Genomic DNA, 57,671 nt, shown 5'->3' on the forward strand with positions numbered 1-57,671 from the left:
ATTTGCTTACTAATAGCGGTTTTACATGCATAAATATAGTATTATTTTACTTACCACAATATGTCAAAGATCGTTTTTTCGTTTTTTAGGTATCGGAGAAGCTACAGGTTTATAAATAATCTCTTTCTATTAGTTCTGCATCTCCAATTTCGTCAGATATGACTATTACATCTCCAGTATCTAAAAAGGATTGCATTTCTTCAAACTCATCTACTTCATCTCTTCCAGATGTTAATAATTCTACTGCGTATTTTCCGTTTATTATTCTATACATATTTTTCGTTTTTAGCGTAGCGAATTAGCTACTGTTTTTATGACATCATACGATGTCGGTTGATACTTAAATTTTAGACATAAAAAAACACCTTAAATAAGGTGTTTGTGGTAAGTAATTATGTGTTTAACGGCTTGGATAAACCATCATTTTAGTTGTGTTTGTTTTAGAGTTATATAGTTAAAGCTAAAAAGAAAGACATCCTTAAAAGCGCTAAGAATGTCTTGTTTTTTTTGGAATTATAGGCTTGTGCAATGGTTACTTTTGTTGTAGCACTTTTATTTATTCATAATTCATTTGAATCAATCCATCCCCTTGATTCTCTCATAGCCGTTTTTAGCATTTTCATTGCCTCTTCTAACGATTTAGTTGCTCCTTTCACATAAGCATTTTCCCACGGTTGAGAAGATTCAGGAATTAAGTACTCCAAATGATATTCATCATGTCCTGCAATCAGGACAACATAATTTGGAGACGTATAATCATTTTCATTTTGAAGTATCAAATGGTAATGAGAGGTCAACCCCCATATTTCAGTAGTCTTAAATTCTGAATCAATTTCTTTTATCCAATTAATCATTAATTCTCCCAGGTTTGAGGAAAACTGATTGTCACTATTTTTCGCTTCATCATAGAATTGAATCAAAGTCTTACTCTTTTGGTCTGTATTTCGTTTTAATGACATCTTTGTTTAATGTGCTACAACGTCTCTTGTATGATGCGTTTGCATCCCGAAGGGTGCATATGCATTATACAAATTGTTATGTTCTTTTTTTTATTTTATCAATTGCGAGTTGAAATTTTTCGGTATCAAACCCTTTTTGCAATTCAGTTAATATTAGTTTTTCTTTGTAGTTTTCATTTAGACCGTTCAATGATTTATCATCATCAATTATCAAGAAATCCGAAATCTTAAATTCCTCAATAAATTGTATTATTTCATCTTTTCTAGTATTACATTCTTGATATTCAGGTAGAAAACCCTTTATCTCTTTTTTAATATGTCGATTTTCAAAAATTTGATTGAATTCCGTTAATGTCTTAACAGTTCTTCTTGTTGAGCTTAACCAAATTTCGAAATCAGATTGTTCTAAAAGTTTGTTTAGATTATCCACACAATTCATATTGAATTTAGAATATCCGTCAACATCTATTTCGTCTGCTTTCCACATAGGAGTTGTGATTAAAACTCCGTCTAAGTCAAGTATTAGAGTTGTTCTACTCACTTTAAATCACTCATTGAAATATTAGAAAGTGCGTTTTCTGACTCAAGTAGTAAATCATCAATCTTCGATTCTATAATTTCAAATTTCCCTTCATTAACTAAATTATTCATCCATTTAGGTCTGTGAACAGATTTAGCATCGTCATGCCAAGCAATATTTATAAAATTCCATTTACTTGAATCCACCCCTTTACTTTTAAAAGTAGGTTGAATGATTATTGCTTTAAAAATATCATTATCAATCCAGTCAATCCTTCTTTCCTCAAATCCAGCAGTTGGATCCCAGTCTCTGTCAATCGTAAGTTTAGCTTCCAGTTTTTGAGATAGCTTCATGAGTTTTGGATCAATTTCTTTAAATCTGCTCATTCTTTTTTAATTGAACATAACGGTTTGGCTAAGCTGCGTTTTAATGCAGTTTAGATGGTGTTATACACTGGCTTTTATTTATATTTTTTCGAATTTAAAAAATCAGCATGTTTATTTAATTCATCTGTAATTTTTATTTGATTCGGTTTGTTCATGTTTAACATCCAAGCTTTATTTCCTATGTCACTACTTTGAAGAACAATTGTATCTCCAATTTCAGTCCAACCAATTGCCCATTTATTCGCATCCCCAGCTCCAGTATTCAATTCAGCTAATTTATTATTTTTCCTTTTTACAGTTGCTTTTATTTTAAAATTACCAGTTGGTGATTTAATCAATTCACTTTCATAACCACTAAAAAAGCAACTAGAAAAAGTCAAAGTGAATAATATTAAAGTCAATTTACGTTTCATTTGGTGGCTTGTGTACAACGTATGAATAACAGGAATTCCTGTTATTTCCACTATAACTGGAGTTCCTGTTATTTTTAAATTTTGTAAATATTTGCTTATTAATAGCGATTTTACATTCATAAATATAGTATTATTTTACTTACCACATTATGTCAAAGAACGTTTTCCGTTTTTTAGGTATCGGAGAAGCTACTGTTTTTATAACATCCTATGATGTGGATTTTAGTTAAATTTTAGACATAAAAACACCTTGAAAAAGGTGTTTGTGGTAAGTATAATTATGTATTTAACGGCTTGGATAAACCATTATTTTAATGGTGTTTATATAAAGTTAACCCGTAAAATTTAAAAAAAAGACATACTTAAGAACGCCAAGACTGCCTTGTTTTTTGTAAAATTATAGGCTTTTGCAATAGTTACGATTATTAGCCGCTTTTAAATTTATTAATATTCGATTTTTATTGGGATAATCCATGAATCATTTTCTTGATCAATCATTCCGCCAATTTCTTCAATTACAACTCGATCCGTCACAATTAGCCCTCTTTGGGCCATTTTATCAATATAATCGATTCCACCCTCTAAGAAGTTTTGCCTGGTCCTGTGAATATTGAATCGATTAGAGAATTGTCTATCAAAAGTTTTTTCAATTCCGTTCTTGCCAATCATGAAGCCTATTAAACCGCCCCAAGTTGCGGTTGGATTATCAGAATCCCATCCTGCCAAAGTTCCTATTTGTATGGTTTTTTTCAAATCACCCTCTCCATAAAACAAGCTTACCAAACTAGATGCAAAGTTTATCCCTGCGGCAAAGCAACCATTACAATACAAATTTCTCGATGTAATGTTATATCCATCTTTTTGTTGAACCTGATAACGGTAGTAAATTGAATCTCTGGTTTGTTCCCATGGTATACCTGACTCGTATAATTTACGTGAATAATCAAACATTTTTGCCGGATATGAGCTATCAGGTAGTACTTTTCGTGCTTGAGTAGCCATCCAGCGAATGCGCTCATTGAGGGGCTTATCAGTGTTTAATGAGGCTAGTGAATACATTGTGACATAGAATTTTGAAATGTATTCAGCCTCTCCATGAGCAGTAGTTTTTATTGGAAGATCGGCAATTTTGATTGCAATATCTGCTCGGCCAGGGGCAAAAAATCCAAAGAGCTCGGTAGTCAATTGTGCATCGATCATGTCATAATGTTCATTCCTCTCAGGACTGCCGGTTTCTGGGGGTAGAATACCTTGTCTCATAAGGTCAAATGCTTTTTGATTAGACACCCATAAATAGTTTTCTTCTTCGGCTTTTATATGTTTTAACCAACCCTCCCGTATTTGTTGTGGTGTTAGGCTACTTACCTTGTTTTCGTACATCAGGTTTTGATACATATATTCAATATCTGTATCGTCATCAGCGCCCCATACCTCCGTGGTGTCCCTGAATACAAAATTAATAGTAGGAGACAGTTCACTTGGAATACCCTGGCCCCAAATACTGGGTTGGTCTGGCTTACCCCAATCTTCACGGGTATAGAAATCTCCGGTCTTTAGTTCACCAATATTACCAATCTTATCCATCTCGGTGACCAGACCTGTCCAGTTTGCAATGCACTTACCTAACCAAAAACCGTATAATTGATTCTGGTAGTCTTTACGGGATAGAACAATACTTTTCTTCTTCTCTTTAATAGAGATTTCCGTAGCTTGATTATTCTTTATTTCAGTCTTACACGAATAGAGGACTAGAATAAAAAATGTTATTCTAATAAGGGTTTTCATAATTTTTGCTAACAGCAGTCTGTCTTAAAACTACCTATTAAGTTTCCAATTTACACCAAATTTTAAAACTATGTAGCTATTTTTAAAACTTCTTGATTCTTACAGAATACGAATTTAAATACGCTACTATTACTCTGATCATTCCCCAATAATTAGAACAGTATTTAAAATTTAAAAAGTGTTTTCTATCTCTTTAAAATCAGGTTTTTTCATGTCTTTTATTTCAAAGAATTTCAATAGCATAGCTCATCTTTGTTCAAAAAACTCAATTTTATTAGATTTTTATTTTTTGCGATTTTGGCATTGAATTTTATTTTTTCAAAAAAACTTTGAAGTTTAATTTTAGTAGACGTTTTAAATTCTATCGCAACGTTTATAGTTATATATCCATTTTTGTTGTTCGTAATCAAAATTACATGTCTTCCTTTATCAAACTTTTTCTTGAAAGAGTTTATATCATTGATTATATTAAAACCTTTCTGGGTAAAATTATATTCCTTGATTATGTTATTTATCTTTTTCTCTACATTTTTTTTCTTAAAATAACTTAATATAATTATGATAGTCATCGTAAGAATAAAAATTACACACACAATATAACCTTCCATTTTCTTTAGTAGTATTTATATTTTTGTGTCAAAATGCAGATTATGATTCTTGTTTGATTTATTTTTTTAAATTAAAGTTTATTCAAAATATTATATCCATAGTTTCGCTTTCTGATTATGTTTGTGTAAGCTTCCCCATTTTTATTTTAATTCGTAATAATACTCGGTTTCATTATCCCAAAAATCCGTTATTTTCTTTTCTCCGTTGGAGTAATCTAATTCAGCGTTTTGGTTTTTCTTTAACAATTCTAACAACTGTTTGTCAGATTTTATTTTTTCCTCAATTGCTGGAGTTTGAAGAGTAATTTGTGAATCAGTTAAACCTCTGCTTTTCAAATTAGCCTTGATTGATTCTATATCTATGCTTAAATAATTTTCCATACTTGAAATTATCCCTTTAAGCATATTATTCTCCATAACCATAAAATCAAATTTTACAGGAGTTTTGTCTGCTATAATACTTTCATCATAATAGTGTTTTAACTCCGTATTCTGAATCATTTGCTCTTTTGTTAAATTGACTATTCCGTTCGAGTTTGTCGGAATAAAGCTATAAGTGTAATAGCTCAATGAATCAATATAAATGTTCAGATGACAGAGAACGTTTTCGATTTTTAAATTTTCACCATTTTTATCCTTTAACTGGACGCTAATTTTTTTTGGTAAAAGTGGATGTTTTTTATTATGTAATTTGTTTGCGTATTCAGCAAATTTTTCTGGACTATCAATTTCCATCGTTTTTTTATTGTTCTCTTTGCAAGAGAAAATTATCATTAGGAGTAATATGTAGATTGGCTTTCTCAAATTATAGCTAACGTTTTGGCTAAACTGCGTTTTAATGCAGTTTAGGTGTTGTGCTTGTTGCACAAGTGAAATATATTGAATAATTACGTATCTTAATGTATGCAAGGCAAGAAAATCTATCAAGAAAAATTATTCAACAATTTTCAATTAATTGATCGTATTCCAAAGGAGAACTTTTATTGTCGTTTTTTAGGTGTTTTGGACTTTGATTATTTATATGAACTTACCAAAGTCTATTATGGAAGAAGCGAACAAAGTCATGTATATGGCAGCTATTACTTATAACTTAAAGAAATACCTAAAATTCATTATAAAACAGCAAAAAGTGGCACAATATCACTTGCTTTGATCATTTTCAATATAAAGTCATTATTTGGTAACTATAGCTGGATTTTAAGCGGTGTAAACTTTAGGTTTCAATAGGAAAACTCAAAAGAAAGGCACTCTTAAAAGTGCTAAGACTACCTTGTTTTTTGTGAAATTCTGGGCTTTTGCAACGGTTACTTTTGTTGTGCTTTCGTGTTATTCTATTTTTTCGCCATTGAGAAGTTTTATCAAGTCTGATTTTGTATTTGCGTTTGGTTCAATTTCCTTAAGCTCATTTAATTTAGTTTTAATTTCTTCATTCCAATTACTGGAAGTCCAAGATTGAAGAGTTCTTAAAGACATATTTCTATTTCTAGTAACAGGGCTGTCTAATCCGACTAGAATTAATTTTTCTCCCTTTTTTGGATAGTTTTCTAAAAACGTTATAACACTGTCTAGAGAAGAATACTTTTGATAGTGCTCTCCAATTCCAGCTGAATCTTTTGGTCCAGAACCTAAAAATTTTAATGGTAAATTCTTTATTGCAAAATCTATGATTTCTTCAACATTATTTTCTTTTGCATTAACAGTGACATCATTCCAAGCTGAACTATCCACTGGGTTTTGCTTTAGTTTTTGCCAAACCGTATCCCAAAGGTCAATTCCAAGTTTTTGGGCAGCCTGTTTACCATTCCAATATGCAACATTATCAGAGCTTTTTAAAGCAATTTGTACTTCTGTTGTCCAATCTTTAGAGCTTAATAATTCATTAATATCAATCAAACAATTGGATAAATCGTTTTGATTCCAATTCTTTAGTATTTCATTTTCTTCAGATGATTCTTCCAAATAATCTTTAATTCTATGAAGTGTTATATAATTTGAAATATTGAGGTTTCGTTTTTTTGAATGTTTAATAAAGTTTTGAATAGTTTCGCTTGAATGATCATAACCCGACATTCCAATAGCAGGACCTTCATCCATTAATGAAACAATAATATCGCTAGCTGAAGAATAAAGATTGTCGTCAATAGATTCTGTGTTAAGTTTTTCGTTTAGCATTCCATTTTTAGCACAGGTTAAAGCTAAATACTCATACATTATGTTGTTTTTATAGCCTTCAAGTACCAACCAATCTCTGATTTGGTTACTTAACTCCATCTCCGCTAATCTATCTACTAGTTGTATTTTCCCCCAACCGTCGACTTGTTTGGCAAGTTCCCACAAGTCATTAACTAAATTATCAGATAAATTTGAAATAGCGATAGTTGAAAAAACCGTGAACTCATCGTGAAGCCCCAATATTTTAATATCGTCTATTGGTTTCTGGTTTTGACATAATCCCAGAATAGCAATTCCAAACTTTACTGTATTTCGATTATTTGTTTTAGTAGCTAGTTTATTTGCATAATTATATAAGTACGGTTCAATTGGTAATGAACTTTGCATTAATTTTTGTAAAAACTCGTCTATAATCCCAATTACATTTTCACTCTCTGTTACTTCTCTGTAAAAGTCAAATTCACTTTGGTTATCTCCATTTTTGGCAATTTTTTTAATTAGGTCGGCAAGTTGTTTTATTTTAGATTTTTATTCTTCTGATTCATCAGCTCCAAACATTGCATCCATTTAGGCTGGTGCATATTTTATTTCATCATCACCCTTTTTTTCATCTGGCAATTTTTTACCAGTTTCATTCAAAGAACCATCCCCATTAAGATTCCTTTTTAGATGCATTAGTATTGAATCATCCGTTTCCCATTCAAGGATTTCTTTTGATTCTTCTTTATTTAATATTTTTTTAATCCAATTTATCATTTTTGGGTTTTTCTTGCATGAAGCACAACGATTAGAATATGTTGCGTTTTAATGCTATTTATTCTTTTGTAATATATGTTTTTTTGTTCTTAATTGAACTTAAATACGACTTAAATTCAAGCAAAAAACAGTTGTTCAAAAAAACTGCGGAGGTTTTGTGTAAAACCAGCGGAGGAAATGACCAAAACCTGCTGTGGTTTTGAGGAAAAGCAGCGGAGGTTTTTGGCAAATGCACTCAATGTATTAGAAAAACACCACAATTCAGTGTTTGAATTGTGGTGTTTGTATGTTTTGATTTTGAAACGTCTTTGCGAGAATTTTGTAAAATTCGTGGCAATCTTATATTTCAAATAACAAAACTGTTATGTGATAAACAGATTACCGCGCTATCGCTCGTAATGACGTTTCAGAGCACTTCTCGATTTCAAAATTTCATTCGAAGTGACGTTTTGTATTTTCCTTAACAGCATCCGCCACCATCGTAATGGTAGGTAGAGTCTGAAATAAAGATATCGTCTCTTCCTAAATCCGCTAAGGCTTGTGCCGTTTTATCACAGATAGCAATTGGCTGATTCTTTAATAGAATATGACCTTTTTCGTCATCGAAATAATCTTCTGTTCCAAAGTAGATCGCTGCTTTTCCAGTGAAAACACAAGGTCCGTCAGCTGGCATTGGATCTTTGATCGCCGCTACTTCAATAGATTCTATATAAATTAATTCGTCTGTTGGATAATTTTTAGGATCTAAGATACGGTATGGCTTTCTAGCACGAATTTCTATCGTTCCAAATCCTGCATCTGTCAACATTTTTACATATTCAGCAATTGGTAAACTTCCACTTAAGCACAATGCACGTAAACGCTCATCGTTACGTAAAGTTTCGTTCATTGGTTGCTCACAAGTAGGATCACTCATGACCAATTTTCCATGTGGTTTAAGTACACGATACATTTCTGCGATTGCTCTTTTTAAATCTTCTGTTTTAAAGATGTTGAACAAGCAGTTTTGCGCCGCTACATCAATACTATTATCTTCTACAGGTAAGTTTAATGCATCTCCTTTTCGTAGGTCTACAAATTCACTTTTAAACCAATCATTTAGTTCCTCTGCTTCGATAAAGTTTTTACGTGAAGCTTCCAACATTTCATCTACGACATCCAATCCAATAACTCCGCCTTTTTGACGATTGAAATATGAGAATTGTAATAATTCCATTCCACCACCAACGCCAACATACAGCATTGTTGGATTGTTAGTTAAATCACGCGCATGTACAGTGCTTCCGCAACCATAGTTCATTTCTTGCATGATTTTAGGAATTTTTAATCCTGGTAATTCCCAAATTGGGTTTGTAGTACAACAAAGTCCAACATCAGGAATGAGTGCTGCTTCTTTGTATACGTCGTGTGTAGTTTCTAAATAGCTCATGAATCGTTTCAATTTATTTTTTCTTCATTAGTGTGTCTAGTCGATACGCATCCCATTCTTTTGGTAACAGGAGTAAGGCCAACAATAAAATTGCTCTGTACATCACATGTGATAAATCCCAGATTGGTTCAACCAAACCATGTCCGAAAGTTACAATTATTAATACAGATGCCAAAGCATACAATGTGTAGTCGCGTTTTAGTCCAATTATTAACAACAAACCTCCTAAAAATTCTACATAGGATGTATAGTATGCAGTTCCTTGCAGTAAAAAGTCTGGTAAAATACCATCATAGGTTTTTGCAAAAAAGTTGTTGTATACATTGTCTACACCAAATTTGAATATTTTACCAAATCCTTGAAAGAAGAAGATAAAACCTAGCAATAGTCTGATGATGAGTAGGGCTATTTTTTTGTTGGGGTTCATGTTTTCTTGGGTTTTGGATACTAGCTTTTAGCACGATTCTTATAACCTTACCTTTTGCATTTAAAATTTAGCATTTCAAAGTACCGAGTTTTGTCACGAATTCACGAATTTTTTGTTTTACTCACAACTCACAACTCACAACTATATCACAATGTTTTAATAAGTTCGCTAAAGAGTGTAATCATTTTTGGTTCAGCTTTTCCTGCAACTGCAATGATGTCTGCAATATCTACAGGTGCTAAATTATCAGGATCACATTCGTCTGTAAGCACAGAAACTGCCAAACATGGCAAGCTTAAATGATTTGCCACAATGACTTCAGGAACAGTACTCATTCCAACCGCATCAGCACCAATGATTTTGAGCATTCGGTATTCGGCACGTGTTTCCAATTGTGGTCCTACAACACTTGCGTAAACACCTTTTTGAATGTCAATATTTTGATCGGCAGCAATTTTTTCAACCGTTGCAATCATGTCTGCATCGTATGGAGCGCTCATGTCCGCAAAACGTTCTCCAAATTCGCTAACTCCTTTGAACGCTAATGGCGATCCACCTTGTAGGTTGATATGATCGTCGATGATCATAATATCTCCTTTTTTGTAATCAAGGTTGATAGCTCCAGCAGCATTGGAAACCAATAGTTTTTGGATTCCTAGTTTATGCATAATTCGAATCGGGTAGGTGATGTCTACAAAATCATAGCCTTCATATAAGTGGAAACGTCCTTGCATCACTACGACTCTTTTTCCTGCTAAGTGTCCAAAGACAAGTTTTCCGGTGTGGAATTCTACTGTTGCCAATGGGAAGTATGGAATGTTGTTGTAGTGTGCTTCGGTAATGATGTCGATATCGTCAATCAATTTTCCTAAACCTGTTCCTAATACGATTCCGATTTCTGGATTGTCAAATCCTTTGTTTATTAAATATTCGGTTGTTTCTGTGATGTGTTTTAACATAAATATATATACGTTTTTAGCGCTTTATCAATTTTTTGACCGCTCTTTGGTCATTACTTTTTAATTGAACTAAATATACACCAGAATTTAAGTTTGCTAAAGAAAACGATTGTTTTTTTACACGCGAAGGTTCTGTAGCAATGACTTTGTTTCCTAAAAAGTCATATACAGCAATAGCTAGTTCGTTTTGCGAATCGTTTGCCACTTCAAAATAATCATTTGCTGGATTTGGAAATACGTTTACAGCTTTGCTTAAGCTTTTTTCGTTGACGCTTAATAGACTACACGTAGCGCCTGAAAATGGCGTAATTTTTCCAAAATCCCAGAATTGATTGAATTGTAAACAGTAGAATAATACTCTATCATATTCAGAAATATCATCTCCTGAAGGAATTGAAATGGTAAAACTTTTTGCGCCATTTTGGTTTACACTACCAATAGCTCCTACTAAACCAAATTGAAGCGCATCTAAGTTCGCAACTAAAGAATTCGCTAAAGCGGCATCAGACAAGCCATTAGATTTTACAAAATAGGCTCTGATATCTGGACCAGCTGCCGTCATAAAGTTATCGGCTAAATCTAAAGTGACAGTATTGTTTGCATTGAGTGTTACAGAAACATCACCGCTAATATTGTATGAGGAAATGTTGGTATTGTTTCCAAAATCAGTGGCGGCTTCTGTACATTGGGCATTAATCAGTTGTGCGCTAAAAATAGCGCATAACAATACGAGTAATTTTATTTTCATAGCTTAGCTTTTTTTAATGCATATTTGTAGGAAAAACGCACATTATGTAGTTATTGTAAATAGTTTTTAAAAGCCTCGTATGGTTCTAAATCTTCCGCGTGGTCAATATCGTTTAATGTTTCTAGTAGATGAATGTTTTGGTTTTCTAGATCTTTCAGTGTGTCAGCCAAAACCGTTTCTGTTCCCCAATTTTTTGGAGCAAATGCTGCTTTGTGTAAGGTGTTCATGCCTAACAAATAATAACCACCATCTTGTGCTGGTCCTAAGACAATATCGTTCCTATTTAAAGCTTCAATTGCTTCTTCAATATGTTTGGGTTTTAGATCGTATAAATCGCTTCCAATAATGATTACTTTTTCGTAATTCTGTTGAAATGCACCTTTAAACGCGTTGAGCATTCGTTCTCCTAAATCGTTACCGAATTGAGCCCTCTTCTGATATAAATCATCGGGCCATATATCGTTCTGTCGAACTGAAACCGAATACCATACACATTTATCCGTATTTATTTTTTGAAGAACACTTTCAGTATGTTCTAAGAGTTTGATATAGACTTCTAAAGCAGCCTTTTCACCAATACCTTTTGCCAAGCGCGTTTTCACTTTTCCCAATTCAGGATTTCGTGTAAACGTCATAAGAAGCGTTTTACTTGTATGCATTTTATTGCTTGTCTTTTTTAGATTTTTTCTTTTCGAAGATTTTTACACCTTTTTTGAGCCAAATACTCCAATCTTCGTTGAAGGTATGTACATTCTCGGTAGTTTCTCCTTTGTTGTTTACTACTGGCTGATTTTGGTTTTTCCATTCAAAAATTCCGCCATAAAGATTGTATACATTTTTGTAACCCGCTTTCTTGAGTTTTTCACCGACATCTTCTGAGCGAATTCCTAATGAACAGTAAACGACAATTGGTATATTTTTGTCTTTTGGAAGTATTTTTTTTATTTTTTTTAATTTGAATTTATCATAACCAACACAAACTGCATTTTCAATATGACTGGTTTCATATTCTATTTTTTCACGACTATCTAACAGAATAATATTTTGTTTTTTAGTCAATTCTGCAACTGTAATGTAGGGAACCGTTTCTTTATTCTCTTTTTGTAAGAGACTGTCGAGTGCAGTTTGTCCGTTTGCGAAAGCAAGAGAAAAAAGAGCAATGATATAAAGAATGTACGTTTTCATTATGCAACCGTTCCTTGACAACTACTTCCTGCACCAGCAGTACAACCGTAGCAATGCTGTGAGATGATGATATTTCTGTTACTTAGTAATTCTTCGTTGTATTCTGAAATGTGTTTTACTTTGCTCGCCACTTTTAAATCGAGCATTTGGTTAAAGTCACAGTCGTATAACCAACCATCCCAACTTACGGAGATTGTATTGGTACACATGACATTGGCAACAGCACCTGGGTTGAAGGCTTCTACCAAAGAATACATGTAATCTTCGTAGTTTTCAGAAGCAATTAGATAATCCAAGAAACGGCTTATAGGCAAGTTTGTAATGGCAAATAAGTTGTGAAATTGAATTCCAAAATCTTCTATCAATGCTTTTTTGAAATCTTTTTCCATTGCCATTTGATCACTTGGTAAGAACGCTCCTGATGGATTGTATACCAAATCTAAACGTAAATCGCTATCTGGCATTCCATAGCCAACTGCATTCAACTCTTGTAAGGCTTTGATCGACTTGTCAAAAACTCCATCACCGCGTTGCTTGTCTGTCTTTCCGCGGGTCCAGTGAGGCATAGACGAAACAACATGTACATTGTGCTTTTTGAAGAATTCAGGTAGATCATAGTATTTTTTATTGGAACGAATAATTGTAAGATTGGAACGGACAATAAAATCTTTGACACCAATTTTAGAAGCTTCTTCTACAAACCAGCGGAAATGCGGATTCATTTCAGGAGCTCCACCCGTTAAATCGAGTGTATGCGCGCCTGTTTTTTCAATGACGTCTAAACATTGTTGCATGGTTTCGCGCGTCATGATTTCCTTTCGGTCTGGACCTGCATCTACATGACAGTGCGAACATACCTGATTGCACATGTATCCTACATTGATTTGTAAGATTTCAATCTTTTTAGGTTTTAAAGGAAATTGATTTGTTTCTTTTATTTTGTTCGCAAACGTAGGCAATTCACCACTTTGAAAGATTCCGTTTGATAGGATTTCCAATTGTCGTTGTGTACTTGCTAATTCGCTTTCTCTTTTTTGAAGGGACTTTGTCGCCATTGATCAATTTTTTATGAAACTCAATATAGTAATGAGTTGATGAGGTTTTTATACCTTTTTATTTCAATTTATGAGATACTAACTTTCGTCAGTATGAGTGATTTGTATAGTTTTGCTTTACAAAACTAACAATCTACTCACATATCTAATTTATTTACTTTATTCATCATTTGTACACCATGTACTAAGGTTGCTCCACTTTTAATAGCTGAACCTACATGTACGGCTTCCATCATTTCTTCTTTGGTAATTCCACGTTGCAAACCATCTTTTGTATATGCATCTATACAATAAGGACACTGCTCTGTATGCGCCACGGCTAATGCAATTAATGATTTTTCTCGTGGTGTTAGTGCTCCTTCTTCAAATACTTTTCCGTAGTATTCAAAGAATTTATTTCCAAGTTCTTCACTCCATTCTGTGATTGAACCAAATTTTCTTAAGTCTTTTGGATTGTAATATGATTTATCCATGTGTTTTGTATTTGTATTTGAGATTTGCTAAAATACGCAAAATCAAACAGTCTATAATGAGACGTGATTTTTTTCAAAACTTTACAGGAATCTTATTAAAAAGTAAAAATCCCAAGAATACACTTGGGATTTTTGGAAGTTCATTGATTTCATGTACCTAACTATCTATGAATGACTACAACCTCTATTCAGAAATACACATGATTTTATCTTTGAACTTTCAATAGATAAAAGTACATGCTTCTGAATTTCTATACTCTAGGGAATACCTTAAAAATAAAAGGGAAAAAAACCCTTATTATGAAATTTGGACTGTAAGAATTGAATAATTAGCGGTAATCGTTCGGTAAAAAATGTCAAAAGCTACCGTATGATAGCTTTTGATGTTTTTTTAATGTTATATTTTTCTAAGGAACTAATGCAGATGGAATATTGATCATATCTGCTAAGCGTAAATAAAACATTCCCGTTCCAGACATTCCTAACATTAAGCCTGCATTTTCGTCTTGCCCAATGGTTTGTCTACTAGGATCGTTTACTCCACTTGGAAATACAACTCCTGTAGCGTCGTATTTTGCAATTCCGAAGTCACCAGCATTTCTAGCAATTTGTGCATATTCCGGATTCTCTAAAACCTGACTAGCATATAGTAAAATATCAGCATTTCCTGCTAAACCATGACATAGTGAAAAATTCGCTTGTGAGTTTGGATTGGTTTCTTGAATCACAGTTCTTTTGGTGGTTTCAATGGCAATTTTAGCTTCTTGTAAAAAGTATTCATGTTTTGTCATTTCATAAGCTTTTAAGTGTGCAATGGCAATTCCAGCTGCTCCATGACACCACATTACTCCGTAAACGGGTGGTTTTGTACCATCATATTCACGTAAATCTGGCCAATTTTGAGTTTGCTGATTGTACCATTGTTTTTCATAGTTGTATCCGCCTATAGCAGCATGCCAATATACTTCATCTTTTGTGGTAGCATATAATTCTAACAGTGCAGAGGCAATTCCAGAAGCACCATGTGAATATCCTGTTAATGCATTGGTTTTATCAACAGTCATCCAAGAATAAATATCTCCTTGCTTCATAGCTTTATTCAATAAAAACTGACCACATTTTTTAGCAATATCCAAGAAATCTTCATCTTGTTCAGCGTAGTATAATTTTAATAAAACAGAGATAGCACCTGCAGCTCCTGAAATGATATCTATTTCATAATCGGCAATGTCTTCATCTTTTACCGATTTTACATACGAAAGTGCTCTGTCAACAAGTTCTTTATTTGCTGATTTTTGACCAATTTTCCATAAGGTATATCCAACGCCTATTTTTCCAGAGTAATATCCAAAGTTATTTACTTTTTCTCCATCTAAATTAGAATAGATGGTTCTGAGTGCACCGTTTAATGTGTGCAAAATAATAGGATCTTGTGTTTTGTCGTAGAGCTCTGTTAAGAATAAAGCAATTCCCGTAAGACCGCTATAGAGTTCAATCCCACAAGCTTTGACAACCGTTTGGAATTTACCATCTACACCAGCTACTTCATGACTAGTCCAGTTACACATATCTTTATACCATAGCGCTTCTTTGGCTAAATATTTACCAATATTATGTGCAGTTTTTACATACATCTGTACGTCTTTTTTGAGTGTGGTTTCTATATTATTCATAAGTAGGGAACGTTGGCGTTAATGCTGTATGTTTGTTTAAGTGTAAACGATCCAAAGACATTCCTTTTCTAGCTAGAGAATTTACGACAATGTCAAAGGTTTGTTTTGTGTTTTTTTCTTGTTGAAAAGCTTCTACCAAAGCAGCTGCAATGGTTGCCGATCTACTCATTCCAAAACTTTGCCCTTTCCCTGGATCTTCCGCGTAACTAACTCCTTTGAAAAGTTGTTTGGTAAACATCGGAATTTCGTCTACAAGATACGGCTCTAAGTTTGGAATTATACTATTTAAAATTATTGCGACAAGCTGTACATGTTTTTTGTTGATGTATAAAACGGCCGAATCAGATCGAACGTAGAGTTCAGGATGATTTAGGCACTTGAATTGGAACGGGATTTTGTAATCATTTAACGTTGTTGTGAGCGCGTTGATCAGTTTGGATGCGCCTTCTGGTGTAACATTCCAATAAAATCGTCCAATTTCTACTTCTTGTGGAAACATTTCATTGCTAAACGCGTGATAAAATACAGGTTGAATATTTCTGTTTTCTTTTTGACGTGTTAAGTTTACAAATGTATTTACAGCAGCTTGTTTTTGTTGTGGATTAGCAAATTGATACCCATTTGGTTGTAACCAACGTAACTCACCATTTTTTTGAATGTATGTGTTTCCTGTTGCTGTGTCTATATTGTAAACTTTCCAATGATAATCTAATCCGCTTACAGAAGCATTTGCTTGAGAGAGTTGATTCATAAATTCATCACGATCTGCTTTTGGCGGAATCTTGGAAGTATGATCGCCACTTTTAATACTGCAATAAAATTTAGAATATATCGTATTTGTCAATGCATTAATCAAGTTGGTGCGTTGTTGTTGTGAGTCCACGGTACTATTGCTTCCAAATGATTTAAAATCTTCAGCAAATGTTTGATACGGCATTTGGTTTTGAACATATTCTTCTTGTCCATGTACTTTATAAGTGCTTAAGGAAGTAATTTCAATAGCCTTAATTATTTGCTGTACTTGTTGTGAGTGTATATTGTCTTTCATGATCTTACGCTATTAAATTCCATTGTTTAGCAATTCCTTCTACATCTTCAAGTATGTGATTGCAAAATTGTAAAATGCGAACTGAATTTGGGTACATTTGTTTTTGAGCCATGTTGTTTTCAAAAGCAGTTTGAATCATTCGTGCAGCCATGTATGAGAGTGTTTTGAATAACTTTTCTCTAGCTTCACTTTCAGTAAATTTCTGTACAGATGCATAGGTGTTCCAAAGTAATTTTACAATAGGAGTTATGGTTTCTATTGATAAAAATTCGGTGCCTTGCATTTGTTTATGTTGCTGAATGCTTTGATTGTTAAAACTTAAAACCCAAGCACTAAAGTACGATTGAAATATGCCTGCAACATCCCATAAAGGATCGCCTAAATCAGCAATTTCCCAATCGATTAATTTTACATCTTCGTTATTAGGCATCACAATAAAATTCATCCACTTAATATCGCCATGAATCAAACTCGTAGTTTCCCATTGTGAAGCTACTTTTTCCATTCGTTGTACCAAATCTTGATGCTTGTGAATTTCAGCAATTACCGTATTACTGATGCCTTTAGGATTGTTTAATAATTGACCTGTATTTAAGATCCAAGGAATTTGCTTACTGAAAAATTGCAACGAACTGTTGTTTTTAATTTCATCCGTAATATCAAAATGATACGAAGCTAAAATATGCGCCATTTTTACTGCGTGCGGTTCTGATAATTTTTTATCTCTATACACAGTTTCGTGTATGTTTTTAGAGTTTGCAAAATATTCTGTTACTAAAATATTGTGATATGGATCGTATCCATAATAGTCTGGAATATGTGTTGCGGTTTCTTTATATAAATCTGATTGATGAATTAAATAATGACTTGTAGCATCTTTCTGCATTAAATAACTATTGGTAGGATCTTGTGTCATTAGTTGCTTAACAAATAATCCTTTGTCTTGTTGTTGTTGAATTTTAAATACAGAATTTCTGCTTTGTGTTTGTGTAAGCATATAATCTCCAGACATGAATGAAGTAGGTTCTAAAAAACCTTTATCAAGTAGATAATGAGTGATATTTTTCTTTGTTAAGCGCATAATAATTTTTGAGTTTTGAAAGCTGCCTGCATTTACAGGCAGCTTTGTTATAATAATAAAATAGCTGTATTTATTACAAATAAGCTATGATTAACACACTGGCCATGCACCTGTACATGCACGTGTTGGGATACAGTTCACAACTGGGATACTGTGTACTTGCGCTTGTGCTTCTACATTTGCATCATTGTGACATCCTTCGTACGCAGTACATCCTAGAAGGCTTGTTTGTCCACATCCAATTTGTGTACATACTGTTGCTACAGTTCCGTTTTGGCCACAGCCTTCATAAGCTGTATGACCAATTGTTTGTGCTTCTGCATCACCACCTGGGCAAACAGTCGCAGGACCTGAACCAGTTGGAGGAATACATCCTTCATAACCTGTACATCCAATTAGGTGTGTTGGTTGTGTACATCCTTCCCATCCAGTTGGGCCAAAATTTTGTGCTTGTGCATCTCCTGTAGGGCATACAGTTGCCAATGAACCTGTTGGAGGATTACATCCTGGTACACGTGTAGGAGGACAAACTGTTGCAAATGATCCTGTAGGCGCTGTGCATCCTTGTGTTCCAGTTGGGCCATAACAGTGACCAGGTTGTGTACAGCCTTGTGTTCCAGTTGGGCTATAACAGGGACCATGTTGTGTACAGCCTAGAGTTCCAGTTGGGCCAGAATTTTGCGCTTGAGCATGTGGTACTGTAATTGTACATGCAATTGCTGTTGCACAGATTGTAGACGGTGGTGGTACAGTTTGCGCTTGTGCATGTCCTCCTTGATTACATGTTAAAGTTACTGGTGGGATACCGCACGTATGGAACCAGGTTTGCGGGATCGTACAACCCTGCGTACCTGTAGGTCCAACATTTTGTGCATGTGCGCTGCCGGGACACGTTACCGTGATAGGCGGAATTCCACATCCATGAAAAAATGTAAACATAATAATTAAAGTTAAAGGTTAATAATATGATTTTTAAAATCTTACGATTTTATAAATTGATAATTAACTATCAATTTTAGGTTAGTATTTTTTACTGTCCGCATTTCCCGCATCCACAAACTGGTATACGTACTCCTTGTGGTTTTGGTACCGTGTTTCCTTGAACAGTATTTGCGTATTGTTGGTATATATCTCCTTGAAAAAATTGGGCTGCATTTTGTTGCGTTTGCGCCTGATTTTGAGCTTGATTTCCTTGAGTATAGGAAGCTGCATTTTTGATCCAAATTACGGTTCCACCAATTGGATTCTGCGATTTGGTTACTTTTACATGATGTACAATGTCTTCATCTTTTACAATGAATGAAGTCTTCAATGCTGGATCTAAGTAGAAAGTGATATTATCTTCTTCAGTACCTTCTCCCACAAAACCATATACCATTAATAAATCTTCTACTGTTGCGTCATTTTTCAAAAGACGCTTTGGTAATTCGTCTAATGCCAATTTTTTAGCCATAATTTTAAGTTTTAATGTGATTAATGATTTTGTAAAGTCTTATTTTAGACTGTCAATGGCTTGCATTAATTCTTTACCATTAGGAGTTCCTAATCCTGTACAAGGATTCCATCTTTCTGAAGCTAGATATAAGTTGTTGTTTCCTTCTACTATTTGATGAAATGAAGAAGTACCGATCAATTCGTATAGGTATGGATTAATGAATCCTAGTCTATAACCTAAGTTTTGATTCATACGTGCTATTAAAGCTGCCCAAAGTGGAGTTGCTAGACTTGTTCCTCCGACTTTTATCCATCTTCCTTGAAAGAAAATTGTATAACCAGAAGCATCAGCAGCATTCGCAGCTATGTCTGGAATTCCTCTTCCTCCAGCTGCGTAGTATAGTTCAAATTGAGGAAATTTTTCGATGTATTCTTTTGAAGATTTTACTTGGTATTGTTGTTCTGCAATACGTTGACTGAATCCGCCTCCCGTTGCTACTTGTGATTGTGCAGTAGACTCATTCCATACTACTTCCGCAGCAATTTTATCATCCGTAATGTAGGTTTGTGTTCCGCCACAAGCTAGTACGTATGGAGAATTTACAGGGACATTTACGTTTGCATAAGTTTTGTTATTTAAAGCTCCGTTATCACCTGAAGCTCCTACTACGGTAATTCCTTTTAACGTTGCTTCATGAAATTCACTATTTAATTCAGTAATTTCTTGTTGTGAGTATCCTAATTCTGATCCTGCCCAACTAATTGAGATTACTGACAGTTTATTTTCAGTATCTGCCAGAGCCATTTTCATAGCATTTAGAATAGAAGTTCCATAATAGATGACAAATTTTGCTTTTGGAGCCAAGATTCCAGCTACTTGTATGTCTGCAGTTACTTCTACATTGTCGTTTTGAGGTGTTGTTGTTGGCGCACCAACGATTTGAATTTCTGGAACTGATGTGTTGTATTCTTGAAAGAAGTTTTCTAAATCATTTTGTTCAAATTGTCCACCTAATTCAATAATCCCTATAGTTTGTCCTTCGCCATCCCCATCAGGGAAGTTGTAGCTCTCTGCAATTTCAAGGACACTATATCCTTGAGATGGTTCTTGAATAGGAATTCCATGACCACGACCCACACGTTGTTCAGGATTGTTTTTAATAAAACCTGTTTTTTGAGTAGGATTTGGAATATCTTCAGGACTCACGTTTGCCTTTTGTTCTTCATCAGCAGCATCCAAGTGAATATCTCCTTGAGAACTTAAAAATACAAGAGGAATAGTTGAAGTGCCACTTTGTGGTTTGGCAACGTCATCCGAGTTAATTTTGATAGTAATTTCTCGTGCTTTTTCATCAAAACTAACATCCCAATGTTGTGCTTCAGCATGTTCAATGATGTCATTTGCATCTTGTTTACTTGGCGCAAAGATTTCTGAGTATGCAGAATTTGTCAAGTATTTTCGATTTTTTGGATGTTTAATAATGGCATTGTCAATCATTCCTTGTTGACGTTCTGTGACTTCATTTATTGGAACATAGACTTTGATTTCAATTGTATCTGACTGTGGCGTATTGTCTTGGGTAGATTCCATAAAAATGTAAAGGTTAGTTATGCTTTATCAAAATTCCATAATACACCTATAATTTGGATGCGTAGTTTTACTTAATTTTCAGATTGAGTATTATCACTTTTTTATCAGAAAAAAACTACTTATTTGTAATTTTAAAACAATTCTCAGGAGATTCTTGTAATTGATTATCAGTTGATTATTAATAAATTTTGATATTTTGGCAAGAAGGGAATATTCTGGGTAGCAAGTAAGAAAGAACAGTGAAATTATTGAGTGAAATATTGTTGTGATTTTACTTTACAAAAAAGAAAAGTTCCAACATTTATATTGATCATAAATGAAGGAACTCGTAAGTTCAAGAAAAGTGTCAGACAAATTAAATATTGCAAGTTTTAGTTGCGATTTAATATGTTTAAATAATTTGATGGATTCACTCCTGTATGTTTTTTGAATGTTTTTGCAAACGATTCTGTATTTCCAAAACCTAGTTTTTTTGCCAATGCTTTTACAGTATTTTTCCTCAAAGATGTATCTGTTTCTAGTTCTTTTAACACATAATTAATACGTAGATCATTGATATATGAGCTAAAATTTTTTTCATAATGATTGTTAATAATCCTAGATAAATACTTTGGGTTTGTTTTTAATTTTTTAGCCAATTTTTGCAATGTCATGGGTTTTAAGTATCCTTGAGTATGTTCAAAATCAGACAGTCTATCCATAACATTCAAAATAATATCATCACTAATTTTTAGTGATTTTACTTTTGATGTCGACTTCTCTTTTTGGAGAAAAAGCGAGGAGAAAAAGAATGTGATTTTTTGTAACAATCGTGACATTTTTAGTTTGATTAAAAAAACAAGGCGAAAAGGCAAAAAGTGTTTTTATCTACGTGCTCTAACCAACTGAGCTACTCTCCTTTATAGTGTGATTTTAGTAGGAGAGGCAGGACTCGAACCTGCGACACCGGCATTCTAGTGCGAAGTATCACTTTTTTACGGCACTTGTTTTATATTTTATATTGAAAATATTAGGTAAAAAACCCAAAGTGTATTTGCCACATCTCATCTTTGAGACGGTTAGGGCTCGAACCTAATTTAAACCTGAAGTAACACTTTAGTACGACACTAATATGTATGTTTTTTATAAAAGGAAAAGCAATAAAAACGAATAGGAGTTTAGTGCGATTTAAAGTCGAAGTATTCCTATACTAACGGCATTTTCCAGAAACTTTATACGATAAAAATGAGAGGTAAAAAGTTGAAGTGTTTTTTAAAAGGTTTTTGCAAACCCGCGTGAAATCGCCGAAGTAACACTTGTGTACGACACTAACATTTTTATTAAAAGAAAAGCAATTGAGCGAATAGGAATTGGGTTTCTTTTGGATCGAAGTATTCCTATTCTGACGGCATTTTCTTTGTTTTTATAAGGTGATTTTCAAAAGGACGACTTTTTCTGGGCGGTATTCAAACCGCTTATTTCAAAAAACAAGAATTTCACTTGTAACCAGACGCGTATGAATCGAAGTATTTCCTTTCTACGACACTTATAATTTTTATTTTCAATGAACTTTTGAGCAGATAGCGAGAATCGAACTCGCTCCGATAGAGTGGAAGTCTATCATGCAACCAAAAACACTTTATCTGCTTGTTTATATTTGATGAAACAAAGGTGGGAAAGTAGTGCGCAATTATTTTACGCACTACTAAAAAAAACTTACTGCAACTACTGGAGTACTGAAAAAATGATACTCATTTTATGGTGAAAAATCACGTTTTTTGTAGTAATAAAAAATCAAAAGTCATAAAAGATAATTGAAGCTTTAAAATCATATTTATGTTGCTGAAAATGGAAATTCAACATAAAAACAAGTTAAAGTTTAACGCTTATTTGTTTTTTACGGCGCTTATAAAATATTTGAAGGAAGTACTACTCTTTATGTCTATTTTTAAGAAAATATAATCTCCTTCCATACCAAAATATATAGTAATTATCACCTAATCTGAGTAAGCATTGCTTATTTGGAAATAGGATAGGTATGCCAAATTTTAAATTACACGAAGCGCATCATTTCAAGTTATTAAAAAGGCTTGAGAAAATGGATGAAATGGGAGTCCCTAGTTTCAGGGAGTTATCAAATACTGCTGATTGTGAATATGAAGATAATTTCAACTACTACAGTGAAATTTATATAAAAAAATTGATAAAAGATCTGAGTAGTTCTTTTCATTTCAAAAAGGAAAAATTTGATGCGGAAAACTACATCATTAAGAAGAACTATAGAAAGGAAGCTTTAAAAAGTAGCGCAGTAATAAAGGATAATATTAGACTTGCTAAAGATAAAATACAGCTTAACAAAGCTCCATTATCTTTGGATAAGTTTTCGAAAGAAATGGAAGATATCTATTATAAAAATTTGTCTAAAAGTATTGCATTAAAATGACAAAATGTTACTTGGATAATCATGTTAGTGGAAATAAGTATGATATACAGATAGATACATCAAATGAAACGATTTCTTATACGTATATAATTCATTTTAAAGGATCGGATAAGCATCCTGCAATACTATTAAGAACAAGTGATGAAAATTTACTTTTCTTCTTCCTACAAAAAGTATACGGACAACCTGAGGTTAATAACCTTAAAAAGGCTATATCTAACGAATTTATAAAGGAACTCAAAGATGTTGGTTTTTTTCGAAAAATAAAACCATTGGTGTTTTTGTACAGTAGTCTACCCACACATATAAAAACAGCTACTACTGAAACGAAAAAAGGTGAAAAGTCCCAAAAAAAATCTCAGAAATCTATGGTTATTCAGCCTTGATATTTTATCTTGGCATCAGTAATGACATACCAAGAACTACTTACAGAAAATCAGTCACAGAAAGCAAAGATTTTTTCACTCAAAGAGCAACTTTCTCAGCTTTATAAATTATTGAGCGGTTTTAAATCTGAATGTTTTGTGGAAAATATAATTGAGGAACAGCTCAATTTATTTTCAGAATCGCATCCAGAAGCAATTACAGAAATTTCCAAAGAAACGATTACCTATAGTAGAGAAAAGAAAAAACATTGTGGTCGTAATGCATTACCAGGACATCTTCCAGTAAAAGAGATTGTTATAGAACCCAAAGAAGATATTACTGGATTAAAGAAAATCGGAGAAGAAGTTACAGAAAATCTTAAAAAATTACCTGATTACAATATTCAAAAACTAGAAGATTTACTACCTAAATCACTATGAATCAAGTAAACATTAAAAATTTTAGAACATTTGTAATCTTTTTGTTCTTAAGTACTAGCGTATTAGGACAAAAAGTAACATACAATCATATCGTTAATCCTAATGATCAAGATACAACTGAAGTAATGACTTTATTTGAAAATTACTTGAGTTCTAAATATAAGAAAATTGAAAATTCTTCATGGAATTTGGAGGAACTAGAAAAATATGAAAACTATGATTTTTTAGAAAATGAATTTCAACCATCATTATATATGGGATTTCCAGTTCATGTTTTAAGCATTAAGTTTAATAAAAATATCTGTGAAATTAAAGCACAATTTTCTTATTGCAAAGATGACGGATCTCCATATATATTAGCAATTGTAAACTATTATGCTAAAAAACAAAATGGAATATATAAGCTGTATAATGCTTTAAATATAAATAAATTAGATTGGAATTGCACAACAGTAGGGCTTATAGATTTTTACTATCCGAAATACCATAAGCTTAATTTTGAAAAAGCATATAAATTAAATGATTTTATAATACAGACCTGTGAGAAATTCAAAGTAAAGCCTAAAACATTTGATTATTATCTTGCTGATAGTTATGATGAAATTCAAAAGCTAAAAGGAATAGATTATTATATTGGAATGGGAGGTAAATTGTATCCTAAAGGAGTTACTGACACTGTGAATAATAATGTCTATTGTGGCGGTTTGGGAGAATATTATTTGCATGAGGTTTTTCATGTTCAAATAGATCAACACTATCCAAATAAGCATTTATGGGTTTCAGAAGGTCTTGCCACATTATTAGGCGGCAGTCGAGGAGAAAACTTAAATTGGCACATTAAACGAACAAATTCTTATCTACAGGATCACCCTGAGATAAATCTAAATAATATGCTTGCACTAAAAAATTTAGATGACCAAACTACGTATCATTATGTTCTTGGAGGTTTGATAGCAAAAAAAATCCTAGAAAAAGGAGGATGGAATTTAGTTATAGAATTTATGTCAAGCGGAAAAACTGATGATGACTATTACAACGCTATACAAAAGTATCTCGGAATTAAACGATTAGACATTAATAACTACTTACGAAAACAACTACTCATAGAATCAAAGTATTAGCATATTACAGTTTAGAAGCGGTTCATATTCCTTAAATTTTGTAAGGTGTACTTGCTTGAATGGATACATCCTAAGTTTGAAAAAGTGATGTTTTGAATTTATTAAGTGAATTTTTTTTGAAAATTGACACCCATGAAAAGAGGAAATATTGAAGAAAATAGAAAAAAGAAATGAAGAGTTATACCCTCTGATATTTATAAATTATGATACTATGTAAGAATTAAAAGATTAGTCATAAACATATATTTGATGAATATTATGGAAATCTCGAAAAAATAAAAAATGAATAAATATTAGTGAATACAAAAGGCTTTCGGTTTTCCGAAAGCCTTCATGTTTATGGGGAGTGAAAAATTAATCCAACTTCATATTTTTAATTTCTGATAATGCTTTTTTACCATTTCCAATAGCATGCATTACTTCAAAAACTTTGTCACTCCAACCTGCAATTAAATGCACGCCGTTTTGTTCGATTCGCAATGGTGCTTGACCATGACCCATCAAGTCAAATAAGTATAATTTGGCATGTGGCGCTACGTTTCGCTTATACTTTAACCATTCCTTTTGGATATGATTGTTACCATACGTGCTGTTCCACATTTGTAAATCTGTAAAGAAGAATACTTTGTCCATTACTTTCTTCTTTTGATTTAAATACTCAATTACTTTGTAACCATTAGTCGAATAACCTACTTTACCTTCTATTTTTTTCAAAGCAGTTACATTACGTAAAATACCTTTTTTAGGTAACGAATACGTCATCCAACGATCACCAAAAATACCTGTAATCGTATTGTTAGAGCGGTTTTGTAATAACATCGCTAATACCAAACCAATATCATAACATTGTATTTTGCTTTTACCAGAAACTGGACTAAACATAGAACCCGATACGTCACAGGCCATTAATACACGTGTATGAATATCGAAACCTTGAATGTTTTGCGCACTAATTTGAATAGCATCTTCCAATGCTTCCAAGATGTACGATGTATATGGAGAGTCTACCAATTGCACTTCATTGTACGCTGACAAGAATCGGAATGGTAACTGGCGCGAATTCAACACTGCTTTTTCATTACTCAAATACGCAGCTACTTGCTCCATACACGCTGGAGAAACATCTGCTTGTAAAATGTTACGTAAGTTTCGCATGATTGCCATATAACCTACTTTTTTACTTTTAATTAAAGTTTCCCAAGTGGCACGGACAGCTTCTTTTTTTGCTGTAATAGAAGCATAGTTTTGCTGACCAACTTTTGATAATTCAACTTCCCATGTATATGGTGTTTCTAAAGTATCATTTACGATTTTATTAAACAAAAATTGTTGATCCTCATTCGCTGGTTTTGGATGTGTTAAGAATAACGCATCTTTTAACGTTACTTCACCTTTACGATTATATTTTGCAAACTGATATTCGTCAAACTTTGTAAAAGCCGCAGCAATACCTTTTTGTACTTGTTTTGATAAACGATTCAATTTTTTAACATCATTTCGTTTGTTTGCCAATTGGTAATATGCCAATAATTCTGTGATTTCATCGGCACGCTGTATGATATTGTGAATAGTTTTACTTACCAAATTATCGCCTTTATGAATTTTACCCAATTCTACTGCTAATACTACAGGAATTGATCGTAAGTTCATTTTTGTACGTGCGTATACAGCTAACTTGGCTACAAATACAGGATCGCAATTTCGAATCAATTTTCGGATTCGTTTCACACGATCGGATGTATTTTCATATGTAGTTTTTTCTAAGCTAGTAGTTACTACGGCACTATACAATTCCATTTCTGGAGTCATTTTATAGGCTTTCTCACCTTGATGATTTGTAATGACTTGTGTACGTTGTTTTGTAAATACATTAAATTTCATCGTTCTGTTTTTTAAATTAATAACTACTTGTTTTGTTTTGATGAGACAAATATTTCGTACTACTGCGCATTTATTTTGCGTAGTATATTTTTCTTTCTAAAAATTTGATTTTAAAGTCAAGCACTTCAGGTTAAAATGTTTATTTATAGTCTTTTAAATACTTTATTCTGAACTTGATTCAGAATCTCATTAAATTAGTTTAGCACATTACTTTGAATTCGTTTGCTAGACTTCTAAAAATTGAGTTTCATTAAAAAAGTCCCAGAATCGTTTTGGTAGAACGATCCTGGGACAGGAATAAAAACATAGTGATTATGTATTTTTTAATAGTTACTTGTTGACTGAAAAAATGTCTTTCAATTGCTTCACAACGCCACCATTTCCAGCAACGGTAATTTCACCAATTTTATCTGCGATTTTTTCAACATATTCCATTTCTTTCAACTGATATAACATTGCGTTTTCTTCCATCAATTTTGCCGTGTTTAGTAAACTTCTGGTAGAAGCTGTTTCCTCACGTCTGGTAATAATGTTTGCTTGTGCTTTTTTCTGTGCAATTAAAACCTGATTCATGATGTCTTTCATTTCACCTGTTAAAATCACATCTCTAATACCACAATACAATACATGAATACCTAAGTTTGCTACCGTATTTTTTATGTTTTCAAATACAGCATTGGCAATGTTTTCTTTTTGATCTAACAATTCATCCAATGTATAGTTTCCAACAAAAGCTCTCAACTTCAACTGCATTGCGATATACAATTGCTTTTCAAAATCCTTATTGTCTAAAATTGCTTTTTTTATGTCAGTTACTTTATACTGTGTGTAAAAGTTGATACGAATTGCTGCTTTATCTTTGGTCAATAATTCTTGACCTGCAATTTCTAGCTGTAATTGACGCATATCGACTTTTGAAATTTTAATACTTGTCGCATTTCTCCAGAAGCGATAGATTCCAGAATCTAATATTTTTTCAAATTTATCATCAATTAATAAAATCGCTTTTTCGTATTCTAATACTTCAAAGATTCTGATATACTTTGACAAGTTGTAGTTCCCTAATAAGTTCTTGTCTTTGATTTCAGTGATCTCGGTTTTACTCAAGTCAACTGGTATAAAAGTTCTTTTTACCAAACCTTTCCAATATAAGTGTTGCCCAGCTTCTAAAACCGTTTTAAAGTTTCCTTTTTCAAATACTAAAACAATTTCATTGTCTTTAATGTCTAATACTTCCAAGTTGTTTTTCAAGTTTTCATCTTGCAATAAAATTTCACTAGCAACTGGCGCATGAAACTTTTCTGTAAGATCATATGTAACCACTTTTTGACGTAAGCCTAACCAATAGTTACCTTCTGTAATAACTTTTTGATAGTTCTCTTTTTTGAAAACCAAACCAATTTTTCCTTTGTTAATTCGTACTTGTTTCATGTCTCTATATTTTTGAGTGCCATTACTGGCGGTTATACTATGTTGTAGTGGATTGATGTAGTTATGACACTACCCATCTAATTAATAACTTTGCTTCCATTGTATTGCCAAAGTCAGCATCACCCATATCATGTACAGGTATTTCAAACCATAAATTTTTACCATCTAATTCTGCATGATAATATGCTACACCTTTTCTTATGTAATTAAAAAATGCAGTTGGCTTCTGTCTGTATAAGGCTTTTTTAATTTCGTTTAATTTCATTGTTTTGTATTTTTAGTAAAGGTTTGTTTTCAAGTTAAAACCTAAAATAATTTGATCTCGATTATCGAGTAAAAACGATTCGCATCAATCATTTCTCTTTCACGGAAATAAAAATTTTTACAGCTTTTAAATACATTTTTTTGAAGATGGAATCGCACCAAAACAAAACCAATTGCTTTATTTTTAGTTTGAATTGATCTTCAAGAAAAAAGTATTTTCCATCAGTAACTCATTTATATCTCAAGGCGATGTCAAAATTGTTGTTCATTTCGTGTGAAACTGCAACCGATTGATACGTCATCGTTTTCAATAAAAACAGCTTAAAAGGCTGGGGATTTTTTTAGAAGAAATCTAACTTCATGATCTACATTAACAGTGTAGTACTCTACCAATTGAGTTACAATAGCCAACCTTGCGGAGCTACTGACCGGACTCGAACCGGCAACATCCTAAAACGTCGTTCTACCAACTGAACTATCTCTGTAATCGAGAATGGGAATCGAACCCATGACCTACGTATCCGTGGTGGATTATATTTGGCAATAACCCGAAGCCTCCAAGTCGAGTTGCATATAAAAGCATGATACAAATTGTGCAACGTTTTATACAATGGTGCTATACAGAAACACGCAACAAGACTCGCTTGATATTTTGAAAAGTAGGGCAACAGGCAAACAACGAAATTTTCCTTGTGGAAAATCGCTCTTACCCTAACAAGTGACTGTTGTATATGAGCAGTGAGCCGGCAATTTGACATCTACGAGAGACTTACTTTTTTACAAAATTTTGCCATGTTGGTTTTTAACCCAACTTCGCTAGCACGGTCGCCCGTGTTACGCTACCTTAGGATCGTTATAGTTACGAAGTAACGCTGTTTTACGACACCTACTTTTATATTTTTAAACAAGGCAAAAAGCAAAAAATGAATTGTACGTGCTCTACCCTCTGAGCTACTTTCCCATGTGTATTTTTATTAGTAGGAAAGGCAGGACTCGAACCTGCGACACCGGCATTAAAAGTGCGAAGTAACATTTTTTTACGGCACTTGTTTATATATTTATTTCAATGAACTTTTTGAGCTAATGTTATACAGAAACGCTTAATAGAACTCGTTTGATTTTTTTGATCCTATTTATAAGTTCATTTCTGTTTTCACAGTGATTCCATAAGTATATACTAATGGTATTCGATTTTTTCTTTTGTAAAAAAATAATAAGCTCTTCTAAATTTTTTATGATCAACACTGCATTATAAAATTGAATGGTTTCTATTAAATTTTCATCAGAAAAATCAAAAGCATCTATTCCACAACATTCAGCAACACAATAAGTTTGTAACTCATTCCAAAAGTCTCTATCTCTATTTAAAAATGTATCTGCTATCATATTTTCTATTTAAAACCTCGCTACAATCTGCAAGTAGCGAGGATGACCAACTAAATAAACAGTAATTAATTCGCAACTGTTTTTCTTTTACAAAGCAAATATTTTAGATTACTGCGCATTTATTTTGCGTAGAATAAATATTAATTAGAAAGTATAAGATAGATACTCGTCAAACGATACTATCGGCACACGATGAACTTGCAAAAGCATACGGTTTTGCTTTGAATGCAAAGCCCATTCCTAGGATATATCCCATGGCTTCTTTGAGAGCCACATTTGATTTAAATTTTGAGTCTGTATTAATATCTGCATGGACTTCCATTTGAATGTTGTACTTTTCCAATAGATTACGAATGCCATAGGCTGTTTCTACGGATAGCGTTACCTCTCTGAGCATACGTTCTTTAATTCCTATTTTGGTTGTTCCTTTTTCGTTTTTAATGAACATAAAACCACCTTTTCCTTCTCTGAGAATTACGATCACAGTACCATAGACAACATGTGTTTTATAGGCCTGTGAATCTGAACCCACATAGATCTTCAATTTATGACCCGCTTTTTGTTCTTTTATAATGGCATTTTCTACAAGTGTTGTTATGGGTTCATTGAACACTTTACCTGAAAAGTTTCGCCATTTGTTCACTGCTATTTTCATCTGTCTATTTTTATGTCAAAGTAGCCACAGCTAATAGTTTTGGTTTGTTGCTGTTTCGTTATTTTGAATAAATTACGTTTGTATTTTTTATAAAGACTGCCCAAGCCTCCATTCTTGGACAGTCGTTTCTACATTACTTAAAAAGAAGTTCTTGTTTAACCATAGTAGCTGCTTCTTTATTAAGTATTTTTGTCATTACTTTTTGATGCTGTTTTTCCATGTTGTTCCAATCATTTTCATGATCTTTTATGAAATCTTCTAGTGCGTCTTTGGCAAGGAATCCAATCGTTTTTCCCGTTTGTTTTGGAGAAAACTCACCAAGTTTACTTTGTACATTCATCAAACGATTTTCGTTTACATAACTTAGAAGTATATCCATCAATTTTTTTTCAGTTTCTGTAAGCTTTTCTGTTGCACTAGGTTTTGAAACTCTTGAACGCTTTACATGTGACTTTTCAGACCATTTTTCATTTTTGTTTTTAAAAATAACGCGTTGTCCATTTCCAAAACGTTTGCTTATCAATGGTTTAATGATAGTTCCTTCACAAATATTATCTTCAATAGTTGGAAGATTTAACCATTCATGTACTTTAGATTCAAAATCATTTGGATATGCCATGCATTCGCTAAATGTCCCTACAAAAAGTGTTTTAGCGCAAAACATTCCTGCTTCTTCAAAATATTTGTTAGCAATGGTTACATCTACATACTGTTTCTGATCTAAACAAATATCAAAAGCGTAAAAGTCATTTTCAGGACTGTAAAAAACACCTTTTTGAATGCGAACCATTCCATTGATTTTTTCTACAGCAGAATGTTCATAGCTTCCTCCGAAAATTTCACCAAAAACGGTCATGATTTCTGTTTCAGGGAAATCTTTTTGTATAAGTTTAAAAAGTGCTGCAATTGCTTTTTCATACTTATTTACTACGTATTTGTAATTGTTAAAGTTTTCATCTTCGGCGATTAAACTCGTACGTTTTGCAACTTGGATTGTATTTCCATCAGTAATGAATGAAAAGTTAGCTCCATGTACTTTTTCTTGTACTACGAAAACATCGTTTCCATATCCGTGAAGGTACACTTGTTCAGTTGCCTTTTTACGGTAGGTATTTTCGATACTATTATATTTATTGAACATGATTTCTATATTTTTTTAGAATGATTATTTTATAAATCATTTCATTTTACGTTGTTCATACAATCGATCTCTGCGATCAATTTCTCCTAAAGGACTTCCTTTAAAAGTGGAGATATTCTGGAATCCATTTTCTGTTGTAATTAGTGAATCTTCAGCCAAAACGGCACCTCTTCTCTTATTTCCATAATCTCCAGTCAGTTTATTTGTGACAGGATCCATGTCGCCCCATAAATTAGTAAGCTTTCCAGGATCTATCGGTTCCACAAAATAGGTGACTCTAGTGTATTTTGAAGTCACGAGGAATCTTCCTGAATCTTCAGTTCTATATAAGAACCTTTGTAATACATCTTGTCTCATGACTATTGTTTTTATTCGTTAATATTTAAGAAATGACAAGGTTTTACTTGCATCTTCGAGATAATTGCTCGCTGTTTTACATTAAACTACATTTCTTTTGTGGAATAAATAGGATTCGAACCTATATCTCTGGGACTTCAATCCAGCGCATTGACCAACTCTGCCATTACTCCAATTTTGGGTGTCATCGGGATTCGAACCCTGTTCTTCTCATTCACAGTGAGGCGTTTTACCAAATAAACTAAAGACACCATTTTGTAGTGATAGAAAGAATCGAACTTTCATCTGCCAACGTATCAGATTGACGCTTTACCAGTTAAGCTATATCACTATTTTTAGTGGCGATAGAAAGAATCGAACTTTCAACTTCTGGCTTATGAGACCAGTGCTTTGCCAATTAAGCTATATCGCTATGGTAGATCTGAGAGGAATCGAACCTCTGCCTCAAGAGTCAAATTCTTGTGTGCTAGCCGTTACACCACAGATCAATTTTGTAAGTCTAATAGGATTCGAACCCATACTCTTAGCTTCGTAAACTAATGTGCTATCCATTACACCATAGACTTGTTGCAACTCCTTTCTAAGATTGCTTTTGTACAGAGAGAGAGACTCGAACTCTCAAAAAACTGCTTCTAAGACAGCTGCGTATGCCATTCCGCCACCTCTGCATTTCGTACCTGCGGTGGGATTCGAACCCACATGTGCTTCGCACAACAGCGTTTAAGACTGTTTTGTATACCAGTTCCATCACACAGGTATGTTGTACTCTGTAGGGGAATCGAACCCCTAATTCTACATAGAAAGTGTAGCGTCTTAACCGTTTGACCAACAGAGCATTTTATGTTAATAGAAAAGTTTAAATTTTCTATTCTTCGTCTGGGAAGCAGGATTCACAAAGTGTTCCTGCTACGCCTCCTTGTAAATCAAATTCAAGTAAGCTTGCTTTGATTTAGTCGTCTGGGAAGCAGGACTCGAACCTACATCCTCTCGCGTCCAAGGCGAGTAAACAGCCAATTGTTCTATTCCCAGATTTAGCAGTACCGACGGGATTCGAACCCGCAACTTCTCGAGAGACAGTCGAGCACTCTACCGTTGAGTCACGATACTATTTGTATAGCTACTAAGAATCGAACTTAGACTAGGAGATTAGAAATCTCATGTGCTATCCATTACACCATAGCTATATACTGCACGCCCGCAAGGATTTGAACCTCAACCGTACGTTTTGGAGACGTACATGCTACCAGTTACACCACAAGCGTGTGTTGTGGAAGTAGTAGGACTCGAACCTACACGCTCTGAAGAGACCAGATTTACAGTCTGGCGAGCCAACCAATTGCTCAATACTTCCTTTTTTAGAGACAAGGATGAGATTGCTGCACGCTCTCATCAAGCCACAAATTGGATTCCATTGTATTCAAATAAATTTGATCCAATGTTATCATTGAGACAAGGATGAGATTGCTGCGCTTTCTCATCAAGTCACAAATTGGATTCCATAGTATTCAAATGAATTTGATCCAATGTTATCATTGAGACAAGGATGAGATTCGAACTCATAAAAAACAGTTTTGCAGACTGTTGCTTTCACCATTCAGCCACCTTGTCATTGCGATACTGGTAGGATTCGAACCTACAACCTCAGGCTTAACAGGCCTTCGCTCTACCATTGAGCTACAATATCCTATTGTGGAGATACGGAGACTTGCACTCCGTGCTGCGGGATGCAAACCCACTGTTTTGGCTAGGTAAACTATATCCCCAATATGTTGCGGAGTGCAAAGGAATTGAACCTTCACCGCGGTTAAACGGACTTGATTAGCAGTCAAGCGTAACAAACCAATATTTACCTACACTCCATTTTTGTTGACGCAGTGAGATTCGAACTCACGACCTTGACGTTAAAAGCGCCCTGCTCTACCAACTAAGCTATGCATCAATTTTATTTGTGGAAGAAGTGGGAATCGAACCCACACGAGTCGTTAACTCCGAACGGTTTTCAAGACCGTGGCCACCGCCAATTGGCTTGCTCTTCCAAAATATCAACCATAAAAAAAGCATCTCTTTTTCGGGAGATGCTTTTATAAAGTTTCTATATAGTTACTATCATAGTAACGTATCTTTATAATACTCCCATTTTTTTCTATACATAAAATCTCCCTTCTGTTCCCAAATAAACAGTCTGCAACTTTCCGGCGATCGGAGAATATTTGCAAAGGCGGATATGTGATGTAATGTATAATTCATGATATTCTTTTTGTGATGTCTTTTTTGTTTTTGACGTTGCAAATATGAAAACGATTTTTTGAATACGCAAATAATTTTTGAATTTATTTTATTGAAAATCAGTTAGTTATGTTTGATTTTGGATATAGAAATCCCTGTCCGTTAGTTAACGGATATTGAACTTTTTGACAACTGTCTGTCTCTCAATTGTTTCTTGTTTCAATGCGTATTATTTTCTATTTGATTATGCGACTAACATTTTTTTAAATTTTTTCATAAAAAAAGCGCCCAATTTCTTGGACGCTTTACTGATTGTATAATTCTAGTGTTATTTCATAGTTTGTTTCACTCATAAAAATCTACATAAAGCGTCTCATTTCGCCAAAATGGTTCAACCATTCCGCGATTTCTGTCCTGACTTTTCAGGCAAATAGAGGCTGTATGTAAATAATATCTTGTCATTAGTGTGGCAAATATGTGATTTTTATGATGTTTCTTCCAAATTTGGAGAACTATTTATATTGATTTTAAAGAAATTACTCGATAAAAGGGGGCTATATCTCATAAAAAGTTCATTTAAATAAGCAACGATAGGCGAGACTCGAACCCGCAGATCCTGAGTGACGGTCAGGTACTCTTCCAGTTGAGCTACTTCCGCTGCCGTTAATAGAGTAAAGGTTGAACGAGATTAGCTCACGACTTAATCATTTTTAAAATAATGAGTTCATGAACCGACATTTTGAACTCGTACCTCTTCTGGATATGAGGCCTGGTGTTTTTCCAGTTAAATTAGCAACCTTTACATATGTTTGTATTTTAAATTCATAGACAAAAACTGAGCGAGACTCGAACCCGCACCTCCAGAATAAAATGTCTGTTTACAGGTGTTCTTCCAATTAAACCATCAGTCTATGCGTATCAAAATTTCTTATTATTCTTTTAAAAAATACAACAGACGGGACTCCAACCCGCATCCTTCGTTTTGAAGACGATGTTCTTCTCCTTTTGAAACTACTGCCGCATTTTTAATATTTTAATTTGTACAGCAGACGAGATTCGAACTCGCAACCCCATGCGTGGCAGGCATGTATTCTTCCAGTTGAACTACTGCTGTTTTGTGCTATTTTACCAATCTTCAACAGCGTAGTTTTTTAGTAACTTTCCTGTAAAGATAGTATTGTTTTGTTCATTTTCATAGATAGGATGAATGATTCTCGAAGCACCATCCACAGGATCGAGTGGAGGAATGTACCCTTGTTCAAATTGTTTTTTACGCAAGGTTTCGCGTGCACCTGTAGAAACCCAACCTACATCTACGGCGTTCATATAAATATTTTCTTTTTCATACGTCATAGCAGCCGTACGTGTCATCATATTCAATGCAGCCTTGGTCATGTTTGTATGCGGATGAAACATGGTTTTGTTATTATAACTGAATTGCCCTTCTGAAGAAGTCACATTAATGATATGCTTTTTAGGAAAAGACGAGTTTTTCAATAAGGGCAAGAATTCTTTAATTAAAAAATATGGAGAAATTTGATTGATTAAATTCACTTCAATTAATTCTTGCATAGAGATTTCTTCTAAAGTTGCATTCCAACTATTTTTGGTTCTATTATCTATAGGTTGTCCAAAGCGGTTCAATTCTAAATAACTCTTTTCAACATGAGTTTCCAGTAGTTTTACATTAGCTACAGGTGTTTCATTTGCGATGAAGTTTTGCTGGCCTGAAAAACCTAGTGCTAATTGCTGTTCTTTGGCAATTAATGGCATATAATATTGATCTGTATATTTGATGGTTTGCGCAGCGTTATTGATCAAAATGTCTAACGATTCATGCTTGCTTTTATAGTTATAAATAAAGTTTTCAACCGATTTTAAATTACGTAAGTCCAATCCGTAAACAACTAAATTGTCTTTCCAGCTTTCATAATCTTCTTCTTGACGAAATTGTTCCAAAGCTGTTGCTGGAAAACGCGTTGTAACGGTCAAATGTGCATTGGAACGCAATATTTTCAAGGCAGTTGCATAGCCAATTTTTACACGTCCGCCAGTGAGAATTACGTTACGACCTGATAAGTTGAGATTTTTGAAACGGTTTTCATAATTGAGTTCTGCACATTTTGGACACAATCGATTGTAGAATGAATGTGCTAAAGAGAAGGAAGTATTACAGGAGTAACAGTTTTTCGGAACATTCAATTTTGTGTATGATTGTGATGTTTCTTGTGCTTCACTATACACTGTCGTATTCTCTAAAGCATTCTTTGAGATTTCACTATTTAAAGTTGTGTGTAAATCTTCTCGTTTTTTGGTAGCATAGCTTTGCTTTCTATTTGTTTTTTTTGCTTTGGAATGAATCTTTGTGATGAGCGTTCCAAATTGTTGATTATCTGGATTTTCCAAAGGATTTTTCTTGAGTGCATGTAATACCTTCAGGCATGTTTCCCATTCCTGTTGCGAAAAATTATATGTTTGTTCTTTATTTTCCATAATCGTAATCTTCAAAAGGTTCTAAAAATCCAATGAGTTTTAAGGTTGACTTTTTCCAGCGAATTCCATGTCCGCTCGCAATTCGTACTTCATATACAACATCATGTTTGTAATGTGTAAATACATTCCACCAGGTTTTGTGTTTTAGAATGTGCTTCACCAGTTTCTGTACATTTTGTTCTTTTTCTTGCGAACTTCCTTTTACATTTCCCCAGAAACTTTCCGTAGAGCGTTGCGCATGTTTTTCCCATGCACGAACCGCTTTTGAAATTTGATCGTTATGTGCTTTAAAACTGTACTTTATCAAATCTTTTTGCAAAGGCGGAATTCCATTTTCGTCCTGAACACTCGCTGAGGTTAATCGTTGTCCAGAAAGTATCAAAATGTCTTTGAATGCTGTTTTTTCCAACGCCGTAGCAAACGCTTTTCTTGTCATTACATTATATTCAAAATCGTATTTTTTCAAGACTTTGAATTGCTCTTTAAAGATAGAAAACGCTGCTTTGATATCAGGAATGATTTCTTCTTCAAAGTTTGGTTTTCCTTGAATTTTAGTAAAATCATTTCTATATAAAGCATAGACATTTCTTGAAAGCAAAGACAAGTGTTCATTTTGTAAAAAATCACCAAATTGTGCTTTCCATTCATCTGAAACAAAGCTCTGAATCGAATATGCTATGTCAAGTAAAGCGTTCACGGCAGTTGTTTGTAAAAATCGGTTCTAATGTTAATGAGTAATGTATTAATAATTTCTAAATTTGGATGTTCTGGTAATGTTGAATTTGCATATAAGCTTTCTAATTTCGTTTTTAATTCGGTTGCCCAAGTCACTAATTCATCATATTCATATTTTCCATGTTTTACATCGAGTAAAAAATCACGATCTGGACGTTTTACTTGAATGGTATTTTGGATTGCTATTTCTTCAGCCATACGTAATAGCCGAAAGGTATGCATCATATTTTTAGAATCGTAATTTTTTCTATGCGAAACGGTGGTTTTGTAGCGTTCTTCATTGCGTTTTTCAACCCAACTCCAGTATTCCTTGTATTTTTTGCAATAGTTAGAATATCCATCTTTGTTAAAGAATAGCATACCAATTGCTTTTTCTTCTTTTGGAATGCTACTTAATGCCAATTCGTTTGCCAATTCACTTTTGATGATTCCTTTGTAAGGAATATTTTCACTGTGATATACATTATGACAATCTTTTAAATGCGGAATGTTTGAGAGTCCACAGTGTTCTTGTTTGATGTTTTTATCAGCCAGAAAATCATGTAAAGGAATAGAAGTTCCGTTTTCATATATAAAACAAAAATCTAGTACAGATTTACGTTCTTTTTCCATTGGATTGACAATTTTCTTTTCCAGACCACGCGCTTTTTTGATTTGCGTAAATGCATAGTTTGCAAACGATTTTTCGCATTGTTTGGATAGAAATATGTCCAGTTTGATTTTGTCAAACAGCGGATCTTTATATAAAACACAATCCTCTGAAACATTTAGTAACTCTAAGATATTTGGATTGTTTTTGGCGCAGAGTTCTATAAATTTTCGCAATTCATAATACACAATATCATTCGTCTCATTATTGATTTGCCCAACATAATCCAGTGAATAATACATGGCTTTTGGCAACACAAAAACACCACGAATATCCGTATCGGAAGTCGCTGTGTCCAACCCATACGCGCGACTTCCACTGATACATTCAAAAATGATATGTCCTGATTTTTTCAGTGTTTCAAGTGTCATTTTCGTTGTTTTTGAAAGTTTTGTAAAACGTTTTTAATTGTTCAATGATTTTACTGGCTGAACTTTGATACAAATGATGTTCATAGTTGTCAAATTGTGTCTGAAATTGATTGATAAATTTTCCAAGTTTTCTTCCTTTAATTTCAGGAAACAATTCCATGATGATTCTTCCATTGTATTTTTCACGAATAGCATTTACATAGTTTTCGCGTTCTTTTTCCGTTTGAATGTTTTGTAAAAGTTCTGCTTCTGGAAAATACGCAGCAATCAATTCGATATATGCGTCTTTTTCTAAAAATTCAGGTTCGCGTACAATCTTATGTATTTTTAAATAGTCAATAAACGCTTCCATTGTGGGTCTTTTTTTGCGTTTGTTGATCGCTTTATTTTCTTCTAAATATGGTTTTGTGGAAAAGTATTTGCTAGCAATTACCCATTCAAAGATTTCTTTTTTTGAAGCAAAACCTTGTTCCCAAACTGCATAATCTAACGAAAGAAACGCAAATATTTTTTTGAAATCTCTCGTAGTTAAAATGTCTTTTGCATAGTTTTCGTCACTTGCTCTTCGAAAGACATAATAGAGTCCTTTTTCACCATATTTTAGATTGAAACGTCGAAAGATTCTTCCAATAATATTTCCAACATCGTTAAAACTTAAAAAGTGAAACGTTGCTAGAAAATGTGTTTCATTTTTGGTGAAATAATCTACTTGCAAGTTTTTATACACTGTGCTAAATACATTTCCAACCGATTTATGCTTTTCAATTTGTAAATCGGAAATGATTTGTTTTTTCAACGATTCCCAATCCGCCACAGCGGACACATTGACCAAGACATCTAAATCGCCAAAATCTGCTTTATCTTCATAATAGCGCGGAATTCGAAAATGAGCCGCACCAATCTTTTCAGAAAGATACACACTGATTTCTTTTTCAATTACCAAATATTCCGCTTTTGGCATGCGTCCTAATTTGAATAAATTTCCGCCCATGCGTTCTTTTAAAATGAATTAAACTTCTTCTGTTGATCATTAGCTTCGCCATCTTCATCTTCGGCAACAAATGCTCTTACAATCGGTTGCAAGTAGCTATCCGTTTCGTGTGGATATTTTTTTCCAAAACTTGACCAACCAGAACTCCAATATAAGATCATTTCTTCAATTACGGGAATAGATTTGGTTTTCGCTGCTGCAAATTCTTCTTTGTGAATTTGTAGCAATTCTTGTTTGTCTTCTATATACCATTCCTGATCTTCTTCATCAAATACATCTTCCAGTAGATTTAGCGAATCTTTTAATTCTCGCAACAAGTAATGACGCATATTCCAACCAAGTACAATAATATCAGAACCGTACATTGACAGCACAGGATTTTGTGTTTTTGTATGATCGCTCACCACAAATCTGTGTCCGTGAATTGGAATTAGTTGCGGTATTTTTTCAAACCATGCTGAGAATATTTTTTCTTTTTCTTCATCAGATTTTGGACGAATTGTTCCCCACGATTTTAACCAAACTTTATTCATGCCTGCCACATCTTCCCATATCGTTTGGTATGGCCATTTTAAATACGCTTCAATTTCTTCATGATCTTGAAGCCAATTGTAAAAATAGGGGCTTTCTATAATTTCTTCCGAATCATCTTCATCATATTTGTAGATTACTTTCCGATCAACTGCATGAAGAATTCTTAGAAACTCTCTGTGTTCTGGCGTAAATTTTATGTTATATTTTCTTTCAGTTTGATCGATTTCCACTTCGGTCATGCCCAACCATTTTGCACCATACTGCCAATCTTCACAGACAAATTCCGCTTCTGAAGTTTCAGGATTTTCACTCCAAAAAGCCTCGGTAGTTTCCTTTACCCAATATAAAAATTCAGTATAGTTTTCAGGAATTTCTGGTTTCATGATTGATAGTTTTTATAAGTAGTGAGTTAAAATTTCTAAATTTTGAATTCCTCTTTTTTTAACTATCATCACCAAACCAACATACGCCGATTTGCGCTTTTGAGATGACAAATATTCCGTAGTCATACCAGTAATTATGACTGATATTGCTCCATCCCGTAAGTGATACTTCTTCATCGTATTTTTTGTCTTCTGCAGGTGTTTCTTCCCAGAAAGAGTTGCAATAGATGGCTTCTATATCATTAAAGTTAGTCAAAAATACGTCTGCAAGTTGTGAAGCTTCGCTATGCTTCATATAATGTTCTTCATATTTACATTCTTTGATGATGGAAGCAATTATAATATTTCTAGCTCGTTCAATAGTAACGGTTTCAAACGTTTCTTTGTCGATTTTTTGATTGTCAATCAATTCGTTTTGATATAGTTTTTGTATGATGGTTTTAAAATCATCTTGCGCAAGATTTCGATCGAAAATATCACAAAATACTTGACCGAGTTGTGCGCCATAGCTTGTCACAGATTTTGATTCTATGAGCAACGCAAGATGTTCAATGTTCACGTTTAAATCTAAGACGCCAAATTGTTTGCGAAACAGTTTGTTAAAGTCTTCTGGATTGGGTTTTTTATTGTTGAGATTATTTTTGATCGCATCGTTTTCCGTAATAATGCTTCTTACCAAATCGATCAAACTTTTGTCTATAGGCGCTTTGCTTTTTTCAATTTCTGTACTTTTCAGCAGCATTAATACGTCCAAACGTTGACACGATTTTTCATCTAAAAGCGGATACAATTCACGAAAAGCTACTGGCGGAATCGTTTCTTTTTTGTAAATCCAATTTGCACACAAAGCGGTTCGAATTGCATAGAAATAACTTTTTAACGTCATTTGATCAGAACCTAAACTTTCTTCAAAGTTCTTGTTCATACTATGATAATGAAAGAAACCTGTAACAGGATTAAAATTCTTTTCAGCGACTACTTTCATTTCTTCTAATAGTGTTCCTGAATTTTTATATACGATAGGAGAGAAGAGCCAACCTAACAAAGAGGCGTTCGACTTTGCGAGTAGTTTTAATGCTTTACGAATGTCCCAACCTGAACCATCCAAATCGTCTTCAGTCATGAAATCAATGGTATCTTTTTGTTCCCACAGATTCAAATACCAATCAGCCTTGTGTTTGTACACAAAACGAATATCGTAGTCTGAATCTGGAGAAGCAAAGCCCCAAGCTCTGCTTCCTGATTCGACAGCGAATAGGATTTCGATATTTCTATCACGTTCTATTTCGTTGAGTTTTTCTAGTATTTTCGTTTTCATGTTGACTATTTTAATAGCAATACCAAAAGAGATTTTTTTTGGGTATTGGAAATTCTATTTCTTGACCCTGAAGTTTTTTTCTGAGAACAACTTTGGATTTTGTACGATATTCTCTATTTAAACTTCTACGTAATTCACTAGAATCGCTTGTCCAAGGATTTCTAGCAGCACGTGCTCTTTTTTTGCGTTTGTGAACTTCTTTAAAATTGTAAAATTTCTTGTTCTTGCATGTTTTCATTTTGTATTGAATTATTTGTTAATAATATCAATACACGGTGCCTTTTTTAGTTTGCATGATTTTATATGTTTCGTTGTTTTGTATTTCTGAGTTCAAAGATGGAATTTGATTGCGCAATATTTTTGCGTAGTAGTTTTCTTATTGACATTTTAAACACCAATCAAGAATTTTTGCAATATTTCTAGCATCGTCAATTCCTCTGTGATGTGTTCCATCAAGTGGAATTTTTAAGATATTTAGCGCGCCTTTCATCCCTACTTTTTTACGCAAGACTTTTACTTCTGTGAACATGGTTTTTACATTGATATGCTGTTGTCCCATAGGATATTCTGTATTCCTTAGTTTACATTGACGTTTCAACATGTTAAGGTCATATTGACCGTAACTAGCCCAAGTATATTGTTTTGGATTGTATTCTACACGAAGTTTGGTGCAAGCTTCTTGAAATGAGATTCCTTCTGTATCAATGAGTTCTTTTGTAATTGTAGTGAGTTCAGTGCAAAATTCACTGATTTCAGAACGTTCAGGCTTTATAAGAATGCCTTCGTTTTGAGTGATTTCTCCTGTTTCAGTATTTAGAATACAGATGCCAATTTCTATGATTTCATTGACTTGTCCAGCAGGAATTGGTCCATTCCAGCAAGTAGCTTCTAAGTCAACGATGATTATATTTTTTGTGTGATTCATTTTTAGTTTTTTATTCAGATTCTAACACATTTTTTTGTGGAACATGTTCATCTACTATATGACGAATCATATTGCACCAGGCTTTTGAATTGTCTAAAATCCAGGCATCCGAACTGATAGCAATGTGCCCGCTTTCGGCAATGTATTTATCTGGATTGTTTTCTAAGATAATTTCCCAATGGTAGTTGTGTTCTTCTGTGAATTCTCGTAACATGGTTTTTAGTCGTCCACTATTGGAAACAGGTTTGTCAAAGATCCAAGTGGCTTTTTTGACTTTGTTTTCTTGAAGAAAGTTTGCAATGAGTTGAATAGCTTCTGGTGTTTGTTTTACTTTTTTATAGGTTCCGTGTACGCTTGATAAATCGCGGTAACAACCATCTAAACCTTTGAATAGATATGCGCCAGATAATGCACTTTCTAACATAATTAATACATTAAAACCATCTAGATAGACTTCCTTTTCTGTCAATTGATTTGGTAATAGGCAAGTTGCAGCTCGTTTTTCAAGTTTGTGAGCAGCTTCACTCATTCCTTGTACAGCACGTTGTTGACGATTGTTAAGTTTGTAACGATTTCCTACCAATGCCACAGACGATTTTTCAGAGAATCCTCTACTCAATAAATACGATATATCTTTGATAGCTTCTCGCATTTTTGATTGCATGTTTGGATCGCCAAATAAACGATCGTCGCTTCCTTCTTTTCCTCTGCTTCTTGTTGCCATGAGATTCGTTTGTTTTGCTTTTAATAGAGTAATTGAATATTCTTTTTATCTTTTGTATTCCGAACTACAATTTTCGGTTCTTCTTTTCGTTTTCTTTGCTTACCCAAAGAAAGAAACAAAAGAAAGGGAACTTTTCCAGAGGTATTTTTAGTTTTTCTTTTTTGGAAAAACTAAAACCGTATGAATTTTTCTAAATTTTAGTTCACTATGCTCTATTTTCAGTTATGGAGTTAATGAATTAACATTTCTCCAAGGCTTCGAAAATTTTTAACGAAAAATTCCTACTATACTGCAGAAAAGCAAAGTTTCAAACCAAATTTTTAATATTAAACTAAGCTAATTATTAAAAATGTTAGTTTCTAGTATTTTCTACTTTTACACAACTCTTTACAATGGTTTCTATTATTCTTTTCGGATCGCAAGCATACACGCCTGAACTCCAAACAGGATTTGCTTCAATGAGCGCCCAACCTTTGTTTGAAATGTAGCCAACATCAATGACAACTGCTTCAGGCAATTCTATGGTTTTGTCAGCTAGGAATTCATCTAGAAAAGAAAACATTGCTGCTTCTTCATTTTTCAATATGCAATCTTTCAATTGAATTTCTCCATTATAGATATAAGTTGACCAAGTTTGGACTTTTCTTTGAATGATAAAACAGCGAACTTCAATTGCCCAACTTACGACATCGGAAACGAAGACTTCTATGTTTTTATCAATCGTACTGTAACCCTGGATTTCTTCTACGGAAGTGTACACACCTGCAGGGAAAAACTTGAAATCAACAGGTTTTATAAACTTGTTTTGAACGTTTTCAATATTGCCAAAACGATTGTACTGAATAGTACGCAGTGTATATTTTAAAGGAACACTTGCCAACCAATCATCTGTAGGTTTTAGGAGTTTTAAATTGCATTGTTCTGCAACAATTGTGGTGAATAAATCTTCTCCATAAACCGCAATCACATTTTGTCGATATTCCTGAGGAACATTCCAACTTCCAAATCGCATCGCAGTAAATTCTGTGTCAATCGTTGCCTGATTGATAATCATAGAATCTTCTGAGAAGTTTGGTGACAGTACGATGATTTTTTGTGTGTTCATGATTTCTTTCTATTCTTTACCATCATTATAAATAGTTCTAAATGCTTTTGCAATGCTTCCGAATCTGCTTCTTTTCGCAATAGATAGTGTTCCAATTCAGGAAAGGTTTTAATGATTGCTTCTTTGGTATATAATTCAACATCCGCAAATAAAGCAATCGTCATTCCCAACTGAAATGCAAAGGTTTTATACACTTCTATGACGGAACCGTTTTTGCCAAAATCTGTATAGTTTTTGAGTTCAATCGTATCTAACAATTCTATTTGCATGTTCACATCTGCACGCAATGCTGCTTTTGCTTGTATACGTAAGTCAGTTCTTGTAAAATGTCCTACCAAGGTTCGAGCACATCGTACAATACGCGATTCTAAAATTCTAGGAACGGTACGTTGTATATGATTTTGATAGACTTGCTCATGTAAATCATAGGTTGTAAAAAGTGCATTGTTCAGCTCGTCAGCACTACCTTTGAAGTTTTGAACGACAATTCCGTTTTTTACAATTGCTAAGTTCGCATTCACAGGTTTTGTAGTGTTGAAAATCGTTTGTGCTGTATACATTTTTACAACCTCATGATTTTTTTTGGTATCATTCAAACTATCTACAAAAAAACATACATCGAGATCTTCTGAGTTTTTTGAGCCGAATATTTGATATGAAGGTTTCATCCTGTTAGTTTAAAAGTTTCCGTAGAAGACTTGAAAGCATGGAAGTTGTAGTTTTTGCCTCCATAAATCCACTACTTGGTTTCTATCGTCTAATACGAACTCGATGTAATAATTGTTTTCAATATTGTTTGTAAATAATTCTTCTTTGATGATGGAATCTTTTCGATTGTCTTTCGCTTTTCGCATCCACAATGCGTCGTATTCTACCTCATATTTTTCTAACCAACGCTCTGTTTCTGGTTGATACGTTCCATCTCTGCCAGATAGTAACAAGATTTTAAATCCTAAGTTTTTATAGTTTTTAACTAAGTTCACAATTGGAATGTTTGGCAAATCTTGTTCACATTTTTTGCCTTCAAATGGACTTCTGTTATTGATTAAAGATAGCGTTCCATCTAAATCGCAAATAATTGCTTTTGGTAGTGAAGCATCTTGGACTCTCACTTCATTTTTTAATCTCTTTTCACCTTTTAGTTGCTTATGCATTTTAAGGATGACTTCTCTTCCGACGGGATTTTCGCGTTTTGAATCTCTTAGAATCGCTTCATTGACATCAATCTCCATAATTTTCTCTTCTACTTTCACCTGATGTCCTGTTTCTGCTCGGTAATCAGCAGCAATTTGCTGAATACGTTCTAGGTTCGATTTATCAAGATTTGTATCGTCAACAATGACATGTTTTCCATGAATTAGCGCTTCTTTGATTAGGAAATCGCGTGTGCTTTTGATGAATTTTTCATTTCCTTTTGAGAAATGTCCGTTATCCAGCATAGCGCGTAAACTATCGCGATTGATACGTTTATACATTCCTGGGTTTTCTGAAACGAGTTTCTTTGCGTATGTTGATTTTCCTGAAGCAGGAATTCCTTTTAGTATGATTATCTTTTTCATTTTTTCTCTAATTAAATTCGTTTGAATACGCTTTTTCAAATGTTGGACGAATGTATCTCCAAATAATTTGATCGTATTTTTTGTTGTTTTTCATCGCAAATAAAATTGCTGGATATTGAAAGGTTTTAAAGTACGCTGCGGTTTCTCTATCGGTTGCCAATTCTTTGTACGCTGCTTTTGCGATGTTTTCAATGTTTGTGAAATTAGCTCGTAATTCCGCTTCTACTTTTCGTACCCACGTATAAAATTCGTCTGGTACATTTTCAATCCATTGCGTCAAAGTTCCTTTTGTTTTTAAGGTTTCCCAAATAGTTAATGAAGAAACTTGCGTTACAATTTTATGCAATTCAATATAATCTTCAAACTTGATCTTTACTCGAAAACCGTTTTCAAACTGAATAACAAATCCTTCTTGATTTTTCCAGTTTAACGCTTTTAATTCTAATAAAGAAGAAAAGTTATAACGTGTTGGTAATGGAAATCCAATGTCTTGTAATGCTTCATTTTTTCCAGTAGCTGTATCTACGATGGCTAATAAAACCAATTTTTCTTCGGTACCGTAATCTACGATAATTCTGTTTTCTGGGTAAATAATTTCAAAAACATAGGTTTTACTTCTATCCAATTTCTCAAAAGTATTGGCATATATTTCATGCAATAACTTCGTTGCTTTTAGGGCTTGTTTGCTTGTAAACGAACCTCTAGTTGCTATATATGGCGTATTTTTTAACCAGTATAAAATACCCAATGAACCATCCATTTTTTCAAATACGTTAAATGGTACGTTTGGCAATTTATCGTATCCAATTTCTTCTACATTGAAGAACTTTTGAATAGGATTTGCTACAATATTATAGTCTTCATCCAAGATTAATCCTCTGCATTGCAAGGTTTCTTTGGTCCAATATTGATCATATTGCGCAGCTTGCGTATAGTTATATATCCAAAGATTTGCGTTTGGATGCTTACAGTTATGAATGTAACCATCAGTCATTGCTTGTTTCAATTTTTCGATATGTACTACACTTGTGTTCATGGTATTATTTTTAATTACATGACAAATATTTTACAGAAGTACGCATTTATTTTGCGTAGTAAAATAGAACGTGTTTTTCCCTCATTCATACAGGTAGTTTACTCATTGTGTATTTTGTAATGTATTCGGAATGATTAGTTTAATTTCAAAATTAGATCGTATGAAACTTAGAGTTTTTATTTTTTTAGTGATGGTTGTTTTCTGTAGTATTATCGCACAAGAATTGCAAACACCAGATGATCCTTTGGAACGTATTGAACGTTTTACACAAGTATTTAATGCTTCTAAAGAAGGTGATCCTATGGTTAGTTTTAGAGATTATAGGAATCTAATGAATGTAGTTGAAAAGCATCGCGAAGCACGTTTGGTAGATTTAGAAACGTTTGTGAGTATGAGCCAGCAAGAAGATGTTATTATTTTAGATGCAAGAGCCGAAGATTTGTATAAAAGCAGTCATATAAAAGGCGCCGTGAATTTACCTTTTACAAAGTTTACACAGCAGAATTTGATGCGTGTGATACCGAATCCAGAAACTAAAATCTTGATTTATTGCAATAATAATATTCAAAATGATCCGATCAATTTTGCGTTAAAGACTGCAATACCTGCAAATAATCAACCGTTGATGTTAGCGTTGAATATTCCAACATATATCAATTTATATGGTTATGGCTATAAAAATGTATACGAATTGAATGATGTGATAGATGTGTTAGTCTCAAGAATGGATACTTCGTATATTCAGTTTGAAGGTACTAGTGTTCCTGAAAAGTAGTGTTTGATTGTCGCGTAAGCGGTTGAGTGGTTTGTTTGAGCTCCTTTTAAAGAAGTTAAAAGAGCAAGTAACGAAGACGCGACCACGCCCTAAAGCGTGGATACGCCAAAATTATTTTGATTGTTTAAAAGGTTTTAAGAAACTATCTTTTTCTAGGTTTTCCAACGAAAAATCAAAGTCAGCTTGTTCCTTATTCGTAACAATTTCTGCACCTAACATTTGTACAATTTTGTTAAATGATAATGGTTTGCTCCATTGTTGGTACAATGCTTTTGTGGCTAAATTTGAGATTTCTGAGTTTCCAGAAACTCTTGCATTACCAGCACCAAAGTTTAATAATACAAAGCATTGTTTATCTTCCTCTGGAATCATCATTCCTAAAATGGTTTGCCATTGTACCGAAGCACATTTCACTTCTGCAAACAAATTATTTGGATTCATCATATAGTTGTAATTGATGGAATCTCCTTTACCAATAATGATTTTATAATTGCAAGTTGCACTTCCAGAAAATACATTGTTGTTAATTAATGTAGGCATTTTTAAACCTTGATTTGCGTATAAATATTCTGCCGCACCATTTGGCGCATCGGTCATATCACCTGAATACATTAAGTTTCCTTTTTGTTGGTTGTAGGTTGCGTTCCAACCAATTTTACCACCAATATTTAAACCAGATAGGTCTAAATCATGTGCACCCCATGCATTTTCCCAATATATACCAACGGCTAATTTTTTACCGTAAAAACGCGTACCAGTTGGAATGTTACCAACATACATTTTTTCAGAAGTTGGCAATGCATATGTTACATCTTCTGGTAAGAAAATTTTCTTGTCAGATAAATCAAAACGTTGCTTTATATATCTTAATATAAACGCATAGTTTTTTTCATAAATTTCTCCTTCATGCGTATACAATTTCTGCTTTGCTTTTTGCAACGTTGCATTGTTTCCTAAGCAAGTAACAGTAATGGTATTTGATTTTACCCACGATTTACCATTACGAATTCTGTATAAAAAGGCATCTTGACCATTCATTCTACTGTAGCAAGCCGATAAAGCTTTGAATAAGGCAAATGGTGTTGCATTGTCTAACCAACGATTATCATTTGCGGTTAGTAACATATTTGTTACATTGTTCAATGAGTTTGAAACAAATGGTTTGTGATACTTTTTTGAAAGCTTACTAATCTTGTTAATTGTTTTTGGAGCTTTCGTTTTATATGCTAGGAACAATGGTTTGAAACGATTGAAGATTTCAGCCAATTTTTCCAAACCAAATTTGTTAAATGCTTGTGTTGGATTATACGAACTGTTTTTAATCAATTCGATTAATTCATCATTTTTAATTAACAAAGTTGTGTCCGTACTTCTGTAGATGATGTATCTGAAAAACTCTACAGCATCTTTTGGATAAATGTTATAATACTCTGCTAACTTTATAATAGCTTCTTTGTTTTTGATGTTTTCGTTACCAGTAAACTTGTATTTTAATTCATCTGCCAAGATTGAGATCAGGTCATCAATAGTTTCAAAAGTCAATGCTATACCAGATTGTAACAAAGACAAGGATTTTTCTTGCATTTCTGCAACTGTATATGCTTTAATGACTTTGTATGATAATTTGATATTAGGAATGTTTAATATTTCAGACGGAATGTAAATTTCGCTTTGGAAATTACTTCCATATGTAGAAATATAATGCATTATTTGTTCTGTTAATAATTTGCTACGAGAGCTATTCTTAATAGTACTCCATGACTTATGGAAGGTTTTGTTTAGATCATTACCGTTTAACTTCTCTTTCTTGTAATACTGGATGATTCTTTTCTTAGCCCAGAGCGCTTTTTCCTCAATAATATATCCTTCATCTGTAATGAATGGTTTGTTTTCTGAGCTTTTTCCAAAAATACTTAACGTTTTTTCTTTGGCGATAACAGCGTTAAATAATTTTAATGTTTTCATTTTCTTTATTGTGATTTAAAATAATAAGTGAGGTGTATGCTTTCTTTGAATGAATGTGTAATAGGAACACCTTTTACCTATTTAAAAAGACGAAGAGTACTATATCCACTATACTCTTTCGAGCACTGGAGTCGAACCAGTTTATAGGAACTCTTTGTGTCATTTTTTGAAAACTAACGGAAAGTAGGATCTTGGAAAAATAATAGGAACTTTCTGTGTCAGTTTGTCTTTATATTTTATTTCTAAATGTGTTTAGATCGTATGTCGTATGTACTTTATTACTAACGACAGTACAAATGTTTTATAGAGATACGCAATTATTTTGCGTAGTTTTAGAGAAGAAATTTTTTTCAAATGTAGTATGTTGATATTCAGTATGTTTTGGGGAAGAAATATGTAAAAAAAGCGAGCCGAAGTTCGCTAAAAGTTAATCCTGAATTTAACAAAACATGTGGAAATACTGAATTACAATTTAAGTGACAAGATCCTTCGCGACTTGCGCAAATATTTGTTAAACAACGATCAGTTATCCCAACAGGACACTGATTATTACAAGATGTTGCTGTAACACAACCAATAACTTCTGAAATATTGATTGCTCCACCACTTAAATTCAATTTGCTTAAAGATTATATTGATTTTTGTTGAGACTCAAGTTTTTAAGATTTCTTTTCTTCATAATACATGATTTTAAAATTGATAATGAATTAAAAGTAACGGATAGTCGAATCTCATAAAACAAACAGCTATCGCAATTTAGTGAATTATAGTAATCTTTAAACAGTAGAAAAGAAAAGCGAACCGAAGTTCGCTTTATATTTATTAAACTCTTGGTTTGCTGATACATTCTCCTGGTCCGCATTTTGTATGATATTGACATGTGTGACATTGAGTAGGCATTGTTGCAGGCGGACACGTAAATGTATGGCAAGATGCAATGCAAGAGTTATCGAAGCTTTCATTTCCTCCGAATATAGAAGTAGATAAATCAGAAATTGATTTTTTGTTTAGGCTTAATGATTTTAAATTTTTTTTCTTCATGAGATGAATTTTAACGATTAATAATGTTCAAATCAATAGAGAAAAAGAATCTAAAACAATTTATGTAAGTCGTAATTGTAAAAATACGAGTAGTTAAATTTTATAAGAAATAATGTCTATGACATTGGTAATATTTCTATTACTTTGCCATATACATTTTTTGTCCATCCGTTAATTCTTCCGTGATTGTTTCCGATTAACAATCCGCGTCTTTCGTTTTTTCCTTTTACTAAATGCGTGAATACATTTCCGCGTACTTTACAAAAGACGATATCACCAACTTCGCAATCTTCCCAAGAAATAGGTTGCAACTTTACAGATTGCTTTGATTTTAAAAGTGGCAACATAGAATTACCAGGTTCTTTTGAAATGATGGTTTCTCCATCGAGTAGTTTTTGAATTTTCCAATTCATAATATTAGTTTTTTAAAAGTTATATGTGCCATTATTGACACACATATCTTTTTGAAAACTTTTTTCAAAAGTGTTTCAATGAACTTTTCTCGATAATCGAGATTTATATATTTTGAGCTTGCTTAAATGTATGAACATACATTTTTTGCACATAACTCGTTGGCTTACTTTTAAATATTTGCAATTTTAGTGAAGAACTGCGCAATCTTTTTACGTAGTGAAGTTTTTTCTTGAATTATTGGTTTTTGTACTATTTCTTTAACTAGAATCTTTTCTGGTTCACCAAAGACAATTACTTTTTTAGAAGAATATGAAGTGCATGCTTCTAGTTTTGTTAGAATATTAAGTGCAAGATTTCGAATTTCAGGGTTTATTATTGCTGTGTCTTCTAAAAAAGGATTTTGAAACATAACATTCAAATCATAATAATAATCACGAAATTTATAAGATATGTTGTACGTTTCATCTGGATTAAAGTCAAACTCTTTAATCATTTTGCCAAGAATTGAATATAGAGTATTTACATTTTTAGTTTGTAAAATTTTGATACATGATTGCTCTAAGATGAAGACTTTTATAAAGTCATCACCATATTGAATACGAGATTCCTGTTCAAGTTCTGATAAACAGCTTTCTGATCGATAATTGATGGTAAGTATTGTGTAGAAAAATGAATTTTTTTCTAGGTTGTTTAAGATGTTTTCACAACCATAGAGAAATTCTTCAAATCCAGAAATGGATTGTTTGCCAACTAAGGTATTATATATCTCTAATTGTAAAGTTTCCATGTTATAATGGTTAAAAAACGAGCAAAAACAATTAGCCATTAGGCTAATCAAAAACTCATCTTACTGATTGTTTAAACACCAATGTAAGATTTTTGCGGTGTTGTTGGCATCATCTACACCTCGGTGATGTCTTCCTTCTAAAGGAATTCGGAGTTGTTTTAATGCTCTGGCCATTCCAATGCCATGTCGCATACTGTTGCAATGTCTAAACTCTTCTTTGACGTTGATATGTTGATCTCCAGAAGGGAAATCGACATATTTTTTTCTGCATTCTTCCAGCATTTTGCTACGATCATACGCACCGTAACTTGCCCAAGTATATGCTGAAGCATCATACTCGTCAAAGAGTATATCAATCGCATCTTCAAAAGAAACGCCTTCTTGCGCTACCATTTCTGGCGTGATTGATGTCAGTTCTGTGCAAAATCGACTGATTTTGGAATGTTCAGGAATTACGAGAATTCCTTGCCGTTTGGAAATTTCCCCAGAAAGAACATCCAATTCGCAAATACCAGTTTCGATAATCTCACTTTGATTTCGTTGGTATTCACCATCTTGTTCCCAGCAAGTAGCTTCTAAGTCTACTACTAGAATTTTGTTTGTTGTTTTCATCTTAAAAACTGTTTTTTTAATAATTAATTTTTGTTGACAGATGAAAGCCGACGCACAATTATGTTAAGAACTTGTGCAAAGAATATAATTTATGTACGCAATCTTTTTACGCACTTTAGAATTTTTTACTATTTTCACTCGATAATCGAGATGTAGATATGTTGAGTCTTATTTCGAAATGGATGATTTTAACTTATACTATACGCATGGCAATTAATAAAAACGCACTGATTCGATATAAAACGATAGACAAATGTTTGCAAAATCATTATCGTCAATGGACCTTAAATGATTTGATTGAAGCTTGCTCAGACGCTTTACACGAATATGAAGGTCGTGAAGTAAATGTAAGTAAACGAACCGTTCAACTCGATATTCAAATGATGCGTAGTGATAAATTGGGTTACAACGCGCCCATTGTGGTATACGATCGTAAGTATTATAAATATGAAGATGAAGAGTATTCCATCACAGATATTCCATTGACAGAAAACGATATGAATGTATTGTCTGAAACTGTAGAAATGTTGAAGCAATTCAAAGATTTCTCGTTATTCTCAGAATTAGGTGGCATTATACAGCGTTTGGAAGATAAGGTATATACGGAAAAAACACATCAAGCTGCGATTATTCATTTAGATAAAAATGAAAATTTAAAAGGATTGCAACACTTGGATTTGTTGTATCAGGCGATTTTAAAAAAAATTGTGTTACGATTAACGTATCGTTCGTTTAAGGCACGTGCCGCCTCCGAAATTATTTTCCATCCATTCATTCTAAAAGAATACAACAATCGTTGGTTTTTGATTGGAGTCATAGGCAATAAGCAACAGATTACCACTTTTGCTTTAGACCGAATTATCAATGTCGATTACGATTTAGATATTCCATACAGAAATGAAGCGTTTAATGGAGATGAGTATTATAAAAATACCATTGGAGTTACGGTTTTAGATCAAAAACACATTCAACGTATTGTGCTTAAAATAGACAAAAGCAACGCGCCGTATGTAACTACGAAGCCTTTTCATACTACGCAGGAAATTATTTCGGTACACGAAGATGGAAGTATTACAGTGCTATTACAAGTACATATTAATTTTGAATTGGAACGTTTGATTCTTGGTTTTGGTGATTCTATTGAAGTGATTGAGCCGACATTGTTACGCAAACGCATTCGAAAAAAGTTAGAAGCGGCAGTCAGTAAGTATACAGAGTAATTTTATCTTTACATGATCTTTTAATCCATCAAATTCGCTACATGAAATTAAGATACTTTTTAGCATTATTTTTGTTAAGTTTTCAATTTGTTTTTTCGCAATCTGCCGCCATTACTATTGATGGTAATTTTGACGATTGGCATGAAGGTTTAACGACCTATACTGACACCTACGAGAATATTTCTGGAATTGATTTGTTAGAAATTCAAGTGACGAATGATGACGAGTTTTTGTTTATTAGAATTAAAGCCAATCAAGAATTTGATATTACGGATGACGATACGATTCTGCAAGAATTAGGATTGTTTATTGATGCAGATAATGATGCCAATACAGGTTTTGATATTCAACAAGATTATGGTTCGGAATTAGGATTACTGTTTACGCGTTTGTATGCACATTATAATGTAACGCCCTATTCGCAAGTGAGTATGTCCGATTTAAAGGTAAGAATAGCGCCAACAGTAACTTCCGATGAGTTTGAAATTGCGATTGGTCGTCATGTACTTCCTGACGGAATCAATCCATTATTTTCTTCGGCTACGATTAAAATATTAGTCAAAAACGATGACAATTTTGACAGAATTCCTAATATAGGAGATGTGTTTACGTATACATTTGATGAAACTCCAGTGCAAGCATATACACCAATAGATATCAATAAAGGTACTGCCGAACATATTAGAATTGTAGCGTATAATACCTTATTAAATGGTTTGTTAGATACGGATCGTTTGGATGATTTTGAGCGAATTATAAAGTCATTAAATCCAGATATTATAGGATTTGTAGAAAGTTATAATACTTCCGAAGCCTATGTAAAAGGACTCTTTGATACATGGTTACCTTTAGGAACGGTTGATGGTTGGTATGTGGAACAGCATGGAGGAGAAGTCACGGTTTCTCGTTGGGAAATCACGCAGCAATGGAGTCATTTAACACGCCAATTTCCTGTATTGATCGATCTTCCTGATGAAACATATCACACAGATTTATTATTTACCAATGCACATTTGAGTTGTTGTGGCGCCGATACATCTCGACAAGATCAAGTAGATCAATATGCTGCTTTTATTTTAGATGCGAAAACCTCAGGTGGATTGGTGGATCTTCCAGAAAATACACCTTTTGTGTACGGTGGCGATTTAAATTTGGTAGGTTTATCACAGCAATTAGAGACTTTAAGAACAGGAGACATTCAAGATACAGTAACGTATGGACAAGGCGGATTTTTAGATTGGGATGATACCGAAGTTAAAGAAGAAAATTGTTTGCAAGCGGATGTGCGAATGAATTATACCTGGCGCTCAGATTCACAAGTATTTCCTCCAGGGAAACTTGACTTTATTTTGTTTTCAGATTTTACGCTAGAAGCCGAAAAGTCTTTTGTGTTACAAACAGAATTGATGTCTACAGGAAGATTGACTAACTATAATTTACAACAAAATGATACAGGAACTGCTTCTGATCATTTTCCAGTAGTGACTGATTTTTCGATTAAAACTGCTAGGGTTTCACCAATCGTGTATTTACAAGGAGCAGGAATTAATCCGTATGAAGGAGAAGAACATTTAATGCGTGACGATTTGCGTCGTAATAATCTATTACCAACTACATCACCATATCAAGATGCATTGACTTGTGAAGCGACTGTTTTTGATACAACACTAAGTCAAGAGCACAATGATATTGTGGATTGGGTATATTTAGAATTACGTGATCCTGTGAATACTGCTCAAATTAAATATGGACGTTCTGCTTTATTACAACGTGATGGAGATATAGTAGATCTTGATGGAGTAACGACAGCCGTAAAACTAAATGTACCGCCAGCAGATTATTATGTAGCTGTTCGTCATAGAAATCACTTAGGTGTCATGACAGTAGGAGAAATAGAATTGTCAGATGCTATTGTATCGATCAACTTTGCGTTAGATTCTAATCTGATTAGTTATGGAAGCAACCCGCAAACACAATTTGGCCATACTTCAGGCTATTTTGGAATGTGGGCAGGAAATGTAAGTGCTAATGATGTAATTCAATATACAGGAACAAGTCCTGATGCGCCTGCTATTTTAAGTGAAGTACTTAATGATCCAGCGAACTTTTTAAACTTTCCAACCTTTACAATTTCAGAATATAATGTGCATGATGTTAATTTGGATGGAAACGTACAATACGCAGGAACTACACCAGATACGACGTTTATTTTACAGAATGTATTGGCGCATCCAGGGAATTTCTTAAACTTTAGTACATATCAAATTCAAGAACAATTGCCAGAGCATGAATAGGGAATACGTTATTTTTCAATGAGTAACATCATGATGTGTGCAGCGCTCCAACTAAAGTTTTTGGCATTTAATCCTTTGCCTGTAAGCGGATGGTAATTTTCTCTGATAGGAAAACCTTTTTCCAAAAGACCTTCACAACCTGCCAAAATCTGTAAACTAGCTTTGTCTGCTTCTGCTGTGAAACCATAATTGAGCAATCCTTTGACGCCAAAATACGCTTGATCTAACCAATTTGGTCCACGCCAGTATCCTTTGAGAGGATTGAATTTTGGATGATCAGCACTCATGGTTTGAAACGGAACTTTTGTAAAAAACTTGGCAGAATTCATCATGTTATTTTTAACACCGTCAGCTTGTACTTGCGTTGCAACTTTTGCCCATAATGGAGTCCAACCTTCAGAACCTTCACCTTTTATAAAAGTAGTTCCTTCAAGGTTTGTATCGTAAAACCACTGATCTGTAGCATCGTAAAATTGTTGTTGAATACGTTTTTTTAAAGCTTCTGCTTCTGTGGAAAACTTCTCAGCATCTTTATGATTTTCAATGGCATTTGCTAGCTCGGCTAAGAATAGTTTTTCAGCATATAAATATGCGTTTAAGTCTACAGATTCTTAATCGAGCGAATACGCACCTTCTACATTTTCTAAAATTTTGGAGTTGTCAAAACGAATGGCATTGTCCATTCCGCTTTCCCATTTGGCGGCAATCAAAGAACCGTCAGTAGAACCATATTCACACAAGTCATCTTGGTCATGATCACGTTTTGCATACCACCAATAATGATACTTTTTAAGTTTTGGATACATATACTTTACAAAGTCAATATCCTTGTCTTTTTCATACACTTTAGAAACTGCCCAAGCAGATAATGGCGGTTTGGTGTCTCTATAATTATGAGCTTCAATCGTAGTATCGCGATAAACGCAATCGGCTACAAAACCATCAGGTTCTTGAAAAACAAACATCAACTTGATTTGCTCTTTTGCCAATTCTACATCAAAATAGGAAAGTCCCACCGCATGTTTCCATGAATCCCAAGACCAAAAACCATTAAACCATTTGTAATGATAACTTGGAAATAAACCTTCGTGCTTAATTTCTCCAGCAGGAATACGCCAATTATTTTGTAAAGTCAAGATAGTTTTGGCAAGTAACGATGTGTATTTTTCTTCTGAAAATAGTTCCTTTTTTAACGTTTGAAGCTTGGTAAGTTGTTTATTTTTTTCAGATAGACGTTGTTTTACGATACTGTCAAAATTCACAGTTTGAATCAATGCTTGTTCATCCTCCCAAGAGTATTCTGGAAAGATAAACGTTTGTGCGCAGATAAAACTTTTTTGCTCATTTG

Annotated in this window: 57 protein-coding genes, 22 tRNA genes and 1 pseudogene (1 of these 80 running past the window's edge); 8 read left to right on the top strand and 72 right to left on the bottom strand. The window is 33.6% G+C overall.

Going from position 1 to position 57,671, the window contains the following annotated elements; genetic code table 11:
* Positions 1 to 109: 109 nt before the first annotated feature.
* From MK119_RS14485 to MK119_RS14515, 7 genes are all read right to left on the bottom strand, one after another.
* Entirely contained in the window at positions 110 to 274 is a 165-nt protein-coding gene (locus tag MK119_RS14485) for a hypothetical protein (protein ID WP_290680095.1), read from the bottom strand.
* Between the two features lie 286 nt (positions 275 to 560).
* Positions 561 to 959 carry a hypothetical protein gene (locus MK119_RS14490; RefSeq protein ID WP_290680097.1) on the bottom strand — a complete coding sequence of 133 codons (399 nt, stop codon included), beginning with the start codon at positions 957 to 959 and terminating at the stop codon, positions 561 to 563.
* A gap of 76 nt (positions 960 to 1,035) precedes the next feature.
* A complete protein-coding gene (locus MK119_RS14495; protein WP_290680099.1) occupies positions 1,036 to 1,500 on the bottom strand; it encodes an HAD domain-containing protein in 465 nt (154 codons plus the stop codon).
* Complete coding sequence (locus MK119_RS14500) at positions 1,497 to 1,865, bottom strand: hypothetical protein (RefSeq protein WP_290680101.1); 369 nt, start codon at positions 1,863 to 1,865, stop codon at positions 1,497 to 1,499. The genes MK119_RS14495 and MK119_RS14500 overlap by 4 nt, the downstream gene beginning before the upstream one ends.
* Positions 1,866 to 1,939: 74 nt before the next feature.
* A complete protein-coding gene (locus tag MK119_RS14505) occupies positions 1,940 to 2,398 on the bottom strand; it encodes a hypothetical protein (RefSeq protein ID WP_290680103.1) in 459 nt (152 codons plus the stop codon).
* Between the two features lie 324 nt (positions 2,399 to 2,722).
* Positions 2,723 to 4,063: an ADP-ribosylglycohydrolase family protein gene (locus tag MK119_RS14510; RefSeq protein ID WP_290680105.1), complete on the bottom strand. Its 1,341-nt coding sequence runs from the start codon at positions 4,061 to 4,063 to the stop codon at positions 2,723 to 2,725.
* A 749-nt stretch (positions 4,064 to 4,812) separates the two neighbouring features.
* Positions 4,813 to 5,406, bottom strand: coding sequence for a hypothetical protein (locus MK119_RS14515; protein ID WP_290680107.1), 594 nt, complete (start codon positions 5,404 to 5,406; stop codon positions 4,813 to 4,815).
* Between the two features lie 168 nt (positions 5,407 to 5,574).
* Here MK119_RS14515 and MK119_RS14520 point away from each other — a divergent pair, with 168 nt between their 5' ends.
* On the top strand, positions 5,575 to 5,760 hold the full coding sequence (locus MK119_RS14520) for a hypothetical protein (protein WP_290680109.1): 186 nt from the start codon (positions 5,575 to 5,577) through the stop codon (positions 5,758 to 5,760).
* 237 nt (positions 5,761 to 5,997) lie between these two features.
* Here MK119_RS14520 and MK119_RS14525 read toward each other — a convergent pair whose 3' ends face one another.
* From MK119_RS14525 to MK119_RS14610, 18 genes are all read right to left on the bottom strand, one after another.
* Positions 5,998 to 7,230, bottom strand: coding sequence for a hypothetical protein (locus MK119_RS14525; RefSeq protein ID WP_290680111.1), 1,233 nt, complete (start codon positions 7,228 to 7,230; stop codon positions 5,998 to 6,000).
* 180 nt (positions 7,231 to 7,410) lie between these two features.
* Entirely contained in the window at positions 7,411 to 7,599 is a 189-nt protein-coding gene (locus MK119_RS14530; RefSeq protein WP_290680113.1) for a hypothetical protein, read from the bottom strand.
* A 460-nt stretch (positions 7,600 to 8,059) separates the two neighbouring features.
* A complete protein-coding gene (gene arsM, locus MK119_RS14535) occupies positions 8,060 to 9,028 on the bottom strand; it encodes an arsenosugar biosynthesis arsenite methyltransferase ArsM (RefSeq protein ID WP_290680115.1) in 969 nt (322 codons plus the stop codon).
* A gap of 13 nt (positions 9,029 to 9,041) precedes the next feature.
* Positions 9,042 to 9,455, bottom strand: coding sequence for a DoxX family membrane protein (locus MK119_RS14540; RefSeq protein WP_290680117.1), 414 nt, complete (start codon positions 9,453 to 9,455; stop codon positions 9,042 to 9,044).
* A gap of 146 nt (positions 9,456 to 9,601) precedes the next feature.
* Complete coding sequence (locus MK119_RS14545; RefSeq protein WP_290680119.1) at positions 9,602 to 10,414, bottom strand: purine-nucleoside phosphorylase; 813 nt, start codon at positions 10,412 to 10,414, stop codon at positions 9,602 to 9,604.
* A 16-nt stretch (positions 10,415 to 10,430) separates the two neighbouring features.
* Entirely contained in the window at positions 10,431 to 11,162 is a 732-nt protein-coding gene (locus MK119_RS14550) for a DM13 domain-containing protein (RefSeq protein ID WP_290680121.1), read from the bottom strand.
* A gap of 50 nt (positions 11,163 to 11,212) precedes the next feature.
* Positions 11,213 to 11,797 (bottom strand): TIGR04282 family arsenosugar biosynthesis glycosyltransferase, encoded by a 585-nt coding sequence (locus tag MK119_RS14555; protein ID WP_290680123.1) that lies wholly within the window; start codon positions 11,795 to 11,797, stop codon positions 11,213 to 11,215.
* Positions 11,798 to 11,822: 25 nt separating this feature from the next.
* Positions 11,823 to 12,347, bottom strand: coding sequence for a rhodanese-like domain-containing protein (locus MK119_RS14560; RefSeq protein WP_290680125.1), 525 nt, complete (start codon positions 12,345 to 12,347; stop codon positions 11,823 to 11,825).
* The gene (gene arsS, locus MK119_RS14565; protein ID WP_290680127.1) at positions 12,347 to 13,402 is read right to left on the bottom strand and encodes an arsenosugar biosynthesis radical SAM (seleno)protein ArsS; all 1,056 of its coding nucleotides are present in this window, start codon (positions 13,400 to 13,402) and stop codon (positions 12,347 to 12,349) included. The genes MK119_RS14560 and arsS overlap by 1 nt, the downstream gene beginning before the upstream one ends.
* A gap of 137 nt (positions 13,403 to 13,539) precedes the next feature.
* On the bottom strand, positions 13,540 to 13,875 hold the full coding sequence (locus MK119_RS14570; RefSeq protein WP_290680129.1) for an arsenosugar biosynthesis-associated peroxidase-like protein: 336 nt from the start codon (positions 13,873 to 13,875) through the stop codon (positions 13,540 to 13,542).
* Between the two features lie 407 nt (positions 13,876 to 14,282).
* Positions 14,283 to 15,548, bottom strand: a complete 1,266-nt coding sequence (locus MK119_RS14575; protein WP_290680131.1) for a lanthionine synthetase LanC family protein — start codon at positions 15,546 to 15,548, stop codon at positions 14,283 to 14,285.
* Positions 15,541 to 16,596, bottom strand: coding sequence for a T3SS effector HopA1 family protein (locus MK119_RS14580; RefSeq protein WP_290680133.1), 1,056 nt, complete (start codon positions 16,594 to 16,596; stop codon positions 15,541 to 15,543). The genes MK119_RS14575 and MK119_RS14580 overlap by 8 nt, the downstream gene beginning before the upstream one ends.
* 4 nt (positions 16,597 to 16,600) lie before the next feature.
* Positions 16,601 to 17,677: a phosphotransferase gene (locus MK119_RS14585; protein ID WP_290680135.1), complete on the bottom strand. Its 1,077-nt coding sequence runs from the start codon at positions 17,675 to 17,677 to the stop codon at positions 16,601 to 16,603.
* A gap of 90 nt (positions 17,678 to 17,767) precedes the next feature.
* Positions 17,768 to 18,616: a hypothetical protein gene (locus tag MK119_RS14590; RefSeq protein WP_290680137.1), complete on the bottom strand. Its 849-nt coding sequence runs from the start codon at positions 18,614 to 18,616 to the stop codon at positions 17,768 to 17,770.
* Positions 18,617 to 18,707: 91 nt separating this feature from the next.
* Positions 18,708 to 19,130 (bottom strand): hypothetical protein, encoded by a 423-nt coding sequence (locus MK119_RS14595; RefSeq protein ID WP_290680139.1) that lies wholly within the window; start codon positions 19,128 to 19,130, stop codon positions 18,708 to 18,710.
* 39 nt (positions 19,131 to 19,169) lie between these two features.
* Positions 19,170 to 20,702: a S53 family peptidase gene (locus tag MK119_RS14600; RefSeq protein ID WP_290680141.1), complete on the bottom strand. Its 1,533-nt coding sequence runs from the start codon at positions 20,700 to 20,702 to the stop codon at positions 19,170 to 19,172.
* Between the two features lie 371 nt (positions 20,703 to 21,073).
* The gene (locus MK119_RS14605) at positions 21,074 to 21,511 is read right to left on the bottom strand and encodes a helix-turn-helix domain-containing protein (RefSeq protein ID WP_290680143.1); all 438 of its coding nucleotides are present in this window, start codon (positions 21,509 to 21,511) and stop codon (positions 21,074 to 21,076) included.
* A gap of 745 nt (positions 21,512 to 22,256) precedes the next feature.
* Positions 22,257 to 22,328 (bottom strand) — tRNA-Gly (locus MK119_RS14610).
* Between the two features lie 391 nt (positions 22,329 to 22,719).
* Between MK119_RS14610 and MK119_RS14615 the strand changes: the two genes are divergently transcribed.
* Genes MK119_RS14615 through MK119_RS14630 form a run of 4 tightly spaced genes read left to right on the top strand, consistent with a single transcriptional unit; the run spans position 22,720 to position 25,051 of the window.
* Complete coding sequence (locus tag MK119_RS14615) at positions 22,720 to 23,124, top strand: hypothetical protein (RefSeq protein ID WP_290680145.1); 405 nt, start codon at positions 22,720 to 22,722, stop codon at positions 23,122 to 23,124.
* Positions 23,121 to 23,510, top strand: coding sequence for a hypothetical protein (locus tag MK119_RS14620; RefSeq protein ID WP_290680147.1), 390 nt, complete (start codon positions 23,121 to 23,123; stop codon positions 23,508 to 23,510). Before MK119_RS14615 ends, MK119_RS14620 begins: the two co-directional genes overlap by 4 nt.
* A 21-nt stretch (positions 23,511 to 23,531) precedes the next feature.
* Positions 23,532 to 23,930 carry a transposase gene (locus MK119_RS14625; RefSeq protein WP_290680148.1) on the top strand — a complete coding sequence of 133 codons (399 nt, stop codon included), beginning with the start codon at positions 23,532 to 23,534 and terminating at the stop codon, positions 23,928 to 23,930.
* Positions 23,927 to 25,051, top strand: a complete 1,125-nt coding sequence (locus tag MK119_RS14630; protein WP_290680150.1) for a hypothetical protein — start codon at positions 23,927 to 23,929, stop codon at positions 25,049 to 25,051. The genes MK119_RS14625 and MK119_RS14630 overlap by 4 nt, the downstream gene beginning before the upstream one ends.
* Before the next feature lie 354 nt (positions 25,052 to 25,405).
* Here the strand turns inward: MK119_RS14630 and MK119_RS14635 are convergent, their stop codons facing one another.
* From MK119_RS14635 to MK119_RS14830, 40 genes are all read right to left on the bottom strand, one after another.
* Positions 25,406 to 26,932, bottom strand: coding sequence for a TROVE domain-containing protein (locus tag MK119_RS14635; RefSeq protein ID WP_290680152.1), 1,527 nt, complete (start codon positions 26,930 to 26,932; stop codon positions 25,406 to 25,408).
* A gap of 330 nt (positions 26,933 to 27,262) precedes the next feature.
* Positions 27,263 to 28,363: a slipin family protein gene (locus tag MK119_RS14640; protein ID WP_290680154.1), complete on the bottom strand. Its 1,101-nt coding sequence runs from the start codon at positions 28,361 to 28,363 to the stop codon at positions 27,263 to 27,265.
* A 61-nt stretch (positions 28,364 to 28,424) separates the two neighbouring features.
* Positions 28,425 to 28,628 (bottom strand): hypothetical protein, encoded by a 204-nt coding sequence (locus tag MK119_RS14645; protein WP_290680156.1) that lies wholly within the window; start codon positions 28,626 to 28,628, stop codon positions 28,425 to 28,427.
* A 421-nt stretch (positions 28,629 to 29,049) separates the two neighbouring features.
* A tRNA-Ser gene (locus MK119_RS14650) sits at positions 29,050 to 29,112 on the bottom strand.
* A 601-nt stretch (positions 29,113 to 29,713) separates the two neighbouring features.
* Positions 29,714 to 30,013, bottom strand: coding sequence for a DUF6331 family protein (locus MK119_RS14655; protein ID WP_290680158.1), 300 nt, complete (start codon positions 30,011 to 30,013; stop codon positions 29,714 to 29,716).
* Between the two features lie 169 nt (positions 30,014 to 30,182).
* On the bottom strand, positions 30,183 to 30,668 hold the full coding sequence (locus tag MK119_RS14660; RefSeq protein ID WP_290680160.1) for a ribonuclease H-like YkuK family protein: 486 nt from the start codon (positions 30,666 to 30,668) through the stop codon (positions 30,183 to 30,185).
* A 133-nt stretch (positions 30,669 to 30,801) separates the two neighbouring features.
* Positions 30,802 to 31,809 (bottom strand): RNA ligase, Rnl2 family, encoded by a 1,008-nt coding sequence (locus tag MK119_RS14665; RefSeq protein ID WP_290680162.1) that lies wholly within the window; start codon positions 31,807 to 31,809, stop codon positions 30,802 to 30,804.
* A 36-nt stretch (positions 31,810 to 31,845) separates the two neighbouring features.
* Positions 31,846 to 32,166: a hypothetical protein gene (locus MK119_RS14670; protein ID WP_290680164.1), complete on the bottom strand. Its 321-nt coding sequence runs from the start codon at positions 32,164 to 32,166 to the stop codon at positions 31,846 to 31,848.
* Positions 32,167 to 32,266: 100 nt separating this feature from the next.
* A tRNA-Phe gene (locus MK119_RS14675) sits at positions 32,267 to 32,339 on the bottom strand.
* A 5-nt stretch (positions 32,340 to 32,344) separates the two neighbouring features.
* Positions 32,345 to 32,418: transfer RNA gene (locus MK119_RS14680), tRNA-His, on the bottom strand.
* 6 nt (positions 32,419 to 32,424) lie between these two features.
* Positions 32,425 to 32,497 (bottom strand) — tRNA-Ile (locus MK119_RS14685).
* Between the two features lie 8 nt (positions 32,498 to 32,505).
* Positions 32,506 to 32,578 (bottom strand) — tRNA-Met (locus MK119_RS14690).
* A gap of 82 nt (positions 32,579 to 32,660) precedes the next feature.
* A tRNA-Arg gene (locus tag MK119_RS14695) sits at positions 32,661 to 32,732 on the bottom strand.
* 29 nt (positions 32,733 to 32,761) lie between these two features.
* A tRNA-Leu gene (locus tag MK119_RS14700) sits at positions 32,762 to 32,834 on the bottom strand.
* A 6-nt stretch (positions 32,835 to 32,840) separates the two neighbouring features.
* Positions 32,841 to 32,923, bottom strand: a tRNA-Leu gene (locus tag MK119_RS14705).
* A 6-nt stretch (positions 32,924 to 32,929) separates the two neighbouring features.
* Positions 32,930 to 33,001, bottom strand: a tRNA-Glu gene (locus MK119_RS14710).
* Positions 33,002 to 33,122: 121 nt separating this feature from the next.
* Positions 33,123 to 33,195, bottom strand: a tRNA-Pro gene (locus MK119_RS14715).
* A 6-nt stretch (positions 33,196 to 33,201) separates the two neighbouring features.
* A tRNA-Asp gene (locus tag MK119_RS14720) sits at positions 33,202 to 33,273 on the bottom strand.
* Positions 33,274 to 33,356: 83 nt separating this feature from the next.
* Positions 33,357 to 33,428 (bottom strand) — tRNA-Trp (locus tag MK119_RS14725).
* Positions 33,429 to 33,434: 6 nt separating this feature from the next.
* A tRNA-Tyr gene (locus MK119_RS14730) sits at positions 33,435 to 33,517 on the bottom strand.
* Between the two features lie 184 nt (positions 33,518 to 33,701).
* Positions 33,702 to 33,774: transfer RNA gene (locus tag MK119_RS14735), tRNA-Cys, on the bottom strand.
* 4 nt (positions 33,775 to 33,778) lie between these two features.
* Positions 33,779 to 33,850: transfer RNA gene (locus MK119_RS14740), tRNA-Asn, on the bottom strand.
* A gap of 6 nt (positions 33,851 to 33,856) precedes the next feature.
* Positions 33,857 to 33,929 (bottom strand) — tRNA-Ala (locus MK119_RS14745).
* Positions 33,930 to 33,938: 9 nt separating this feature from the next.
* Positions 33,939 to 34,025, bottom strand: a tRNA-Ser gene (locus MK119_RS14750).
* A 7-nt stretch (positions 34,026 to 34,032) separates the two neighbouring features.
* A tRNA-Lys gene (locus MK119_RS14755) sits at positions 34,033 to 34,105 on the bottom strand.
* A gap of 10 nt (positions 34,106 to 34,115) precedes the next feature.
* A tRNA-Ser gene (locus MK119_RS14760) sits at positions 34,116 to 34,202 on the bottom strand.
* A gap of 1,021 nt (positions 34,203 to 35,223) precedes the next feature.
* Positions 35,224 to 35,303, bottom strand: a tRNA-OTHER gene (locus tag MK119_RS14765).
* Between the two features lie 130 nt (positions 35,304 to 35,433).
* Positions 35,434 to 35,506: transfer RNA gene (locus tag MK119_RS14770), tRNA-Gly, on the bottom strand.
* Between the two features lie 11 nt (positions 35,507 to 35,517).
* Positions 35,518 to 36,885 (bottom strand): SDR family oxidoreductase, encoded by a 1,368-nt coding sequence (locus MK119_RS14775; RefSeq protein WP_290680166.1) that lies wholly within the window; start codon positions 36,883 to 36,885, stop codon positions 35,518 to 35,520.
* A complete protein-coding gene (locus MK119_RS14780; RefSeq protein ID WP_290680168.1) occupies positions 36,875 to 37,582 on the bottom strand; it encodes a hypothetical protein in 708 nt (235 codons plus the stop codon). Before MK119_RS14780 ends, MK119_RS14775 begins: the two co-directional genes overlap by 11 nt.
* Entirely contained in the window at positions 37,579 to 38,640 is a 1,062-nt protein-coding gene (locus MK119_RS14785) for a nucleotidyltransferase domain-containing protein (RefSeq protein ID WP_290680169.1), read from the bottom strand. The genes MK119_RS14780 and MK119_RS14785 overlap by 4 nt, the downstream gene beginning before the upstream one ends.
* On the bottom strand, positions 38,630 to 39,631 hold the full coding sequence (locus MK119_RS14790; RefSeq protein WP_290680170.1) for a hypothetical protein: 1,002 nt from the start codon (positions 39,629 to 39,631) through the stop codon (positions 38,630 to 38,632). Before MK119_RS14790 ends, MK119_RS14785 begins: the two co-directional genes overlap by 11 nt.
* Before the next feature lie 8 nt (positions 39,632 to 39,639).
* Entirely contained in the window at positions 39,640 to 40,548 is a 909-nt protein-coding gene (locus MK119_RS14795) for a hypothetical protein (protein WP_290680172.1), read from the bottom strand.
* A 58-nt stretch (positions 40,549 to 40,606) separates the two neighbouring features.
* The gene (locus MK119_RS14800) at positions 40,607 to 41,866 is read right to left on the bottom strand and encodes a nucleotidyltransferase domain-containing protein (protein WP_290680174.1); all 1,260 of its coding nucleotides are present in this window, start codon (positions 41,864 to 41,866) and stop codon (positions 40,607 to 40,609) included.
* A 376-nt stretch (positions 41,867 to 42,242) separates the two neighbouring features.
* Positions 42,243 to 42,791: a 3'-5' exonuclease gene (locus tag MK119_RS14805; protein WP_290680176.1), complete on the bottom strand. Its 549-nt coding sequence runs from the start codon at positions 42,789 to 42,791 to the stop codon at positions 42,243 to 42,245.
* A gap of 10 nt (positions 42,792 to 42,801) precedes the next feature.
* Positions 42,802 to 43,515 (bottom strand): DUF434 domain-containing protein, encoded by a 714-nt coding sequence (locus tag MK119_RS14810; RefSeq protein WP_290680178.1) that lies wholly within the window; start codon positions 43,513 to 43,515, stop codon positions 42,802 to 42,804.
* A gap of 352 nt (positions 43,516 to 43,867) precedes the next feature.
* Positions 43,868 to 44,620, bottom strand: coding sequence for an ATP-grasp domain-containing protein (locus tag MK119_RS14815; protein WP_290680180.1), 753 nt, complete (start codon positions 44,618 to 44,620; stop codon positions 43,868 to 43,870).
* The gene (locus MK119_RS14820; protein WP_290680182.1) at positions 44,617 to 45,288 is read right to left on the bottom strand and encodes a hypothetical protein; all 672 of its coding nucleotides are present in this window, start codon (positions 45,286 to 45,288) and stop codon (positions 44,617 to 44,619) included. Before MK119_RS14820 ends, MK119_RS14815 begins: the two co-directional genes overlap by 4 nt.
* A gap of 9 nt (positions 45,289 to 45,297) precedes the next feature.
* The gene (locus MK119_RS14825) at positions 45,298 to 46,179 is read right to left on the bottom strand and encodes an AAA family ATPase (RefSeq protein ID WP_290680184.1); all 882 of its coding nucleotides are present in this window, start codon (positions 46,177 to 46,179) and stop codon (positions 45,298 to 45,300) included.
* 7 nt (positions 46,180 to 46,186) lie between these two features.
* Positions 46,187 to 47,215: a T4 RnlA family RNA ligase gene (locus tag MK119_RS14830; protein ID WP_290680186.1), complete on the bottom strand. Its 1,029-nt coding sequence runs from the start codon at positions 47,213 to 47,215 to the stop codon at positions 46,187 to 46,189.
* A gap of 160 nt (positions 47,216 to 47,375) precedes the next feature.
* On the opposite strand from MK119_RS14830, the gene MK119_RS14835 reads away from it, so the two are divergent.
* Positions 47,376 to 47,990: a rhodanese-like domain-containing protein gene (locus tag MK119_RS14835; RefSeq protein WP_290680188.1), complete on the top strand. Its 615-nt coding sequence runs from the start codon at positions 47,376 to 47,378 to the stop codon at positions 47,988 to 47,990.
* A gap of 111 nt (positions 47,991 to 48,101) precedes the next feature.
* Here MK119_RS14835 and MK119_RS14840 read toward each other — a convergent pair whose 3' ends face one another.
* The 5 genes from MK119_RS14840 to MK119_RS14860 all read right to left on the bottom strand — a co-directional run bounded on the left by MK119_RS14840 (position 48,102) and on the right by MK119_RS14860 (position 52,809).
* Positions 48,102 to 49,955, bottom strand: a complete 1,854-nt coding sequence (locus MK119_RS14840; protein WP_290680190.1) for a hypothetical protein — start codon at positions 49,953 to 49,955, stop codon at positions 48,102 to 48,104.
* An 822-nt stretch (positions 49,956 to 50,777) separates the two neighbouring features.
* The gene (locus tag MK119_RS14845) at positions 50,778 to 50,996 is read right to left on the bottom strand and encodes a hypothetical protein (protein WP_290680192.1); all 219 of its coding nucleotides are present in this window, start codon (positions 50,994 to 50,996) and stop codon (positions 50,778 to 50,780) included.
* 116 nt (positions 50,997 to 51,112) lie between these two features.
* Entirely contained in the window at positions 51,113 to 51,409 is a 297-nt protein-coding gene (locus MK119_RS14850; RefSeq protein ID WP_290680194.1) for a hypothetical protein, read from the bottom strand.
* A gap of 170 nt (positions 51,410 to 51,579) precedes the next feature.
* Positions 51,580 to 52,197, bottom strand: a complete 618-nt coding sequence (locus tag MK119_RS14855) for a hypothetical protein (protein ID WP_290680196.1) — start codon at positions 52,195 to 52,197, stop codon at positions 51,580 to 51,582.
* A 60-nt stretch (positions 52,198 to 52,257) separates the two neighbouring features.
* Positions 52,258 to 52,809 (bottom strand): 3'-5' exonuclease, encoded by a 552-nt coding sequence (locus tag MK119_RS14860; RefSeq protein ID WP_290680198.1) that lies wholly within the window; start codon positions 52,807 to 52,809, stop codon positions 52,258 to 52,260.
* Positions 52,810 to 53,015: 206 nt separating this feature from the next.
* Here MK119_RS14860 and MK119_RS14865 point away from each other — a divergent pair, with 206 nt between their 5' ends.
* Both MK119_RS14865 and MK119_RS14870 read left to right on the top strand, forming a co-directional pair.
* Positions 53,016 to 54,029: a WYL domain-containing protein gene (locus MK119_RS14865; protein ID WP_290680200.1), complete on the top strand. Its 1,014-nt coding sequence runs from the start codon at positions 53,016 to 53,018 to the stop codon at positions 54,027 to 54,029.
* Positions 54,030 to 54,070: 41 nt separating this feature from the next.
* Complete coding sequence (locus tag MK119_RS14870; RefSeq protein ID WP_290680202.1) at positions 54,071 to 56,323, top strand: endonuclease/exonuclease/phosphatase family protein; 2,253 nt, start codon at positions 54,071 to 54,073, stop codon at positions 56,321 to 56,323.
* A gap of 8 nt (positions 56,324 to 56,331) precedes the next feature.
* Here the strand turns inward: MK119_RS14870 and MK119_RS14875 are convergent.
* Together MK119_RS14875 and MK119_RS14880 are read right to left on the bottom strand one after the other, a co-directional pair.
* Positions 56,332 to 56,916 (bottom strand): annotated as a pseudogene (locus tag MK119_RS14875) (trehalase family glycosidase); the annotation flags it as partial.
* Between the two features lie 18 nt (positions 56,917 to 56,934).
* Positions 56,935 to 57,671: the 3' portion of a hypothetical protein gene (locus MK119_RS14880; protein WP_290680204.1), read on the bottom strand. It continues 652 nt past the right edge of the window; the window shows 737 of its 1,389 coding nt (coding positions 653-1,389); the start codon falls outside the window, past its right edge — the gene reads right to left on this strand; the stop codon is at positions 56,935 to 56,937.

It is taken from the genome of Kordia sp. (genome assembly GCF_022447245.1).
GTDB lineage: Bacteria > Bacteroidota > Bacteroidia > Flavobacteriales > Flavobacteriaceae > Kordia.

Coding starts and splice junctions, on each gene's coding strand:
- MK119_RS14485 (WP_290680095.1), bottom strand. CDS start 274: ATGTATAGAATAATAAACGGAAAATACGCAGTAGAATTATTAACATCT.
- MK119_RS14490 (WP_290680097.1), bottom strand. CDS start 959: ATGTCATTAAAACGAAATACAGACCAAAAGAGTAAGACTTTGATTCAA.
- MK119_RS14500 (WP_290680101.1), bottom strand. CDS start 1,865: ATGAGCAGATTTAAAGAAATTGATCCAAAACTCATGAAGCTATCTCAA.
- MK119_RS14505 (WP_290680103.1), bottom strand. CDS start 2,398: ATGAATGTAAAATCGCTATTAATAAGCAAATATTTACAAAATTTAAAA.
- MK119_RS14510 (WP_290680105.1), bottom strand. CDS start 4,063: ATGAAAACCCTTATTAGAATAACATTTTTTATTCTAGTCCTCTATTCG.
- MK119_RS14515 (WP_290680107.1), bottom strand. CDS start 5,406: ATGGAAATTGATAGTCCAGAAAAATTTGCTGAATACGCAAACAAATTA.
- MK119_RS14520 (WP_290680109.1), top strand. CDS start 5,575: ATGCAAGGCAAGAAAATCTATCAAGAAAAATTATTCAACAATTTTCAA.
- MK119_RS14525 (WP_290680111.1), bottom strand. CDS start 7,230: ATGCAAAGTTCATTACCAATTGAACCGTACTTATATAATTATGCAAAT.
- MK119_RS14530 (WP_290680113.1), bottom strand. CDS start 7,599: ATGATAAATTGGATTAAAAAAATATTAAATAAAGAAGAATCAAAAGAA.
- arsM (WP_290680115.1), bottom strand. CDS start 9,028: ATGAGCTATTTAGAAACTACACACGACGTATACAAAGAAGCAGCACTC.
- MK119_RS14540 (WP_290680117.1), bottom strand. CDS start 9,455: ATGAACCCCAACAAAAAAATAGCCCTACTCATCATCAGACTATTGCTA.
- MK119_RS14545 (WP_290680119.1), bottom strand. CDS start 10,414: ATGTTAAAACACATCACAGAAACAACCGAATATTTAATAAACAAAGGA.
- MK119_RS14550 (WP_290680121.1), bottom strand. CDS start 11,162: ATGAAAATAAAATTACTCGTATTGTTATGCGCTATTTTTAGCGCACAA.
- MK119_RS14555 (WP_290680123.1), bottom strand. CDS start 11,797: ATGACGTTTACACGAAATCCTGAATTGGGAAAAGTGAAAACGCGCTTG.
- MK119_RS14560 (WP_290680125.1), bottom strand. CDS start 12,347: ATGAAAACGTACATTCTTTATATCATTGCTCTTTTTTCTCTTGCTTTC.
- arsS (WP_290680127.1), bottom strand. CDS start 13,402: ATGGCGACAAAGTCCCTTCAAAAAAGAGAAAGCGAATTAGCAAGTACA.
- MK119_RS14570 (WP_290680129.1), bottom strand. CDS start 13,875: ATGGATAAATCATATTACAATCCAAAAGACTTAAGAAAATTTGGTTCA.
- MK119_RS14575 (WP_290680131.1), bottom strand. CDS start 15,548: ATGAATAATATAGAAACCACACTCAAAAAAGACGTACAGATGTATGTA.
- MK119_RS14580 (WP_290680133.1), bottom strand. CDS start 16,596: ATGAAAGACAATATACACTCACAACAAGTACAGCAAATAATTAAGGCT.
- MK119_RS14585 (WP_290680135.1), bottom strand. CDS start 17,677: ATGCGCTTAACAAAGAAAAATATCACTCATTATCTACTTGATAAAGGT.
- MK119_RS14590 (WP_290680137.1), bottom strand. CDS start 18,616: ATGTTTACATTTTTTCATGGATGTGGAATTCCGCCTATCACGGTAACG.
- MK119_RS14595 (WP_290680139.1), bottom strand. CDS start 19,130: ATGGCTAAAAAATTGGCATTAGACGAATTACCAAAGCGTCTTTTGAAA.
- MK119_RS14600 (WP_290680141.1), bottom strand. CDS start 20,702: ATGGAATCTACCCAAGACAATACGCCACAGTCAGATACAATTGAAATC.
- MK119_RS14615 (WP_290680145.1), top strand. CDS start 22,720: ATGCCAAATTTTAAATTACACGAAGCGCATCATTTCAAGTTATTAAAA.
- MK119_RS14620 (WP_290680147.1), top strand. CDS start 23,121: ATGACAAAATGTTACTTGGATAATCATGTTAGTGGAAATAAGTATGAT.
- MK119_RS14625 (WP_290680148.1), top strand. CDS start 23,532: ATGACATACCAAGAACTACTTACAGAAAATCAGTCACAGAAAGCAAAG.
- MK119_RS14630 (WP_290680150.1), top strand. CDS start 23,927: ATGAATCAAGTAAACATTAAAAATTTTAGAACATTTGTAATCTTTTTG.
- MK119_RS14635 (WP_290680152.1), bottom strand. CDS start 26,932: ATGAAATTTAATGTATTTACAAAACAACGTACACAAGTCATTACAAAT.
- MK119_RS14640 (WP_290680154.1), bottom strand. CDS start 28,363: ATGAAACAAGTACGAATTAACAAAGGAAAAATTGGTTTGGTTTTCAAA.
- MK119_RS14645 (WP_290680156.1), bottom strand. CDS start 28,628: ATGAAATTAAACGAAATTAAAAAAGCCTTATACAGACAGAAGCCAACT.
- MK119_RS14655 (WP_290680158.1), bottom strand. CDS start 30,013: ATGATAGCAGATACATTTTTAAATAGAGATAGAGACTTTTGGAATGAG.
- MK119_RS14660 (WP_290680160.1), bottom strand. CDS start 30,668: ATGAAAATAGCAGTGAACAAATGGCGAAACTTTTCAGGTAAAGTGTTC.
- MK119_RS14665 (WP_290680162.1), bottom strand. CDS start 31,809: ATGTTCAATAAATATAATAGTATCGAAAATACCTACCGTAAAAAGGCA.
- MK119_RS14670 (WP_290680164.1), bottom strand. CDS start 32,166: ATGAGACAAGATGTATTACAAAGGTTCTTATATAGAACTGAAGATTCA.
- MK119_RS14775 (WP_290680166.1), bottom strand. CDS start 36,885: ATGGAAAATAAAGAACAAACATATAATTTTTCGCAACAGGAATGGGAA.
- MK119_RS14785 (WP_290680169.1), bottom strand. CDS start 38,640: ATGACACTTGAAACACTGAAAAAATCAGGACATATCATTTTTGAATGT.
- MK119_RS14790 (WP_290680170.1), bottom strand. CDS start 39,631: ATGGGCGGAAATTTATTCAAATTAGGACGCATGCCAAAAGCGGAATAT.
- MK119_RS14795 (WP_290680172.1), bottom strand. CDS start 40,548: ATGAAACCAGAAATTCCTGAAAACTATACTGAATTTTTATATTGGGTA.
- MK119_RS14800 (WP_290680174.1), bottom strand. CDS start 41,866: ATGAAAACGAAAATACTAGAAAAACTCAACGAAATAGAACGTGATAGA.
- MK119_RS14805 (WP_290680176.1), bottom strand. CDS start 42,791: ATGAATCACACAAAAAATATAATCATCGTTGACTTAGAAGCTACTTGC.
- MK119_RS14810 (WP_290680178.1), bottom strand. CDS start 43,515: ATGGCAACAAGAAGCAGAGGAAAAGAAGGAAGCGACGATCGTTTATTT.
- MK119_RS14815 (WP_290680180.1), bottom strand. CDS start 44,620: ATGAACACACAAAAAATCATCGTACTGTCACCAAACTTCTCAGAAGAT.
- MK119_RS14820 (WP_290680182.1), bottom strand. CDS start 45,288: ATGAAACCTTCATATCAAATATTCGGCTCAAAAAACTCAGAAGATCTC.
- MK119_RS14825 (WP_290680184.1), bottom strand. CDS start 46,179: ATGAAAAAGATAATCATACTAAAAGGAATTCCTGCTTCAGGAAAATCA.
- MK119_RS14830 (WP_290680186.1), bottom strand. CDS start 47,215: ATGAACACAAGTGTAGTACATATCGAAAAATTGAAACAAGCAATGACT.
- MK119_RS14835 (WP_290680188.1), top strand. CDS start 47,376: ATGAAACTTAGAGTTTTTATTTTTTTAGTGATGGTTGTTTTCTGTAGT.
- MK119_RS14840 (WP_290680190.1), bottom strand. CDS start 49,955: ATGAAAACATTAAAATTATTTAACGCTGTTATCGCCAAAGAAAAAACG.
- MK119_RS14845 (WP_290680192.1), bottom strand. CDS start 50,996: ATGAAGAAAAAAAATTTAAAATCATTAAGCCTAAACAAAAAATCAATT.
- MK119_RS14850 (WP_290680194.1), bottom strand. CDS start 51,409: ATGAATTGGAAAATTCAAAAACTACTCGATGGAGAAACCATCATTTCA.
- MK119_RS14855 (WP_290680196.1), bottom strand. CDS start 52,197: ATGGAAACTTTACAATTAGAGATATATAATACCTTAGTTGGCAAACAA.
- MK119_RS14860 (WP_290680198.1), bottom strand. CDS start 52,809: ATGAAAACAACAAACAAAATTCTAGTAGTAGACTTAGAAGCTACTTGC.
- MK119_RS14865 (WP_290680200.1), top strand. CDS start 53,016: ATGGCAATTAATAAAAACGCACTGATTCGATATAAAACGATAGACAAA.
- MK119_RS14870 (WP_290680202.1), top strand. CDS start 54,071: ATGAAATTAAGATACTTTTTAGCATTATTTTTGTTAAGTTTTCAATTT.